Annotated in this window: 52 protein-coding genes (1 of these 52 running past the window's edge); 20 read left to right on the top strand and 32 right to left on the bottom strand. The window is 56.4% G+C overall.

Annotated features, from left to right (window positions below; translation table 11 throughout):
- The 12 genes from bshC to V9K67_RS19355 form a co-directional block, all read right to left on the bottom strand.
- Positions 1-1,569, bottom strand: partial view of a bacillithiol biosynthesis cysteine-adding enzyme BshC gene (bshC, locus tag V9K67_RS19410; RefSeq protein WP_336725333.1) — the 5' portion only. It extends 129 nt beyond the left edge of the window; 1,569 of the gene's 1,698 nt are visible here — the first part of the coding sequence; it begins with the start codon at positions 1,567-1,569; its stop codon lies beyond the left edge, outside the window.
- Positions 1,570-1,621: 52 nt separating this feature from the next.
- Positions 1,622-3,124: an aldehyde dehydrogenase (NADP(+)) gene (locus V9K67_RS19405; RefSeq protein WP_336725331.1), complete on the bottom strand. Its 1,503-nt coding sequence runs from the start codon at positions 3,122-3,124 to the stop codon at positions 1,622-1,624.
- Positions 3,125-3,164: 40 nt separating this feature from the next.
- Positions 3,165-4,478 (bottom strand): PAS domain-containing sensor histidine kinase, encoded by a 1,314-nt coding sequence (locus tag V9K67_RS19400; protein ID WP_336725329.1) that lies wholly within the window; start codon positions 4,476-4,478, stop codon positions 3,165-3,167.
- Between the two features lie 128 nt (positions 4,479-4,606).
- Positions 4,607-5,914: a 30S ribosomal protein S12 methylthiotransferase RimO gene (gene rimO / locus V9K67_RS19395; protein WP_336725328.1), complete on the bottom strand. Its 1,308-nt coding sequence runs from the start codon at positions 5,912-5,914 to the stop codon at positions 4,607-4,609.
- Between the two features lie 248 nt (positions 5,915-6,162).
- Positions 6,163-6,999 carry an anti-sigma factor gene (locus V9K67_RS19390; protein ID WP_336725326.1) on the bottom strand — a complete coding sequence of 279 codons (837 nt, stop codon included), beginning with the start codon at positions 6,997-6,999 and terminating at the stop codon, positions 6,163-6,165.
- Positions 7,000-7,464, bottom strand: coding sequence for an RNA polymerase sigma factor (locus V9K67_RS19385; RefSeq protein ID WP_336725324.1), 465 nt, complete (start codon positions 7,462-7,464; stop codon positions 7,000-7,002).
- 84 nt (positions 7,465-7,548) lie between these two features.
- On the bottom strand, positions 7,549-8,520 hold the full coding sequence (gene ftsY / locus V9K67_RS19380) for a signal recognition particle-docking protein FtsY (RefSeq protein ID WP_336725322.1): 972 nt from the start codon (positions 8,518-8,520) through the stop codon (positions 7,549-7,551).
- A gap of 33 nt (positions 8,521-8,553) precedes the next feature.
- Entirely contained in the window at positions 8,554-8,787 is a 234-nt protein-coding gene (locus V9K67_RS19375; RefSeq protein WP_336725321.1) for a PLDc N-terminal domain-containing protein, read from the bottom strand.
- 168 nt (positions 8,788-8,955) lie between these two features.
- Entirely contained in the window at positions 8,956-9,129 is a 174-nt protein-coding gene (locus tag V9K67_RS19370) for a DUF4295 family protein (RefSeq protein ID WP_279298251.1), read from the bottom strand.
- Positions 9,130-9,206: 77 nt separating this feature from the next.
- Positions 9,207-9,389 carry a 50S ribosomal protein L33 gene (gene rpmG, locus V9K67_RS19365; protein ID WP_336725319.1) on the bottom strand — a complete coding sequence of 61 codons (183 nt, stop codon included), beginning with the start codon at positions 9,387-9,389 and terminating at the stop codon, positions 9,207-9,209.
- A 12-nt stretch (positions 9,390-9,401) separates the two neighbouring features.
- A complete protein-coding gene (gene rpmB, locus V9K67_RS19360; RefSeq protein WP_336725316.1) occupies positions 9,402-9,638 on the bottom strand; it encodes a 50S ribosomal protein L28 in 237 nt (78 codons plus the stop codon).
- A gap of 173 nt (positions 9,639-9,811) precedes the next feature.
- Positions 9,812-10,033 carry a hypothetical protein gene (locus tag V9K67_RS19355; protein WP_336725314.1) on the bottom strand — a complete coding sequence of 74 codons (222 nt, stop codon included), beginning with the start codon at positions 10,031-10,033 and terminating at the stop codon, positions 9,812-9,814.
- A 357-nt stretch (positions 10,034-10,390) separates the two neighbouring features.
- Here V9K67_RS19355 and lpdA point away from each other — a divergent pair, with 357 nt between their 5' ends.
- Positions 10,391-11,794, top strand: coding sequence for a dihydrolipoyl dehydrogenase (gene lpdA, locus V9K67_RS19350; RefSeq protein WP_336725312.1), 1,404 nt, complete (start codon positions 10,391-10,393; stop codon positions 11,792-11,794).
- A gap of 82 nt (positions 11,795-11,876) precedes the next feature.
- Here lpdA and V9K67_RS19345 read toward each other — a convergent pair whose 3' ends face one another.
- Entirely contained in the window at positions 11,877-12,641 is a 765-nt protein-coding gene (locus tag V9K67_RS19345; protein WP_336725310.1) for a DUF4197 domain-containing protein, read from the bottom strand.
- 200 nt (positions 12,642-12,841) lie between these two features.
- Between V9K67_RS19345 and V9K67_RS19340 the strand changes: the two genes are divergently transcribed.
- Together V9K67_RS19340 and V9K67_RS19335 are read left to right on the top strand one after the other, a co-directional pair.
- Entirely contained in the window at positions 12,842-13,981 is a 1,140-nt protein-coding gene (locus tag V9K67_RS19340; protein WP_336725308.1) for an NAD(P)/FAD-dependent oxidoreductase, read from the top strand.
- A gap of 71 nt (positions 13,982-14,052) precedes the next feature.
- A complete protein-coding gene (locus V9K67_RS19335) occupies positions 14,053-14,871 on the top strand; it encodes a glutaminyl-peptide cyclotransferase (RefSeq protein WP_336725307.1) in 819 nt (272 codons plus the stop codon).
- A 75-nt stretch (positions 14,872-14,946) separates the two neighbouring features.
- On the opposite strand, the gene V9K67_RS19330 is transcribed toward V9K67_RS19335, so the two are convergent.
- The 4 genes from V9K67_RS19330 to V9K67_RS19315 form a co-directional block, all read right to left on the bottom strand.
- A complete protein-coding gene (locus V9K67_RS19330) occupies positions 14,947-15,846 on the bottom strand; it encodes a class I SAM-dependent methyltransferase (protein ID WP_336725306.1) in 900 nt (299 codons plus the stop codon).
- Between the two features lie 70 nt (positions 15,847-15,916).
- Positions 15,917-16,549 (bottom strand): hypothetical protein, encoded by a 633-nt coding sequence (locus V9K67_RS19325; RefSeq protein ID WP_336725305.1) that lies wholly within the window; start codon positions 16,547-16,549, stop codon positions 15,917-15,919.
- Positions 16,550-16,584: 35 nt separating this feature from the next.
- The gene (locus V9K67_RS19320; RefSeq protein WP_336725303.1) at positions 16,585-18,243 is read right to left on the bottom strand and encodes a TonB-dependent receptor; all 1,659 of its coding nucleotides are present in this window, start codon (positions 18,241-18,243) and stop codon (positions 16,585-16,587) included.
- 160 nt (positions 18,244-18,403) lie between these two features.
- Positions 18,404-21,436 carry a tetratricopeptide repeat protein gene (locus V9K67_RS19315; protein ID WP_336725301.1) on the bottom strand — a complete coding sequence of 1,011 codons (3,033 nt, stop codon included), beginning with the start codon at positions 21,434-21,436 and terminating at the stop codon, positions 18,404-18,406.
- A gap of 201 nt (positions 21,437-21,637) precedes the next feature.
- Here V9K67_RS19315 and V9K67_RS19310 point away from each other — a divergent pair, with 201 nt between their 5' ends.
- From V9K67_RS19310 to V9K67_RS19295, 4 genes are all read left to right on the top strand, one after another.
- The gene (locus V9K67_RS19310) at positions 21,638-22,048 is read left to right on the top strand and encodes a DoxX family protein (protein ID WP_336725299.1); all 411 of its coding nucleotides are present in this window, start codon (positions 21,638-21,640) and stop codon (positions 22,046-22,048) included.
- 103 nt (positions 22,049-22,151) lie between these two features.
- On the top strand, positions 22,152-23,408 hold the full coding sequence (locus tag V9K67_RS19305; protein ID WP_336725298.1) for a competence/damage-inducible protein A: 1,257 nt from the start codon (positions 22,152-22,154) through the stop codon (positions 23,406-23,408).
- Between the two features lie 106 nt (positions 23,409-23,514).
- Positions 23,515-24,912 carry a dihydrolipoamide acetyltransferase family protein gene (locus V9K67_RS19300; protein ID WP_336725296.1) on the top strand — a complete coding sequence of 466 codons (1,398 nt, stop codon included), beginning with the start codon at positions 23,515-23,517 and terminating at the stop codon, positions 24,910-24,912.
- 296 nt (positions 24,913-25,208) lie between these two features.
- On the top strand, positions 25,209-25,925 hold the full coding sequence (locus V9K67_RS19295; RefSeq protein WP_336725294.1) for a hypothetical protein: 717 nt from the start codon (positions 25,209-25,211) through the stop codon (positions 25,923-25,925).
- 46 nt (positions 25,926-25,971) lie between these two features.
- Here the strand turns inward: V9K67_RS19295 and V9K67_RS19290 are convergent, their stop codons facing one another.
- The gene (locus tag V9K67_RS19290) at positions 25,972-26,871 is read right to left on the bottom strand and encodes a DMT family transporter (protein ID WP_336725293.1); all 900 of its coding nucleotides are present in this window, start codon (positions 26,869-26,871) and stop codon (positions 25,972-25,974) included.
- A gap of 200 nt (positions 26,872-27,071) precedes the next feature.
- Between V9K67_RS19290 and V9K67_RS19285 the strand changes: the two genes are divergently transcribed.
- Positions 27,072-27,863 (top strand): ABC transporter ATP-binding protein, encoded by a 792-nt coding sequence (locus tag V9K67_RS19285; RefSeq protein WP_336725291.1) that lies wholly within the window; start codon positions 27,072-27,074, stop codon positions 27,861-27,863.
- Positions 27,847-29,538, top strand: a complete 1,692-nt coding sequence (locus V9K67_RS19280; RefSeq protein WP_336725289.1) for a hypothetical protein — start codon at positions 27,847-27,849, stop codon at positions 29,536-29,538. Before V9K67_RS19285 ends, V9K67_RS19280 begins: the two co-directional genes overlap by 17 nt.
- 146 nt (positions 29,539-29,684) lie before the next feature.
- Here the strand turns inward: V9K67_RS19280 and V9K67_RS19275 are convergent, their stop codons facing one another.
- Complete coding sequence (locus tag V9K67_RS19275) at positions 29,685-30,461, bottom strand: polyprenol monophosphomannose synthase (protein WP_336725287.1); 777 nt, start codon at positions 30,459-30,461, stop codon at positions 29,685-29,687.
- Between the two features lie 15 nt (positions 30,462-30,476).
- Complete coding sequence (locus V9K67_RS19270; protein WP_336725285.1) at positions 30,477-31,247, bottom strand: exonuclease domain-containing protein; 771 nt, start codon at positions 31,245-31,247, stop codon at positions 30,477-30,479.
- Positions 31,248-31,489: 242 nt separating this feature from the next.
- On the opposite strand from V9K67_RS19270, the gene V9K67_RS19265 reads away from it, so the two are divergent.
- Positions 31,490-31,615 carry a hypothetical protein gene (locus tag V9K67_RS19265; RefSeq protein ID WP_336725284.1) on the top strand — a complete coding sequence of 42 codons (126 nt, stop codon included), beginning with the start codon at positions 31,490-31,492 and terminating at the stop codon, positions 31,613-31,615.
- Between the two features lie 14 nt (positions 31,616-31,629).
- A complete protein-coding gene (ytxJ, locus tag V9K67_RS19260) occupies positions 31,630-31,965 on the top strand; it encodes a bacillithiol system redox-active protein YtxJ (RefSeq protein WP_336725282.1) in 336 nt (111 codons plus the stop codon).
- 106 nt (positions 31,966-32,071) lie between these two features.
- Here the strand turns inward: ytxJ and V9K67_RS19255 are convergent, their stop codons facing one another.
- Complete coding sequence (locus V9K67_RS19255) at positions 32,072-33,244, bottom strand: trans-sulfuration enzyme family protein (protein WP_336725280.1); 1,173 nt, start codon at positions 33,242-33,244, stop codon at positions 32,072-32,074.
- A 117-nt stretch (positions 33,245-33,361) separates the two neighbouring features.
- A complete protein-coding gene (locus V9K67_RS19250) occupies positions 33,362-33,802 on the bottom strand; it encodes an OsmC family protein (RefSeq protein ID WP_336725278.1) in 441 nt (146 codons plus the stop codon).
- A gap of 58 nt (positions 33,803-33,860) precedes the next feature.
- Here V9K67_RS19250 and metX point away from each other — a divergent pair, with 58 nt between their 5' ends.
- The gene (gene metX, locus V9K67_RS19245; RefSeq protein WP_336725276.1) at positions 33,861-34,895 is read left to right on the top strand and encodes a homoserine O-acetyltransferase MetX; all 1,035 of its coding nucleotides are present in this window, start codon (positions 33,861-33,863) and stop codon (positions 34,893-34,895) included.
- Between the two features lie 56 nt (positions 34,896-34,951).
- Here the strand turns inward: metX and V9K67_RS19240 are convergent, their stop codons facing one another.
- The 8 genes from V9K67_RS19240 to V9K67_RS19205 all read right to left on the bottom strand — a co-directional run bounded on the left by V9K67_RS19240 (position 34,952) and on the right by V9K67_RS19205 (position 45,562).
- Entirely contained in the window at positions 34,952-35,971 is a 1,020-nt protein-coding gene (locus V9K67_RS19240; RefSeq protein WP_336725274.1) for a sulfite exporter TauE/SafE family protein, read from the bottom strand.
- A gap of 35 nt (positions 35,972-36,006) precedes the next feature.
- Complete coding sequence (locus tag V9K67_RS19235) at positions 36,007-37,530, bottom strand: TSUP family transporter (RefSeq protein ID WP_336725272.1); 1,524 nt, start codon at positions 37,528-37,530, stop codon at positions 36,007-36,009.
- A gap of 40 nt (positions 37,531-37,570) precedes the next feature.
- Positions 37,571-38,332: a DUF2490 domain-containing protein gene (locus V9K67_RS19230; protein ID WP_336725270.1), complete on the bottom strand. Its 762-nt coding sequence runs from the start codon at positions 38,330-38,332 to the stop codon at positions 37,571-37,573.
- Positions 38,333-38,885: 553 nt separating this feature from the next.
- Positions 38,886-40,547 (bottom strand): NADPH-dependent assimilatory sulfite reductase hemoprotein subunit, encoded by a 1,662-nt coding sequence (locus V9K67_RS19225; protein WP_336725268.1) that lies wholly within the window; start codon positions 40,545-40,547, stop codon positions 38,886-38,888.
- A 39-nt stretch (positions 40,548-40,586) separates the two neighbouring features.
- Positions 40,587-42,290 (bottom strand): diflavin oxidoreductase, encoded by a 1,704-nt coding sequence (locus V9K67_RS19220; RefSeq protein ID WP_336725267.1) that lies wholly within the window; start codon positions 42,288-42,290, stop codon positions 40,587-40,589.
- A 137-nt stretch (positions 42,291-42,427) separates the two neighbouring features.
- On the bottom strand, positions 42,428-43,342 hold the full coding sequence (gene cysK, locus V9K67_RS19215) for a cysteine synthase A (RefSeq protein WP_336725265.1): 915 nt from the start codon (positions 43,340-43,342) through the stop codon (positions 42,428-42,430).
- Positions 43,343-43,440: 98 nt separating this feature from the next.
- Complete coding sequence (gene epsC, locus V9K67_RS19210; RefSeq protein WP_336725264.1) at positions 43,441-44,358, bottom strand: serine O-acetyltransferase EpsC; 918 nt, start codon at positions 44,356-44,358, stop codon at positions 43,441-43,443.
- A 268-nt stretch (positions 44,359-44,626) separates the two neighbouring features.
- A complete protein-coding gene (locus V9K67_RS19205; protein WP_336725263.1) occupies positions 44,627-45,562 on the bottom strand; it encodes a glycoside hydrolase family 43 protein in 936 nt (311 codons plus the stop codon).
- A 198-nt stretch (positions 45,563-45,760) separates the two neighbouring features.
- Between V9K67_RS19205 and V9K67_RS19200 the strand changes: the two genes are divergently transcribed.
- From V9K67_RS19200 to V9K67_RS19170, 7 genes are all read left to right on the top strand, one after another.
- Positions 45,761-46,744, top strand: coding sequence for an aldo/keto reductase (locus tag V9K67_RS19200; RefSeq protein ID WP_336725261.1), 984 nt, complete (start codon positions 45,761-45,763; stop codon positions 46,742-46,744).
- Positions 46,745-46,793: 49 nt separating this feature from the next.
- Complete coding sequence (locus tag V9K67_RS19195) at positions 46,794-47,501, top strand: NUDIX hydrolase (RefSeq protein ID WP_336725259.1); 708 nt, start codon at positions 46,794-46,796, stop codon at positions 47,499-47,501.
- A gap of 484 nt (positions 47,502-47,985) precedes the next feature.
- The gene (locus tag V9K67_RS19190; protein WP_336725258.1) at positions 47,986-49,710 is read left to right on the top strand and encodes a ribulokinase; all 1,725 of its coding nucleotides are present in this window, start codon (positions 47,986-47,988) and stop codon (positions 49,708-49,710) included.
- Positions 49,707-50,411: an L-ribulose-5-phosphate 4-epimerase gene (locus V9K67_RS19185; RefSeq protein ID WP_336725256.1), complete on the top strand. Its 705-nt coding sequence runs from the start codon at positions 49,707-49,709 to the stop codon at positions 50,409-50,411. Before V9K67_RS19190 ends, V9K67_RS19185 begins: the two co-directional genes overlap by 4 nt.
- Before the next feature lie 245 nt (positions 50,412-50,656).
- Positions 50,657-52,156, top strand: coding sequence for an L-arabinose isomerase (gene araA, locus V9K67_RS19180; RefSeq protein ID WP_336725254.1), 1,500 nt, complete (start codon positions 50,657-50,659; stop codon positions 52,154-52,156).
- 130 nt (positions 52,157-52,286) lie between these two features.
- The gene (locus tag V9K67_RS19175; RefSeq protein ID WP_336725253.1) at positions 52,287-53,987 is read left to right on the top strand and encodes a sodium:solute symporter family transporter; all 1,701 of its coding nucleotides are present in this window, start codon (positions 52,287-52,289) and stop codon (positions 53,985-53,987) included.
- Between the two features lie 107 nt (positions 53,988-54,094).
- Complete coding sequence (locus V9K67_RS19170; protein ID WP_336725252.1) at positions 54,095-54,490, top strand: hypothetical protein; 396 nt, start codon at positions 54,095-54,097, stop codon at positions 54,488-54,490.
- 80 nt (positions 54,491-54,570) lie between these two features.
- Here the strand turns inward: V9K67_RS19170 and V9K67_RS19165 are convergent, their stop codons facing one another.
- Complete coding sequence (locus V9K67_RS19165; protein ID WP_336725249.1) at positions 54,571-55,236, bottom strand: HAD family hydrolase; 666 nt, start codon at positions 55,234-55,236, stop codon at positions 54,571-54,573.
- Between the two features lie 150 nt (positions 55,237-55,386).
- On the opposite strand from V9K67_RS19165, the gene lhgO reads away from it, so the two are divergent.
- Positions 55,387-56,586 (top strand): L-2-hydroxyglutarate oxidase, encoded by a 1,200-nt coding sequence (gene lhgO, locus V9K67_RS19160; protein ID WP_336725246.1) that lies wholly within the window; start codon positions 55,387-55,389, stop codon positions 56,584-56,586.
- Between the two features lie 98 nt (positions 56,587-56,684).
- On the opposite strand, the gene V9K67_RS19155 is transcribed toward lhgO, so the two are convergent.
- On the bottom strand, positions 56,685-57,071 hold a 387-nt coding region (locus V9K67_RS19155; RefSeq protein ID WP_336725244.1), incomplete at its 5' end, for a UDP binding domain-containing protein.

Below are 57,071 nucleotides of genomic sequence, written 5' to 3'. Positions count from 1 at the left end.
CGCCCGCTCCTGCAGGCCGTTCCGGGGAAACAGCTCCTGCCGGATCTTCGCCACCTGGTTGAATTCCGCCGCTCCCTTCTTACGCTCGGCCCGCAGCAGCTTCTTTTCCAGGTTCGTAAGTTGCTTCAGGGTCTTTGCCTTCAGCGAACTGATATGTTGCTGCAGGGTGGTATCCACCGCCGTAGCGATCTGCAGCAGGCTTTTATAGAGTTCCTCCACCTTGTCCCATTCGCCGTTCAGCTTCGGCCGCTTGCCCTGCCGCTCCATCAGCACGTCCTGCAGCGTCAGCTCCGCCAGGAACAGGTCGTCATCGGAAAGCTGCAACTTATCGATCAGCAACTGCCACTTCAGCTCAATGACCATAAACGAGTTGCGCAGCACCAGCACCGGGAAGGGAACGCCGTAATGGACAAACAGGTCCTTGAGCTGCAGCCAGTAGGCCAGCTCGCCCCCGCCGCCGATAAAAGCCACGTTGGGCAACAGCGTCTCCTGGAACAGGCCCCTCAGGATCACGTTGGGACTGAAGCGGTCGGGATGCTGCTGCAGCTCCGCCTTCATTTCCGCTTCGGTAAAGCGGATATCCGTATTGTTCACCAGGAACCCGCCTTCTTCGCGGAGGATGCGTTCCCGGAGATTGTCTTTCAGGTAAAACAGGTTGATGTCGCGGGGATGGGCCTGGGCGTTGTATTGTTGCTCCAGGGCTTCGGAAGTTTTCCGCACGATGGCGGAAGGCGTATGGCCGAACAGGTCGTCTTCGAAAATGGGGATCATCCGCCGTTTCAGGTCGGCATTGTCGGGGATCAGCACCACGAGGCCGTACTTGCCATAAAGTTCGTTCACCAGCTCGAAGGTGGCTTCCTGCACGGTCTTTCCTTCGGTATAACACCGCTTCAGCAGGGCGATCACTTCGGCGCCATAGGCCTCTATCGACAACTGGCCTTCCAGCTCACAGATCAGCCGGGTAAGGTTTTTATCACACCGCATCCTTCCCACCGCGCCGCTTTGCTCCTTCTGCCATTCAATGCGGTGGCCGTTGACATAGGTATGATTGAGCTCGGCAAAGTCGGCGTCCTCCGAACCCATGTAATAAACGGGCACGAAGCGGTAGGCCGGCAATTGCTCGTGCAGGCAGGCCGCCAGCTTGATGGCATGCAGGATCTTGTAAATAAAGTAAAGCGGACCGGTAAAGATATTCGGCTGGTGGGCGGTGGTCACGGTAAAGGTCTTTTCCGATGCCAGCGCACGGATATTCTCCAGCACTTCTTCCCCGGCACCCACGCCTGCATACTGCTGCAGCAGTGCGTTCACCAGGAGCTCCCGGTCGATCTTATGTTGGGCTTTCGCCTCCACCGCCCGGCGCAGGCCATCGGGTGTGGGCGGATGCGTATAAAAAGGCTTTACTGCCGGCGATAGCGCCAGGTAATCCAGTACAAGCGGGGAAAATTTATTCGTCTGGTGGTAAGGTAGATAAGTCGCCTCGAACAGCATGGGGTAAATGTAGGGATTTGAGGTTTGTAGTTTGCGCTTTGTCGTTTGTAGTTGGGCGTAAAAGGTTGTTAAGATTTTCATACCGGCATCTCTCTAAGCCCAGGTACTCCTTTACGGTCACGATAACCACAAACTACAAACCTTCCTTTGTCAATTCGTTGTTGACCGTCCGCCAAAGGCCGAGCGGGTTCTCGTCCCGCAGCTCGCAGGGCAACAAATGGCTGGGCCAGCCCTGGTAGCAAAGCGGGCGGGCAAAGCGTTTGATGCCGTCGGGGCCCACGGCGGTAAACCGGCTGTCGGTGGTGGCCGGGAAAGGGCCGCCATGGTGCATGGACAGGGCCACTTCCACGCCGGTAGGCACGCCGTTGAAGACCAGGCGGCCGCAGAGCTCCTGCAACGCCGCTACCAGCGGGCCGTACTGTTCCACCTCTTCATCGCTCGCCAGCAGGGAGGCCGTCAGCTGCCCTTCCAGGCGCCGGGCCACCTGCAACAGTTCCTGGCGGTCGGCACAACGGATGACCAGCGAATAGGGACCGAACACTTCTTTGTGCAGTTGGGGATTTTCCAAAAAGAGGGCGCCGGCCACCGTGGCAATAGTTGGAATGCTTTCATTTTCCAGGGCAGGAAAGGCCGTCTCGCCGGCCAGCTCCACGCCGGGCTGGGCCAGGGCCTCCGCCCGGTTTTTCCGAAAGTGCTGGGCAATGCCCCGGTGGAGCATGGCCTGGGGCTTTTCTCCTTTTATTTTCGCACCCAGCAGGTCGATGAACGTATCGAGGGCCGGGCTGTCGATGCCGGCAATGAGGCCGGGATTGGTACAGAACTGCCCGACGCTTTGGGTGATGGAATTAAAGTACATCGTGGCAATGCCGTCCACCTCGGCCTGCAGTTTTTGGGGCAGCAGGAATACCGGGTTGACGCTGCCCATTTCGGCAAAGACAGGGATGGGCAGGGGGCGCTTGCCGGCCAGGTCGAACAGGGCCTTGCCCCCTTCGAAGGAGCCGGTAAAGGCAATGGCCCGGGTAAGGGGGTGCTCCACCAGGGCCTTGCCCACCTCGAAGGAAGCGCCATGAAGGTGCAGGAAAATGCCTTCGGGCAGGCCGCAGCTTTTGGCGGCCCGCTGTACGGCTTCGGCCACCTTTTGGGAGGTGCCGGCATGGGCGGCATGCGCCTTGATGATGACGGGACAACCCGCTGCCAGGGCGCAGGCGGTGTCGCCGCCGGCCGTGGAATAGGCAAAGGGAAAATTCGAAGCCCCAAAGACCACTACCGGCCCCAGGGGTACCAGCATTTTGCGGAGGTCGGGCTTCGGCGGGTTGCGCTGTGAATCGGCGGTATCGATGCGGATATCGAGCCAGGCGCCCTGCTCGCAGGCAGCGGCATAGGAGGTCAGCTGGAACAGGGTCCGGTTCCATTCCACCAGCAGGCGGGCCTCGCCCAGGTGGGTCTCGGCCCGGGCCGTGCGGATCAGGTCGTCGGTCTGCGCCTTCATTTCTTCGGCAATGGTCCGTAAAAACTGCGCCCTTGCCTTCAGGTCTTTCTTGCGGTATACTTCAAAAGCCTCCCAGGACTGCTGCAGGGCAGCATCCACTTCGCTCAGGGTGGCATCGGTAAATGCGGTCGGTTCGTTGCTGTTCATTCTTTAATCCTTTCTGTTGTTCCTTTTAGTTGTCCGGCACCTAGGAATATGCCTGGTACATGTCCCGGTAAGGAAGGACCAGGGTAAATTTGGTGCCTATTCCCGCCTCGGAGGAAACGCTCAGCCGCCAGTTCATTTTCTCGGCCAGGTTTTTTGCCAGCGACAGCTCCATGCCCGACAGGGCTTCCCTGCCGGAAGGGGAACCGGAAATATAGCGGTTCTTTTCAAAGAGGGCGGGCAATTCTTCTTTTTTGTAGCCCGGCCCCTCATCTTCGATCTCGATATGGATGCCGTCCTGCTGCTTGACCAGGCGCAGGTAGATCTCCTTGTCGGGAGGCGACTGGGTGAGGGCGTACGACAGCAGGTTGTCCACCACCTGGGCCAGGTAGTCCTCGTCGGTCTTGTAGTAAACCTTGTCGAACACTTCGCAGATGAGTTTCACCCGCAGGCGCTGGGCCTGCTCTTCCAGCAAATTGCCCAGCCCTACCAGCAGGCCGGATAAATTGACCCGTGACTTTTTGATGTCGCTGTCTCCTGTTGCCAGGCGCTGCTGCACCAGCACGTTGCGGATCAGCCGTTTGGCGCGGGTCGTTTCTTCCTGGATCTTCCGGAAGATGGGGTGGTAGCGATCCACGCCCTTATCGCTCAACAGCTGTTCGGCCAGGTCGAAGACCTTCATCAGGGGATCCCGCAGGTCGTCGGAGGCCATATAAAAGAGGATGTCTTTCTGCTCGTTCAACTCGTGGAGCTCCAGGCTGAGTTCTTCCAGGGACCGGGCTTTTTCTTCCAGTTGCTGCCGCGTTTCCAGCAGCGAGCGGTTGATGCGCAGCAATTCTTTTTCCATGGTTTTCCGTTCCGAATTGTTCAGGATCACCGTGCGGCTCATCTTAAAATTGCCCTGGTCGTCATAGAGTGCCGTGGAATTCAGCAGTACCGGCAGGATGGTGCCGTCCTTGCGCACCATGTCGAACTCGATGTTCTGGACGGCGCCGGTTTCGCGGAAGCGGGGAAAGACCCGTACAAAGATCAGCAGCGAGCTTTCGGTGAGCAGCTCGGAAAAGCGTTTTTTGCGGATCAGCTCTTCGCGGGTATAGCCCAGCCAGTCCAGCTCGGTCTGGTTGACTTTCAGGTAAACACCGTCCTCGTCGAGGGAATGGTAGCCACAGGGGGTATTGTTATATATGTCCTCCATTTCCTCGAAGGCGGCCTTCCATTTGTTCTTTTCTTTTTCCAGGAGGGAAGGGCTCTGCACCAGCTCTTCGTACTTTTCCTGTTCGCCTTTGCTGAGGAAGTGGATCTGGTCGCTGGAGAGCACCTGTTTTTCATTTTTGGGGGAAGGAGTTGCCGAGGACATAATCGATTGGTTTTAAGGGTGAATAGGCTCGGAGAATAGGCGCTTATAAATGTACAAAAAAAAGCCCCTCCCCAGGCCTCCCGTTTAGGGATAGCTGAGGAGGGGCGAACGGCCCGCAGAAAGGAGGCTTAGACCAGCTCTCCCTCCAGGTCGTAATCGTAGGCCCGGGTAATTTTCACCGAATAGAAATTACCGGGCTGGAGCTTTTTATCCGTCTGGATGATCACTTCGTTGTCCACCTCCACGCTGTCGAACTCGGTACGGCCCAGGTAGCGGCCGGCTTCCTTTTTATCGACCAGCACCTTAAAGGTCTGTCCCACTTTCTCCTGGTTCTTTTCCAAAGAGATTTCCTGCTGCACGGCCATGATGTCCTCGGCGCGGCGCTGTTTTTCATCGGCCGGCACATCGTCCACCAGGTCGTGCGCCGAAGTGCCTTCCTCGTGCGAGTAGGTAAAGATGCCCACGCGGTCGAAGCGCTGGCGCTCCAGGAAGCCTTTCATCTCTTCCACGTCATCGAGGGTTTCGCCGGGGAAGCCGGTTATCAGGGTGGTGCGCAGGCAGATGCCCGGGACGGTTTCCCGGACCCTTTGTACCAGGTCTTCCATTTCGGCGCGGGTGATCTGGCGCTTCATGGCCTTGAGCATATTGTCGGCGGCATGCTGCAGGGGCATGTCGAGGTAGTTACAGATATTGTCGCGTTCCCGCATTACCTCCAGCACGTCCATCGGGAACTTGTGGGGGTAGGCGTAGTGCAGGCGGATCCATTCGATGCCCGGCACGTCGCTCAGGCGCTTCAGCAGGTCGGACAGCGCCCGTTTCTTGTACAGGTCCAGGCCGTAATAGGTCAGTTCCTGGGCGATCAGCATGATCTCTTTCACGCCCCGGCGGGCAAGGCTTTCGGCTTCCTTCACCAGCTCTTCGATGGAGCGGCTCACGTGGCCGCCGCGCATCAGGGGAATGGCGCAGAACGAGCAGGTGCGGTTGCAGCCTTCGGCTATTTTGAGGTAGGCGTAGTGTTGCGGGGTGGCCAGCAGGCGCTCGCCCAGCAGTTCGCTTTTGTAGTCGGCTTCAAAACGTTTCAGGATCAGGGGCAGCTCCATAGTGCCGAACCAGGCGTCCACTTCGGGGATGCTCTGCTCCAGGTCTTCGCGGTAGCGTTGGCTGAGGCAGCCGGTCACGTACACCTTGTCGAGGCGGCCTTTCTGCTTCAGGGCCACTTGGTCCAGGATGGTATTTACCGACTCTTCCTTGGCTTTGTCGATAAAGCCGCAGGTGTTGACGATCACAATGTTATGGTCACGTTTTTTGCTTTCGTGCACGACGTCAATCTCATTGGCGAGCAGCTGACCGCTCAGCACTTCGCTGTCCACCATGTTCTTGCTGCAGCCCAGCGTAATGATATTGACCTTATCTTTTTTGAGAGTTTTTGCTTTCATGACCCGCTACCGGAATTTTTATGAGGCGCAAAGGTCGCCAAAACATTTGGGATTACTCGTTAAACGAAAGAAAAACCTCCTGCGGAGATGGGATTCGTTCATTGGTTCATTGGGTATTAGGGGCGTAACTCCGGTACGAAAAACTAAAATCTTGTAACTGGAAACCGAACGTATAAACGGATAAGCAAATAACCCAGGAACTCAGGAACTTAGGAAGGAACTCGTAAACTTGTAAACCCGTAAACTCATCAGACTTTTCCCGCCACATACATCTTCCCCTCCGGAGTTTGGCTGCCGCCTTTGCGTTCGAGGGTGATGGCGAACATTTCGGCTTTGGGGAAGGACTTCATTTTGTGGGCCACGCCTTTTTCGCCCTGCAGCATGCCGGCATCTACGGGCTGGCCGTCCACGATGGCCCAGAGCTGGTATTGCTTATCCGGGGGGGCGCCGGGCAGCGAGAGGTCGGAGAGGTAGACGTCCCCGGTCTTTTTGTTCCAGAACACCTGGGCCTCGGCGGTGGGCATGCCGGGCACCTGGGTCAGGCGGACCTTGCTGTAGTCGGGGCTGTGCATCATGTCCACCGTACGGCGGTAGGCCAGCAATTGCTCGCGACCGGAAGCCTGGCGGGCTTTCATGCTGTCCATTTGCTGTTGCTGCAGCGCCAGCCGGATCTCGGACTGGTTGTTGACCAGCAGCAGGTTAATGATGAAGCCGGTGCACAGGACCAGGGCGAGGATGCAGGCCGCCAGCCAGTAATTTGGCCCCTTCCGCTTGGTAGGCAGCGGGATAATGGGAGCCGGGGTGGCCGGCTCCTCTACCATGGGCACCACCCGGGCAGGCACATGGCCTTCCTCCTGCTCCAGTTCGGACAGGCGGCCCAGCACCGCTGCTTTCAACCCGGGGGAAGGGGTGGGTGCCGCTGCAGCCGCCGCCCCGGCCAACGCATCGGTGATCCGGTCGATCTCCTCCCGGATTTGGGGGAACAGCGCTGCCAGTTGCCCGACCTTTTCCGCTTCGTCTTCGGGCAGCAGTCCCAGAACATAGAGTTCGAGGTCGCCGGATGATATGATACAGCTCAGGTCCATTTATTTTTCAATAACTTTTCGCAATTGCAGCAGTACCGACCGGATGCGGGTCTTTACCGTGCCCAGGGGCAGCTGCAGCATTTTGGAAATCTCGTCCTGGGTATAGCCCTGGAAATAAGCCAGCTCCAGCAGGCGGCGGCTGTCGGCCGGCAGGCGCTCCAGTGTTTTTTTCAGGCCCACGTCGGCCACCCTGCCTTCCACGCCTTCCCCGCCGTTATATACGTTGTCGGTAAGCTCCGTAGTTTTTCCCTGGCGGGCAAAATCTTTGGAGCGGGTGCGGTCGATGGCGCTGTTGCGGGCGATGTTGAGCATCCAGGTGTACAGGCGCCCCTTGGCGGGGTCGTACGAGCGGATTTGCTGCCAGATCTTGACAAACACCTCCTGGAGCACGTCTTCGGCCGTTTCCTGCACGGGCAGCACCTGGAAGATAACGCCCAGCAGGGCCTGGGAATAATGGTCGTACAAATAGGCATAGGCCTGCTCGCTCCGCCGGAGCAGGGCCTCGATGAGTTCGGCTTCGGTATATGTGGGGACGGGTGGCAGAAACGTTTAATCTTTGTTGCGTTCCAGGTTGAACAGGCTGTCCACGAACTCGTGCTTGTCAAACACCAGCAGGTCGTCCACCTTCTCCCCTACGCCGATGAATTTCACCGGGATCTTGAACTGGTTGGCAATGGCCAGTACCACGCCGCCCTTGGCGGTACCGTCGAGCTTGGTAATGGCCAGGGCCGACACTTCGGTGGCAGCGGTAAAATGCTTGGCCTGCTCCAGGGCGTTCTGGCCGGTGGAGCCGTCGAGCACCAGCAGCACTTCGTGGGGGGCGTCGGGAATAACTTTCTGGATGACGCGGCGGATCTTGCTCAGCTCCTCCATCAGGTGCAGCTTGTTGTGCAGGCGGCCGGCGGTATCGATCAGTACTACGTCGGTATCGCGGGAAACGGCGCTTTGTACCGTATCGAAGGCCACGGCTGCGGGGTCGGAGCCCATGGGCTGTTTGACGATGGGCACGCCTACACGGTCGCTCCAGATGGTCAGTTGGTCTACGGCCGCGGCCCGGAAGGTATCGGAGGCGCCCAGCAGCACCGATTTGCCGGCTTTTTTGAAGTTATGCGCCAGCTTGCCGATGGTGGTGGTCTTGCCCACGCCGTTAACGCCGACCACCAGGATCACGTAGGGCTTGGTGGGCAGGTCGGAATGGAAGTCGTAGGAGTTGGCGGAGGGAGCGTCGACCAGGGTGGTTTCGATCTCGTCCTGGAGAATGCGGTTGAGTTCGCTGGTATTGAGGTATTTATCGCGGGCTACGCGGGCTTCGATGCGTTCGATGATCTGGACGGTGGTGTCGATGCCCACATCGGCGCTGACCAGGGCGTCTTCGAGGTTGTCCAGCACTTCTTCGTCTACGGTGCTTTTCCCGGCAATGGCTTTCGATACCTTGGAAAAGAAGTTTTCCTTCGTCTTCTGCAGTCCTTCGTCCAGGCTTTGTTTTTCTTTCTTACCAAACAGCTTATCAAAAAATCCCATAACTATTTTCGATTTACGATATACAATGTACAATTACAACAACCCTTCCTGCGGGGCCCTTTTCTGGTTCCGCCCGATAAAATAATACAGGATCGGCCCCAGCAGGAACGGCAGGAACAGGATCAATAAAACCCAGATGAGTTTGTCGTACCGTCCCTTGAAGTCGCTCCGCAGCAGATCTACCAGAGCAATTATCATGACAATGAGGGAGACAAACGCCATCATTGAAAAAATGATCAACATAATTGAAGGGGTCAGCAGGCTCATAATGGTTTAGGGGGTTTTGTCCCCGTTCAGGTGTGCCAAGGTAAGGATTAAAATAGAAAAACGGGTAAATGGGCCAAGTTTCAACGGCGGCCCCGTGGGCTGGTACAGGCACAAACTACAAAAGCTGCCTCAATGAGACAGCTTCCGGAAAAATTACTAACCCTTTGTTTATTTCTGTGCTAAGAAATCTTTCACTTTATCCTTGTGTACGATAGCTTCCTTGAAGGTGTAAGCACCTGTCTTGGGGCTACGTACAGCTTTGATCACTTTGCTCCAGTTTTTAGCTTCAGCGGCTGCTTTCTGGTCTTTGGTTTTAATCGCGGTTTTTGCTGCTTTTGCCATGATTATGCGTTTATAAGATTACGGGGTCGAGCGCCTGCGATTTACCACTAAATAAACCACAAACTACAAACCACAAACTATTTAATTTCTTTGTGAACAGTCACTTTTTTCAGGTTCGGATTGTACTTCTTCAGTTCCAATCTTTCCGGATTGTTCTTTTTGTTTTTTTCGGAGATATAGCGACTGGTGCCGGGAACACTGGTGTTCTTCTGCTCAGTACACTCTAAAATCACCTGTACACGGTTTCCTTTCTTTGCCATTGTTAACTATTTTTAGATGTGTTGACCAGCAGCGCGGAGCTCCTTTACAACGTTAAACAATCCTTTTTTATTAATCGTGCGAATTCCATCTGCAGACAGTTTTAAAGTGATCCACTTATTTTCTTCTGCGAGGAAAAAACGTTTGGTTTGTAAATTCGGCAGATAACGGCGCTTGGTCTTAATGTTCGAGTGCGAAACATAATTTCCACCAATCGGCGTCTTACCGGTAACCTGACATACTCGTGCCATGACTTGGAAAAATTTTGGACGGCAAAAGTAGAGAAAATTTCCGAAAGTGAGGAGAGAATGAGGATATTTTTTTCAACTAACCGAAAAAAAGTGGAAAACGAGCAAAAGTGCCCCGGTGGGCAAGCTAGGAAAAAAAGAGAGATTCCTTCACCATCCTCCCCTCTTTTTTTTGCTTAGCCGACCACCTCCACTAACCGGTCCAGGCGGAGTTCCAGGCCGCTGCCGGTCTTGAGGTAGACGCCGTCCTCATCGGCATAAACATTTAAAATGGTGGTGTCCAGGGTTACCACCGCCCCGTTATCGGCCCGGAACTTCAGGCGGCAGTGCTTTTTGAGCGCCGCCAGCACCTCCAGCTCCCCGCGGAATTCCTCGCTTACCGGTTGATAGGCATCCATTATTCCCTCCTTTTTACATTATAAAACAATTGATTTCCCTGCAGAAGCAGTGCCACAAGCCAAAAACGAGCCCCACAACGGCAGAGTTTTACACATATAATCCGTTGCCATGCATTCTTTTAAACAGGAAGGCTTTTGCATTTTCTGCATTTTAGATTAGCTTCGCTCCGCAATAAAATTCAGGTTTCATGAGTCAGAATTGTCAAATGCGTCATCGGCGTCCAGAGGGTCAAATGGGTCAAAGCGGTCATTAATGGTAATGCCCCTTTTGACCCATTTGACGTTTTTGACCCGGTCGACCCACTTGACCCTTCCCTTGTGGGACCTAATCGACTAAATTTAAATTAAATCATCATCATGGCTTACGATGTAGTTGTTATTGGCAGTGGCCCCGGCGGTTATGTAGCTGCTATCCGCGCCGCGCAGCTTGGTTTTAAAACGGCTGTAATTGAAAAAGAAAGTTTGGGCGGCATTTGTCTGAACTGGGGTTGTATTCCCACAAAAGCTTTATTGAAGAGTGCTCAGGTGTACGAGTACATCAAGCACGCCCAGGAATTTGGCATTGAAGCTACCGGACAGCACAACTTTGGAGCGGTGATCAAGCGCAGCCGCGGCGTTGCCGATAAAATGAGCAAGGGTATTGCCTTCCTGATGCGCAAAAACAAGATCGACGTGATCAACGGCTTTGGCAAACTGGTTGCCAAGGGCAAGATCGAAGTGACCGCAGCCGATGGCGGCAAACAAACCGTAGAGGCCAAACACATCATCCTGGCCACCGGCGCCCGCAGCCGCCAGCTGCCCGCCATGCCCATCGACGGTAAAAAGATCGTGGGCTACCGCGAAGCCATGGTACTGCCCCAGCAGCCCAAAAGCATGATCGTTGTGGGTAGCGGCGCCATCGGCGTGGAATTCGGCTACTTCTACAACAGCATGGGCACCAAGGTGACCATCGTGGAGTTCCTGCCCCGCATCGTTCCGGTGGAAGATGAAGACATCTCCAAAGAACTGGAAAAGAACTTCAAGAAGCAAGGCATCGACATCATGACCAACAGCGAGGTGACCAAAGTGGATACTTCCGGCAACGGCGTGAAAGCCACCGTGAAGACCGCTAACGGCGAAGTGACCCTGGAAGCGGATGTGCTGCTGAGCGCCATCGGCGTACAGGCCAACATCGAAAACCTGGGCCTCGAAACCGTAGGCGTGAAAACCGACAAAGGCCGCATCTCGGTTGAAAAATACTACCAGACCTCCGTTCCGGGCATCTACGCCATCGGCGACTGCGTTCCCGGCCAGGCCCTGGCCCACGTGGCTTCCAAAGAAGCCATCATCTGCGTGGAAAACATCGCCTACAACGAGAAGAAATTCAACCACAAACCCGAACCCCTGGACTACAACAACGTTCCGGGCTGTACCTATTGCACTCCCGAAGTAGCTTCCGTAGGCCTGACCGAAAAGCAGGCAAAAGATGCCGGCTACGAGATCAAAGTAGGCAAGTTCCCCCTGAGCGCCTCCGGTAAAGCTACCGCTGCCGGCCACCAGGAAGGCTTTGTGAAAGTGATCTTCGACGCCAAATACGGCGAATGGCTCGGCACCCACATGATCGGCTACAACGTAACCGAACTGATCGCCGAAACCGTGGTATCCCGCAAGCTGGAAACCACCTACCACGAAGTGCTGAACAGCATTCACCCGCACCCCACCATCAGCGAAAGCATCAAGGATGCCATCGAGGTGGCTTACGGCGAAGCGATCCACTTATAATCACTTCCAGACATAAAAAAGACCGCGGTTTCCCCGCGGTCTTTTTTATGTCTGGAACTCAGGAACTCAGGAACTCAGGAACTTACAGGTTACCGAAAACTTTCTTTAAGAGGTCCGTCGTACGGGCAACGGGGTCTTTGCGGATCTTTTGTTCTTCGAGACCCAGCTGGTAGAAAATGCCCGCCATGGCCTTCTCGGTCACATAACCCGACAGGTCGGGATTGACCTTATTGATGCTGAACTTGTTGTAGGCGGTAAAGACGTCGTTCCAGTACTTGGTGGCATTCACCTTCTGCAGCGAGCTTTCGATGACGGGGCGGAAGGCTTCGGTCAGCGGGCTGCTGGTTTTTCCTTTCAGGTAGTTGGTGGCGGCAAAGTCGCCGCCTTTCAAAATGCCCAGGGCGTCCTGGAAGGTCATTTGTTTGACGGCGGTAACAAAGATGGGGGCGGCGCTTTTGGCGGCGTCTTCGGCCGCACGGTTCATGGAAAGAATGGCGTTGTCCACCAGCTTGCCCATGCCCAGGTTGCGCAGGGTCTTCTCGGCCTTCAGGGCCTCGGGAGGCATCAGGATTTTCAGGACGGCATCCTTGAAAAAGCCGTCGGCGGCGGACAGCTTATTCGCCCCTCTTTCGGCGCCTACCGACAGGGCTTCCTTCAGGCCGTTGACGATGTCTTCGTTGCTCAGGCCAAGGCCCTTGCCACTGCCGGCACCAAAGATCTTACCGACCGTGGACTGAACGTTGGAATCTTTTTTCGTGGCTTCTTTAAAAATGCTCTTGAAACCCTGTGCCTGCAGGGAGGCGGAACCGATCAACAGGACGGAGCAAAACAGTAGTATTTTTTTCATACAGGTTTTTTGACGGTGAATAAAGGTGGCGGAAGTAGCCGGCCAATGGACCCGGTAGTTGAAAAAAGGTTTAAGCCTAAATTAAACATTACCGGCCGCAAAGTACAATTTAGGCGGTAGCATCTTCCGTTGCCCCGTCATTTTAACTTTATCCTTAATTTCATGGACCGTCCCTTTCCGCCATCAAAACCTCCAGCCTTATGGTCAGCATCTGGGAACAGGAAACGTTTTTCGCCCCGCAGGACGTGGTGATCGCCGGCAGCGGCTTTACGGGGCTGTGGTCGGCTTACTGGCTGAAGAAAAAGCACCCTTCGTGGAAGATCACCGTGGCCGACCGCTCGGTGATCCCCGCCGGCGCCAGCACCCGCAATGCGGGCTTTGCCTGCTTCGGCAGCGTAAGCGAGCTGGTGTACGATGCCGGCAAGATGGGCGCCGCCCGCATGCTGGAGCTGGTGGCCATGCGCTTCCGCGGATTGCAGCAGATCCGGGACTGTTTCGGAGCCGACCGTATTGATTTCGATCCCTGCGGCGGCTATGAACTTTATGACGCCGCCGATAGCCTTTCCGCTTCCCGCCTGGAGAAAAATATCCACTTCCTGAATGGTGCCCTGAAAGCCATCACCGGCACGCACCAAACCTTTGAGCGCATCGACGAGGAGCTCCCCTCCTTCGGCTTTGGCCATACCCGGCACCTGGTGCGGAACCGGCTGGAAGGCGCGCTGCACTCGGGCAAGCTGCTGCAGGCGCTGCTGCAGACGGTGCAGGGCATGGGCGTGCAGGTGTTCCCCTCCACTGCCGTTACCGCCTTCGAGCCCCGGGCCGGAAGCCTGGAGATCGCTACCAGCCAGCCCTTCCGACTGCAGGCCCGCCAGCTGCTGGTGTGCACCAACGCCTTTGCCCGCCAGCTGCTGCCCCGGCTGGACGTGGTGCCGGCCCGCGGGCAGGTGCTCCTCACCTCGCCCATTCGGGACCTTCCCTGGAAAGGCACCTTCCATTCCGACGAAGGCTTTTATTATTTCCGCAACCTGGGCGACCGGGTGCTGCTGGGAGGCGCCCGCAACAAGGCATTTGATGAAGAGGAAACTACGGAGATGCACCTGACCCCGCTCATTCAGAACGAACTGGAAGCCTACCTGGCGCAGGTGGTCCTGCCCCACCACGCAGGCCGCTACACCATCGATTACCGCTGGAGCGGCATCATGGCCATGGGGGGCGAAAAGATGCCCCTGGTGCAGCAGGTGGCGCCGGGAGTGTTCTGCGCCGTCCGTATGAGCGGCATGGGTGTGGCCCTGGCCCCGCTGGCAGGGCAACGGGTTTCGGAAATGATGTCGGATGGGTAGTGTACAAACCTTAACAACAACTCGGGAACAAGCGAACTTGTGAACAGGTGAACTTCTGCTACATTTGCGCGATGAAAAAATTTTCGATCTTTTTTCTTGCCTGCGGTCTCCTGGCGATGACAGGCTGCACGAGTAACGATAACCATACACCGGACACTTCCGGCGACCCCGGCAGCAACGTCCCTTCCGCCTCGGTGCCGGCTTTAAGCTACTCGGTAGCGGCCGCCTACCCGCACGACACCTCCTCCTTTACCGAAGGCCTGGAATTTTACAACGGCCAGCTGCTGGAAAGTACCGGCAATTACGGCAAGTCGAAGCTGCTGCACCTGGACCTGAAGACCGGCAAACCGGAAAGATCCGTATCGCTGCCGGAGAAGTTATTTGGTGAAGGCCTTACGGTGGTGAACGATACGCTGTACCAGCTTACCTGGAAAGAAAAGACCGTGCTGGTGTATTCGGCAAAGGATTTCAAGAAGGTCAAAGAACTTCCCTTGAACACCGAGGGCTGGGGCCTGACCCATGACGGGAAATCCATTATTGCTTCCGACGGCACCAGCAACCTGTATTTTTACGAGCCCGGCACCTTCCGGTTGCTGCGTACGCAGGGAGTAACCGAAAACGGGAGCCCCGCCATCAATATTAACGAGTTGGAGTACATCGACGGCTACGTTTATGCCAACCAGTGGATGTACAACTACATCATCAAGATCGACCCGAACAGCGGCCAGGTTGTGGCCAAGATGGACCTGTCGGACCTCGTCAACCGGGTGAAAGCCAAAAACCCCGACGCACTGGAATTGAACGGCATCGCCTATAACCCCGAAACAAAGAAAGTGTATGTGACCGGAAAGCTCTGGCAGGAATTGTACGAGATCCAGTTCCAGCATTAATTCCCCGTTTCCTTCCGAATGTTCCTAAAAAAGGCCGCAGCTTCGACTGCGGCCTTTTTTAGTTGAATGCTTTCTTTATGCCTTCTCCACTACATAGATCAGGGAACTGCACTTATCCTTATTGGTGGCGGCGGTGAGGTTGGAGCGCAGGCCGTTGAACAGGGCGGAGATCCAGCGGGTGGAGCCGAAGCGGTATTTGCTGCTCAACAGGGCGATGTAAAAGCTGTCGAACCACATGGGCTTTTTCGCGGTCAGCTTCAGGCCGTGCTTTTGCAGCAGCACCTCCACGGAACGGGGCGAGAAATGATACAGGTGACGGGGCACGTCATAAGCGGCCCAATAAGGACGATAAATGCCGGCGTCGAGGGACTGGTAGTTGGGCACGGCAATGAAGATTTTCCCCCCTTTCTTCAGCAACTCCTTTAGCCGCTCCACGTAGGGATGCAGGTCGTGTACGTGCTCGAGCACATGCCAGAGGGTGATGGCGTCAAACGAGCCTGCAGGTAATTGGGCCATCACCGAAGGCTCGCGGGCGACAATGCCGTTCAGCTCCCTGGCCAGCCGGCGGGCATCGCTGTCCAGCTCAATTCCTTCGGTTTTCCAGCCGCCCTTCTTCATCACCGCCAGGAAGGCGCCCGTACCGCAGCCGACATCCAGGATAGCCCCTGTCTGCACGCCGGTTTGGGAAACGATCAGTTGCTGCTTTTGCTTCAGGGTATAATTCCGTACGGCCTGGTAGGCCTTGTTGATCATCCCCTTGCTGGTGTTGGTATGCGAAATATAATCGGGCGATTTATAGTAGGGACCGATGGAGGCCTCATCCGGCGCATCCTGGGTAAACCGCAGGCTGCAGGCAGCGCATTGCCAAACGACAAACTCCTTTCCGCTGACCGAAAAATCTTTTACCGTCAGCAGGGGATTGATCTCGCTGTTCCCGCAAACCGGGCAATGGGTATGGTGCACGTAACCGTTCATAGAGGGCGCAAAGTAGTTCCAAAGTTCCAGAGTTCCAAAGTTCCGGAGTCGGGAGGTACCGCCTACCGCCCTATTGCTTTTGATACGAAGCACCGGGGGCTTCTGCCGGTATCGGCTGCCGGTTGCCGGCCGATGGAGTGAAAAAACCGTTCTGGTAAAAATAGAAAGCAAGGGCCAGCGCGCACAGGAAGACCAGGATCCAGGCAATGATCACCAGCCAGGGCCGCTGCTTTTTGGCCGTATGCATCTCCACCGGCTGCTCCTGTATGTTTTTTGTTTCGGCCGGAACTGCGGGGGCCGGGGCTTCGCGAACGGCCTTTTCGGCTTCCACCGTTTGCCAGCCCTCAGGGGCCAGCCGTTCGGGCTGAAAAAGAAGGCCGTTTGCAGAAAGTTCCAGTTTTCCAATGCCGTTCCAGTAAAAGGGTTCCTTCCGCAGTGTGTTTTCCAGCTGGCGGCCAAAGTCCTCGAGCAGCTGGGCCGCCGAGGCGGTATTGGTGCGCAACTGGCCCGCCAGGAACACCAGCTGGTGCTCCGGCACCACCGCCACCGGGCCGCCATCCGCCGCATAGCGGGTGGCATAGGCGGGAGGTGCAAAGCCCCGCTCCTCCGCCCTTGCCGGCTGCCGCACCAGCTCAAAACGGCCGATGCCCGGGATACTCACCTGGTTGTACTGAAACAAATACTTGGAAAGCTGATAAAACACAAATAATAAATTTTCAAAGTTGGAAAGTCCGAAATCTACTGATGTTTTTGCGCGAACGAAAATACGATACCGCCCATTAAGTTGAAGCCATAAACCGGGTATTGGTTCCAGCGCTGGTATTCCTTGTTCAGCAGGTTGTTGAACTGGGCCCATACCTTCAGGTTTTTATACACTTTGAACTCCGCTCCTGCGCCGAGGTCCAGGGCGCCCTTCTGCCGGTTGCCATCTCCCTGGCGGTCGCGGTACCAGGGGCCATCGAAAGCAAACAGGTCGGCGGTCAGGTACAGGTCCTTCATGGCCTGCACGCGGGCCTTGGTGGTGAACTCGGTGCGCAGCAGGCCCCAGGCCTTGCTGTTGTCTTTGAGGTTGGTAAACTTGTTCACGGCCAGGTTGGAGATCAGCGAAAAGCGCTCACCTACGGTAATGCCCATTTCCCCGCCCAGGTGGATCACCTTCATCTGCGACTCGTACACCACGTTGAACGATTTGCCGGTCAGCGAGTCGTTGAGGAACAGGGGTTGGTCGTTCAGCTTGTTGAAGGCCGCCTTGGCGCTGAAGTTCAGGTGGTCGCCCACCGAGCCTTTCAGGCCGATATAGCGCTCCTCGACGCGGGTATTCTTAATGGTGGCGGGCGCATAGATCCAGGGGTTCTGGCCGGCAGTGTACTGGAAGCCACTGTTGCGCAGCCAGCCGGTCCAGCCCAGTTGCACGGTAAACTGCTTGTTGGGAATGCTGAATTCGGCCAGCACGTTGGGAAATACCGTGAAGGCGCCGTTGTTCCACGACGGCTTGATGCCCGCCTGGATAAAGGCATTGGGCGTTTTAAACAGCACGGAGGGCGACAGTACGACAAAGTTGTTGTTGATGGCACTGCTGTCCTTCGGCTTGAAACGCGTCAGGTTCACCTCCGCGGCGGCATCCACCTCGAAGATCCGGCCTACCGTCTTGCGCACAGGCAGGTAGATGTAAGTGTTGCTTTCCGAGTTCTTCAGCCGGTCGTTGAACACGTCCACCTTAACCTCCGGCGCGTAGGAAATGTCGTAGGCGGTGCGGTTGATGTTGTGAAAGCTCACCCGCCCTTTCCAGGTGGTGAATTTCACTTTCAGCGAGTCCTCGGAAAATTTGAGCGAATCGGGCTGGAAGCCGTATTTGTAATAGGTTTCGTGGTCGGTGCCCAGGCTGCCGTTCCACTCGATATTGCCGGTCTGCAAAAAGCCCTTGGCTTCCACGTTGGTGTTGGAAAAATCCTGGTAGGCCCGTTTGCCCTGCGAGGAAATATGCTTGGCATACAGGTTCATGCCGGTGGTCTTGCCGTCGCCCACCGACAGGCCGGCCTGCAGGAAGGGCGTTTTCAGGCTGCCGTAGCCTGCCTTGATATAGCTTTCGTTGTCCCAGCGCCCGCCGGTATCCACCTTCAGGGCCAGCGGCTTTAGCGAACCGGGCTGCAGCCGGAACTGCAGGTTCTGGTTGGGCACCTGGTATTGCAGCCGCGGACGGGTGGTGTCGGCCGTGGGAGGTGTGGGATTGAGGTTGATCTTGGCAGCTTCTTTCAAAACGGGTTTGAAGGTGGAAGTCACCTTCACTTCCCGTTTCTTAATGGTGGCGGTATCCTGAGCCGACGCAGCCAGGCTCACCAATACAAATCCTGCCAGAAGAGAGGGGTTCCGAAACGATATATGCTTTAAAGAGTTCACGAGTTTACGAGTTTACGTGTTTACGAGTTTGAGTTCCTGAGTTCCTATGTTCCTATGTTCCTGAGTTCCTGAGTTGTGATTACCGGGTTGGGTTGATCGCATAGGGTTAATCGTTAGCATCGTTGCCAAATGCCCAATTAACCAATTAACCAATTCCCCCTTAATTCGTCACTTTGCTCTTTTTGCCTTCTTCTTCCACGACGGCATTGAGCTTGGACTGGGCTTCGGCCTTCAGTTCAGCGTTGAGCGTGTTGTCCACGATGCTCTGGAAGGTGGCCTTGGCATTGAAATAATCCTTTTGTTTGAAATAGATATCGCCCAGCAGGATATAGGATTTCGTTACCCACCAGTCGTAGGAACCCGATTTGTTGATCACTTCGAACGCCGCTTTTTCGGCATCGGCCAGCTTGTTGGTCAGCAGCCAGGTGTTGGCGATCTCGTAGCGGGCCTCGGCGGCCAGGGCGGCCTTGTTCACCGCCACTACCGACTTGAAGTTGGACAGGGCCACGTCGTACTGCCCGTTGATCTGGGCCGACTTGCCGATGGCCATGTTGGCGAGGGCCTTGTCGTCGGAGCTGCTGCCTTTTTCCTTCAGCAGTTCTTTGGCATTGTCTACGGCGGCGGCCCATTTCTGCTGCTGGTACTGGCTGCGCAGCAGGCCGCGCATGGCTTCGAGGCGGTTTTCCTGCGAAGCGGTCAGCTGTTTCAGCTGCGCAAAGTATTTTTCGGCCTCGGGGTAGTTCTTCAGCTCGAAGAAGTTGATGCGGGCGGCCTGCAATACGGCGCGCTCGGCAAAGGTGTTGGGCGCCCGTTCGGCCACGGCGGCGTAGTTCACCAGGGCGTTCTTGAAGTCCTTGCGGGTGCCGTAGATTTCGCCGCGGAAATAATAGGCATTGGTGGCGTAGCTGCCGGTGGGGAAGCGTTGCAGGTAGTCGTTCAGCGAATTCAGGGCGTTGGCATTGCCGTTTTCGTACTGCAGCTGCGCGGCGGTGAAGGTCAGCGAATCCTCGGCGCTGACCGACAGCGGCTTGCCGGCCTGGCGCGCCACGTCGGCAAATTCGCCCGTGCGGCCGGCCTCCACGTAAATCGTCCGGAGGTTGTCCAGGGCGTCGTCGGCCTCGGGAGCGTTGGGGTATTCGCCCAGCAGGCTCTTGTATTGGGCAATGGCGCCGTCGCGGTCATTGAGGTTGTAATAAGCGATACCCAGCTTCAGGTAAGCCTGCGGTTTCAGGCTGGTGTTGCCGCCCGCCTTCGTGATGTTCATCAGGTAAGGGATGGCATCGCGGAAGCGCTCGTCGGCCAGGTAGGTATTGGCGATCTCCATGTTGGCGTCGTTCACCAGGGTGCTCTGGGGAAACTTGCGGATCAGGTTGTTCAGCAGGGTGATCTTCTCGGTGGAATTGCTGATGCCGGCGATCATGCCTTTTTGAAAGGTGGCATAATCTTCCGAGGTCCACGACATCCGGATCACGTTGTCGTACATGCTGCGTGCCTGGGCGTAGTTGCGGTTCATGTAATAGACGTCGGCCAGCCGCACGTAGGCGTCCTGGGTAAGGTGGTCGGAGCTGAGGGAGACGTTTTTCACCAGCGGCTCGAAAAAGGTTTGGGCCACGGTGTAATTTTCCTTGCGGTAGTAGGCGTAGCCCAGGTTGTATTTGACCGTATTGGCATTCGCCTCGCCGCTCGCCGGCGCACCGGCGTTCAGGTAGGCATAATAATGCTGCATGGCATCATCGAGGCGGTTGTTGCGATAAGCGATCTCGCCTTTCCAGAAATGGATCAGCGGCAGCACGGAGGTGTTGTTCGGATCCCTGAGGGCTTTGTCGAGCAGGGCCTCGGCCTGGGGAATCTGGCCGTCGTTGATCAACTCGGTGGCGCGTCCGTAGAGGATGCGGGGATACAGCCGGCGGGTGTTGGCGGAAGGATTTTTGAGGTTTTCCAGCAGCGCCAGCGCCTCGCGGTAGTTGTTGGTATTGGCCAGGGCGCCTACCAGCAGGTCGGTGGCCTCCTCGCGGTAGACCGAAGAGGGATAGTCGTCGAGGAAGGACCGCAGGTTTTTGAGGGCCTCGTCCTGGTAGCCCAGCTCGTACGACAGCTTGGCGTAGTTGAAGCGCGAGATCTCGCGCTGCTGCGCGTTGCTGTTGTTGGCCGAGGAAAACATAAAGGCGTTGCGGGCATTGGACTTCTGGTTGGTCTTGAGGTAGGAGTCGCCCAGCAGGTACATGGCGTGCTGGCTCAGCGAATCCTCCTTGCCGCTCAACTGCTTGAAGCCTTCAATGGCCTTGGTGTACTGGTTGGCCTGGTAATACGAGTAGGAAAGTTCGTACAGGTCCTCGCGGCGCACTTTTGCCGAGCGGGTCACAAAGTCCTCGAGCAGGGGCTGCGCCTTGGAAAACTGCTTTTTCTCGAAATAGGCGTGTCCCAGCAGCTGTTTCAGCTCCAGGTCGTAATACTGGGTCTTTCCCTGCTTGATTTTGTTTTCGGCATAGGCCACGGCCTCGTCCTTTTTTCCCTGCACATAATAGATCTGTGCAATGTAATACGGAACGATGCTTTCGTAGGCCGGTGCGTTTTCCACTACTTTAAAGCTTTCCAGGGCATCGCGGTAGTTGCGGTCGCGGAAGGCGATAAAGCCGTAATAATAATTGGCGTCGATATAGTTGGGATCGTCGGGAATCTGGCGGATGGAGCCGAGCAGGGGTTTGGCGTCCGAAAATTTCTGCAGCGTAAAATAAGAATACCCCTGGTGGAATTTCATGTCGGCAATCTCGCGGTTACTGAGGTTGGCGATATTGGCCTTTTCGTACAGTTCCACCGCATCGCCGAATTGCTTCTGGCGAAAAAAATATTCGGCCAGGTGGTAGTTCATCATCTGCACTCGGGCGATATTTTTGGTTACCTCGATATAATCTTTTGCCTCCCGTATGCCCCGGCTTTCATTTTGCTTCAGCTCGCTGACAACGGTATAATAAACGATCTCCTGCGCCCGCACGGACCGGTTGATGCGGTCGGTTTCGCGCAGCGAAGCCTGCAGCTCCTTTAAAAGCGGGTAGGCAAGACTGTATTGTTCCTTTTGAAAATACTCTTTGGCAAGATTGAATTTTTCATCCGGGTCTTTCATATTGTAGTTCTGCTGCGCAAACGTGACAGCGCTCAAAATGCAAAAAGAACCCAGTAAACTGTATTTCTTCATATTCGTTTCCTTTAGCCGGTGAGGTATTAAACGGTGTAAATATTCATATTATTTCAGGGTTGACCAAAAGCAAGGCGGTCCCGGCCCAAAATCTTCCAGGGCGGGAAATTCCATTTTAAAGTTTGATCTTCAAAAGACCGACGGGGCGGGGAAGGTGAAAAATTGCCTAAAATTGCGGCCTGGAAAAAAAAGCTACGATCTATGAAAAGAATTTTCAGCACCCGGTATTCGGAAAATGCGGTTTCGTTTGCAGCCCTGGTGCTGCGGTTGGTGGCCGGTTCGCTGCTGCTGGTGATGCACGGTTTGGACAAGTTGATGCATTTTATTCAGAAATCGGAAGCCTTTCCCGATCCCTTCGGCATCGGCTCCAGCTCCTCGCTGGCGCTGGTGGTTTTTGCCGAATTCTTCTGCTCGGCCCTCGTAATCCTGGGCCTGCTGACGCGGCTGGCCGCCATTCCCATTGTCATCAACATGGGCGTGGCCCTGTTTGTCGCCCACCATGGCGACCTTTTCGGAAAAGGCGAATCGGCCGGCCTTTTCTTTGCCGCCTTCGTCGCCCTCCTCTTCATCGGGCCGGGCAAGGTCAGCATCGACCGGATGATCGCAAAATAAGTTTACAAGTTTACGGGTTTACAAGTTTACGAGTTGTTTCGGGCCGGGAAGAACTCGTAAACTTGTAAACTCGTAAACTTGTAAACTCTAAAAAGCGGACTACATGACGTATGCTTCTATCCTCACGATCGGCGATGAACTGCTGATCGGACAGACCATCGATACCAACAGCGCCTTTATTGCCACCATACTGAACAATGCCGGCATCTGGGTACGGCGCCGTATCGCCGTGGGCGATGACAAAGAGGAGATCCTCAGCGCATTGGAACAGCAAAGCCGGGACTGCTCGCTGATCATCATCACCGGCGGGCTGGGCCCCACCGCCGACGACATCACCAAGCCGGCCCTGTGCGAATACTTCGGATCGGAGCTGGTACTGAACGAAGATGTGCTGGAACATGTAACGGGCATCTTTACCCGCCTGAACCGGCCGATGACCGAACGCAACCGCAAGCAGGCGGAAGTGCCGCACAACAGCACGGTTCTGCCTAACCGTAACGGTACCGCCCCCGGCATGTGGTTCGAAAAAGAAGGCGTGGTCTATATTTCCCTGCCCGGCGTGCCCCTGGAAATGCAGGGCCTGATGGAGGAGGAAGTGATCCCCCGCCTGATCGCCCATTTTGCCCTGAAAGCCATTCTCCACAAAACCCTGCTCACCGCCGGCATCGGCGAATCCTTCATTGCCGACCAGCTGGTGGAATTCGAGGCCGCCCTCCCCGCCCACATCAAGCTGGCCTACCTGCCCAACTACGGCATGGTAAAGCTGCGGCTGACCGGTCACTCCGACAACGAGGAAACCCTGACGAAGCAAATGGAAAAACAATTCGGCAGCCTCAAAGAGCTGGTACAGCAGTGGCTGGTGACCGACCAGGACATTACCCTGCAGGAAGTGGTGTCGCAGATGCTGAAGGGCAAAAAGAAATTCATTGCCACGGCGGAAAGTTGTACCGGGGGCTACCTGGCCCACCTGTTCACCTCCCTGCCGGGCGCATCGGTCAGCTATAAAGGCGGCGTGGTCAGCTATGCCAACGACGCCAAGGAAAATATCCTGGGCGTGGAGCATGCCACCCTGGTGAAACACGGGGCCGTCAGCGAGGAAACCATCAAGGAAATGGTGCAGGGCGTGCTGGAACGGCTGAACGCCGACTATGCCATCGCCACCTCGGGCATCATGGGGCCGGAAGGCGGCACCCTTCAAAAACCGGTCGGCACCGTGTGGATTGCCGTGGCCAGCCGCCAAAACCTGGAAACGGCCAAGCTGTTCTTCCGCTACGATCGCCGCCGCAATATCGAGCTCACCGCCAATGCCGCCCTGAACATGCTGCGCAAGCTGATGGTGCAGGAAGGCAACGGACTATAGGCAATAGGCAAAGGGGAATCGAAACCCATTGCTTACATTTGACCCGCTCAGGAAATGAGAAAATCGTAAATTGTACATCTTAAAACGTAAATCGTAATTATATTATATGGCAATTGTTGACCTGGTAATGCCTAAGATGGGCGAAAGCATCGCAGAAGCCACCATTTTAAAATGGCATAAAAAACCCGGCGATAAAGTAAAGACCGATGAAACCGTGCTGGAAGTGGCGACGGATAAGGTGGACAGCGAGGTTCCCTCTACGGAAGATGGCATATTGGAAGAGGTAATGTTCCAGGAAAACGATGTCGTACCGGTAGGCGCCGTGATCGCCCGCATCAAGACCGGCAACGCCTCCGTCACCGCCGAGGCACCGGCTACCCCGGCGCCCACCCGCGAAACCCATCCGCAGCAGGCCCAGGCGGAAACCGCCCCGGCTATCCCCTACCTGCCCCAGCCGACCACCGTCCCGGCCACCGCTTCCGCCGCCCGCTTTTATTCGCCCCTGGTGCTGAACATCGCGGCCAGCGAAGGCATCAGCATGTACGAGCTGGAAAACATCCCCGGTACCGGCAATGAAGGCAGGGTCACCAAAAAAGACATTTTGCAGTACGTTGCCTATAAAAAAACCGGCAGGCCCGCCCTGCGGGAAGCAGAGCCGAAGGAACAGCCCGCCCGCCCCCGCGAGCAGGAACCCGCCCCCCGGGAAGAGCCGCCTGTAACCGTCCAGCAACCGCTGGTGATCCCCATCGACAAGATCGAGCAGGTACCGGTGCAGGCCCCCGTCACCTACGGCAACAACGTGGAAGTGATTGAAATGGACCGCATGCGCAAGCTCATTTCCGAGCATATGGTACGCAGCAAACAGGTGAGCCCGCACGTAACCTCCTTTTCCGAGGCCGACGTGACCAACCTGGTCCGCTGGCGCGACCGCGTGAAAAAGGATTTTGAAAAAAGGGAAGGCACCAAGATCACCTTTACCCCCCTGTTCATTGAAGCCATCCTGCGCTGCATCAAGAAGTTCCCGCTCATCAACAGTTCGGTAGACGGCGAGCGCATCCTGGTGAAAAAGGACATCAACATCGGCATGGCCACCGCCCTGGCCAACGGCAACCTGATCGTTCCCGTCATTAAAAACGCCGACCAGCTGAACCTGGTAGGCCTTACCCGGCAGGTCAACACCCTGGCCGACAATGCCCGCAACGGGCGCCTGCGCCCCGAAGACACCCAGGGCGGCACCTTTACCTTTACCAATGTGGGCACCTTCGGCAGCCTGATGGGCACCCCCATCATCAACCAGCCCCAGGTAGCGATCCTGGCGGTGGGCTCCATTAAAAAGCGGCCCGTGGTAATCGAAACCCCGCAGGGCGACAGCATTGCCATCCGGCACATGATGTACCTGTCCATGAGCTACGACCACCGCATCATCGACGGCAGCCTGGGCGCCACCTTCCTGACCGCTGTAGCCAACGAGCTGGAAAACTTCAACCCCAACCGTGAATATTAACCGTCTTCGACGGTTTGATCCTAAAACAGCCTTCCGTGAACTGGAAGGCTGTTTTCGTTTAAGAAAACGGGCATTCATTTACATCTTCCCGCAGCGGATAGTGGCATAGCCCTTGTCTATTATGTAGAAACCCGCTTTCCGACCATCGGCCAAACGGCCCCCTACCACACGAAAAAGAAGGCGTACCCGGAAACCTCACCTATTATATAATTTTTTATAAAATACATTTTTTCAATGTAGAGATTTCGATTTCAGGGCTGCATTTATTAAATTAGAAAGCATAAATACCATTTGTCATGAAACAGTTATCCGAAACCTGGTTTGCCGAAGGGTATATCGACTTTGAGTTGAAGAAATATACCCTCCTGGCTTATTTACAGGAAATTACCCGCTATTTCAATGAAACGAAATTATATCCCCAACTGGCCGACCTCATCTTCCACTACAACAACATTACCTCGTTCCGCGAAAACAAAAAGTACCTGCAGGAACATTTTCCCAAAAAGCTGACCGGCCTGCAATTGGAACGGCTCCAGCTCATTTATGAAATGATGATCGCGGACGACGAGCTGATGCAGGAGCTGGAGGACATCATCAACTATTCCGCCGAACGGATGAAAACCACCATCAGCAGCGGCACGGAGATCTATGAGTTCGTGGAAGACAAGCTGATCATTTCGCCCGTGGGTCTCATCCCGCTGGACATCCAGGAGGGCTACTTTTTCCTGAGCGCCGGCCAGACGCGGGAAACCCGCACCTATTACTACCGCCTGTCCATTTTCGAAAAGCACGACGAAAAGTACCGGGCCATGAAAACCGCCTACGTGGACCTGTGGCACCGCAGCATTGCCCGCACGTACGAAAACACGAAGTACGAGCTGATCCGCACCCAGGGGGGCCTGGCCAATCCCGCCGTGTACAGCATCGAAACCTCGTTGAACGTGCCCATCGAGGAAACCCTCCTCCCCATCGCCAAACGCCTCCTGGTAAAATTCATCAGCGAAGCGGCCTAAGGGTTTGGGGTGGGTGGCCTGTAGTGGTCGTGGAAGGTGAACGGTTTTATGAAGCCGAAGACATTTGGCTTTTCAGGTGAGCGGACGGGCGCAGGAGGCGCCACATGTGCACCGAAACCGCCAGAGTGATGAGGGCAAAACCCACGTAAAACCATTGACTGAGCAGCTTGTTCTCCTTGTAAAACACAAAGGCCAGCACGATGCCGTAGACCGGCTCCAGGGTCAGCGTCAGGTTGGTGGTAAAGGCCGACAGCTTTTTCAGCGACGCCACGAACAGGAAAAACGTAAAGATGGTACACACCCAGCTCAGCACCACCAGCCAGCCCCAGTCGGCCGCCGTGGGCACCAGGTGGCCCCCAGGGAACCAATAATAAAACAGCGGCAGCAGCAGCGTCAGGCCGGCAAATCCGCCGGACAACTGGTACAGGGCCAGCTGCTGCGGCTCGTAGCGGTCCACGATCTTTTTATTCAACACCGAGGTCAGCACGGTCAGCAGCGCTGCCAGCAGCCCGATGGCGATGCCGATGGAAAATTGCAGGTGGGTGTTGTAGATGATCACGATGCCCGCAATGGCAAACAGCCCCAGGAACACCTCCGTCAGGTCAAACGGCTTTTTCAGGATCAGCGGCTCCAGCAAGGATGAAAGCAGGGCCGAAGTGGACAGGCAGGTCAGGGCAATCGTAACATTGGCGTACTTGATGCTGCCGTAAAAACACACCCAGTGCAGGGCAAGGATCAGCCCGATGCCGCAAACCGTCGCCATCGACCGCCAGGGCAGCCGGCCCACCTTTTTGAAAAAGAACGACAGCACCAGCAGCGTCGCCACCGTGATCAATAACCGGTACCATACCAGCCAAACCGAATCCAGGGTAATGGCCCTTCCCAGAACTCCCGTAAATCCCCATAAAAAAACCGTGGCATGCAGCCGCAACAGCGCTTTCTTCATGCCGCAAATTTAATTTCTGTATATTTCTGAAGAGATATAGTTCCTGAGTTTCTAAGTTCCTGAGTTGGCATAACTCGGAAAGGACGAACCCTTAACTTAGGAACTCAGGAACTTAGGAACTCAGGAACTTAGGAACTCAGGAACTTAGGAACTCAGGAACTTAGAAACTCAGGAACTTTTCGCCTAAACTCAAAACCAGCATGGCCCCCGCAATCAGCATTCAGCATCTTTTTAAAAATTATGGCAAGAACCCGGTGTTGAAGGACATCAACCTCGACGTGTTCCCGGGGGAAGTGATTGGCTATATCGGGCCGAATGGCGCCGGAAAAAGCACGACGGTAAAAATCCTTTGCGGACTGATCACCGATTACGAAGGCGAGGTGCGGATCCAGGGGCTGGACCCGAAAGAGCAGACCGTGGAAGTGAAAAAGCGGATCGGCTATGTACCCGAGCTGGCCGAGCTGTACGACGTGCTCACGCCCATGGAGTTTTTACAGTTTACCGGCACCCTGCACGAGCTGGAGGAGACGGTATGCACCGAACGGATCATCACCATGATGACGGCCTTTGGCCTGTACCCGCACTTGCACCAGCGGATGGATACCTTCAGCAAGGGCATGCGGCAGAAAGTACTGCTCGCCTCGGGCCTGCTGCACAACCCCGACATCATCATCCTGGACGAACCGCTCAGCGGCCTGGACGCCAACAGCGTGATCCTGGTAAAAGAGCTGATTTCCCAGCTGGCAGCGGAAGGCAAGACCATCTTTTACTGCAGCCATATGATGGACGTAGTGGAAAAGGTCAGCGACCGCATCGTGGTCATTGACGGGGGCCGCAAGATCGCCGACGGCACCTTTGACGAGCTGAAGCAGCGGCAGGGTAACAACAGCCTCGAACAGATCTTTGCCCAGCTGACCTCCGGTGAGGCGCCCGCCCTGGCCGCTTCCGATTTCCTGAAAGCCTTTAAAAAGAACCATGAACCTGCTGAATAAAGCCCTGCTGCGCCTGGTGCTGCTGCCGCAGGGATTCTACCGCCGCTGGGACGTAAACCCCACCCAGCTGAAAGCCATCCTGGAAGTAAAGCTGACCATGGACGACCGGCGGCCCAACACCTTTCACCAGACGCGGCAACATAAAAAGGAAGGACCCATAAAAGCCTCTACGCTGGGTACGGTGCTGCTGAGCGCCCTCTTCGGCCTGACCCTCCTGAGTGCCTTTTTGATGGGCGACAACATCGTTCTCCAGCTGGCCTTTTATTATTCCTTCTTTATTTTAATGCTGGGGATGACCCTTATTTCCGATTTCACCTCGGTGCTCATCGATGTGCGGGACAACTTCATCATACTTCCCCGGCCGGTGAACGACCGCACTTTTGTGCTGGCCAAGATCCTGCACATCCTGATCCATATTGGCCGGATCGCCATCCCCATGGGCCTGCCGGCATTTGGGTTCCTGCTGTACCTGCGGGGCGGGGCGGCAGGGCTGCTGTTTGCGCTGATGACGGCATTGGCCACCCTGTTCACCATTTTCCTGGTCAACGCCTTTTACCTGCTGATCCTGAAAGTCACCCGGCCCCAGAAGTTCCAGTCGATCATCAGCTATATCCAGATCTTCTTCGCGGTGGGTTTTTACGGCGGCTCCCAACTGTTGCCCCGCGGCCTGGACCTCCTCGACGTAAAGAATGCGCACCTCGCGGCCAGCCCCCTGTGGCTGCTGGCGCCCCCCTACTGGTTTTCCGCCGGCTGGAATGTCCTGCATTCCCTTGCGGGCACGCCGCTGGAGTGGGCCGGCTCCTTTTTGAGCATCGGCGCTCCCGCCACCGGCCTGCTGGTCGTGGTCCGCTACCTGGCGCCCGCCTTCAACAGCAAGCTGGCCCTGCTGGGTACCGGCACTGCCACCGAAGGGGCAAAGGAGCCCCAGGCAAAAGCCACCACCGGGGGATGGATGGCCTTTTTCGGAAAACTGCTGACCCGGTCGGGAGCCGAAAAAATGGGCTTCCTGTTTACCCTGCGGATGATCGCCCGCAGCCGCGACTTCCGGATGAAAGTATACCCGTCCATCGGTTATTTTGTCGTGGTTCTTGTCGGCATGTTCTACAATTTGCGGCAAATGAGCCGGGGAAAAGAGAATCCCGACCTGACTTCCATATTTATCCTGGGCATTTACGTCAGCAACTTCGTCGTGCTGACCGCCATCCACCAGGTAAAATATTCGGAAAAATACAAGGCTGCCTGGCTGTTTTTCGTGGCCCCCATTACCCGGCCCGGGGAGGTGATCCGGGGGAGCATGAAGGCCTGCCTGCTCTTGTTTTACCTGCCCGCGGCGCTGCTGCTTTGCGGGGCCGGGCTGGCACTGGGCGGCCCGCAACTCCTGCCGGATGCATTCCTGGGGGTAATGAACCAGCTGCTGATCATTTCGGTCCTCATGTACCTGCAGCACCGGCAACTGCCGTTTTCGCTGCCCGATAACGCCAACTCCAAAGGAGACACGATATTGCAGAGCTTCCTGCTGCTGTTTATTTCCGGTATCGCCGGGGGGCTGCATTATTTGCTGCACGGTTTCCCGGCCGTGGTGCTGGTACTGGGCCTTTTGTCCCTGGGTGCCACCTGGCTGATGCGGGACACCATCCGCCAAACCACCTGGAAGGAATTGCGCCGGGGAGAATAGGCAATGTGCAATGGGCAATGGGCAAATAAGAAAATATGCAAAAAAGAAAGACCTGACTGGTTTTCAAAACCTGTCAGGTCTGTTCCTTAGAAATTTTCTTTAACTATTGCGTAGTTGCTTTTAGCTTATTGCCTATTGCTTATTTCCTACTGCTGGCTGGTAAGACCTTCCCGCGACAGGCCATTGGTCTTTACCCGGCGGCGGTAGTTGGTAAACAGGCTGAACCAGCGGAGCTTCAGCACGCCCAGGATGCCTTCCTTGACGATGCCTTTGCTCATCTTCGATTCGCCGAACTTGCGGTCCTCGAACTGGATGGGCACTTCTTTAATCTTGAAACCCAGCTTCCAGGCGGCGAACTTCATCTCGATCTGGAAGGCATAGCCCACGAAATGGATCTCGTCGAGGTTGATGGTTTCCAGTACCTTTTTGCGGTAGCACATAAAGCCGGCGGTAGGGTCGGCGATCGGCATCCAGGTAATGAGCCGGGTATACAGGGAGCCCCCTTTGGAAAGGGCGATCCGGTCGGAAGGCCAGTTTTTTACGCCCCCGCCCTTGACATAGCGCGAGCCGACGGCCACGTCGGCGCCGCCGTTCTTGCAGGCGTCGTACAGCCGCGGCAGGTCGGCAGGGTTGTGCGAAAAGTCGGCGTCCATCTCGAAAATGAACTGGTAGCCCCGGGCGACTGCCCATTTGAAGCCATAGATGTAAGCCGTTCCCAGTCCCAGTTTTCCCTTGCGCTCCTCGAGGAAGACGGTATGGTTGAACCGGGGCTGCAGGCGCCGTACGATATCGGCCGTGCCGTCGGGTGAGCTGTCATCGATAATGAGTACGTGAAAGTCCTGCCCAAGGTTGAACACCGCCGTCAGGATGGCTTCGACATTGTCTTTTTCGTTGTATGTGGGTATTATAACAAGCTTTTCCACCTCGTATTCCTTGGCTTAAGATTTTTTGAGCATCATGCGGGTGTACATTTCCCTGAGCTTTTGCTTGGTGTTCATGGGAAATTCGCCCTTCATCATCCAATCATAATATTGGGGTTCGGCCTTCAGCACTTCGGCTACGGGCCGGCCTTTGTGTTTTCCGAAATTGAAGATCTCCACCCGCTTGTCGTTGTAAATAAAGCGGCGGGCAAAATCGATCAGGTCGTCCTCTCCTACCGATTTCAGGATGGAATCCACGGTGGTTCCCAGTTGGGGGTAACGTTCCAGTTGGGCGTTCAGGATCTCGGCGGTGGCGGCGGCATCCGCTTCGGCGCTGTGGGCGTTGTCCAGGGTTTTGCCGCAGTAGAACTTGTAGGCGGCAGACAGGGTGCGCTGTTCCATCTGGTGAAAGATCTTCTGTACGTCCACCAGTTTACGGCCTTTCATTTCAAATTCCACCTCGGCGCGCATGAATTCTTCCATCAGCAGGGGGATATCGAGGCGGAAGGCATTGTAGCAGGCCAGGTCGCAGCCGTCGAGGAACTGCTTGATCTCGTGGGCGGCCTGCTTGAAAACAGGAGCGCTCGTTACCATTTCATCCGTAATACCATGGATCTCGCTAACCGCTTGGGGGATAGGCATCCCGGGGTTCAGCAGCTTCCGCTTTACGGTGCGGTTGCCATCAGGCAAATACTTAACGATCGCAATTTCCACAATCCGGTCTGTACAAACATTGGTACCCGTTGCTTCAATATCGATAAAGGCGATAGGTTTCGTTAACTGTAACATTACATCAGTTCTTAAAATCACGAAAGGAGATGATTACCGCGGCAATATTAGCCAATATTAGCCAGCATTTTGCAAAATATTCCGGGCGGCGGCCTCCTGGCGGCCGATTTGGTCTGGCATCCTTTTCGCTTTATATTGAGGGTCACCCGGTTCCTCCCCTCCCACCTGCCGAGATAATAGGATTTTTCATTATTTTTGCGGCCGATCCGCCTTTATAAACGAATAACCATAAATCTAAACGCATGAGAACAACATTTGCTGCAATCGTTCTGTTGATTGCCACCGTCAGCACCCTTACTTCCTGCTATGCTTCACGGAGTAAATACGGCTGTCCTACGAATACGCAGTACGGCAAGTTCAAAGGTTAAAAAACAGGTAAAATATGAAATGGATTCATCTGACAGAGGATGAGCAATTGAAGGAGATCGTCGCCCGGTCCGGGCAGAAACCTCAGGTGATTTTTAAGCACAGCACCCGCTGCTCGATCAGTTCGGTGGCCTTGCGCCGCTTCCAGGTGGACACCCCGCCGGAAGATATCGACTTTTACTACCTGGACCTGTTCGCCCACCGGAACATTTCCAATAAAGTCGCCGATGTGTTCAAGGTGAGGCACCAGTCGCCCCAGGTACTGCTGATCAAGGACGGCAAGTGCATCTATGACGAAAGCCACCTCGGCATCTCCCTGGAAGAGATTCTGGAAAAAGTAGAATCCAACTAACGCCGGCTGGCTATTTTTTTCCGGCTATAAAAAAAAGCTCCCTGTTTTTCCGAACAGGGAGCTTTTTTTTATAGCCATGGGTCAAAAGTCAATGGACATCGGTCTACTATTCACCTTCCAGGGCCTGGAGGATGTCGGCGATGATGTCATCGGCCGCCTCAAGGCCTACCGATATGCGGATCAGGCCCGGCGTGATGTTCACGGCGGCCCGTTCGGCTTCGGTGAGCTTGGCATGCGTGGTGCTGGCCGGGTGGGAGGCAATGCTGCGGGCATCGCCCAGGTTGGCGGTCAGCGACAGCAGCTCCAGCTTGTTCAGGAACCGGCGCCCGGCTTCCAGGCCGCCTTTCAGCTCAAAGCATACGAGGCCGCCCCCGTTCTTCATTTGCTTTTTGGCGATCGCGTGCTGCGGGTGCGACGGCAGGAAGGGGTATTTTACCCAGGAGAGCTGCGCATGGCCTTCCAGGGCGGTCGCCAGCTTCAGGGCGTTCTCGGCATGGCGCTCCATGCGCACATGCAGGGTGTCGGTAGCCTTGCTCAGCACCCAGGCGTTAAAGGGCGACAGGGCCGGCCCCGTGCTGCGGCAGAACAGGTAGATATCGTGAATGAGGTCCTTGCGGCCTACCACCACACCGCCCAGTACGCGACCCTGGCCGTCGATCCACTTGGTGGCGGAATGCACTACCAGGTCGGCACCGAAATCGATGGGCCGCTGGCCGATGGGAGTGGCAAAGCAGTTGTCGACGTTGACGATGATGTTCCGGCTTTTGGCCAGCTGCACCACCCGCTCCAGGTCCACCAGGTCCAGGGCCGGGTTGGTGGGGGTTTCCAGGTAGATCATCTTCGTGTTGGGCCGGATGGCGGCCTCCCATTCTTCGGGCTTATCGGCATCCACGTAGGAGTATTCGATACCGAACTTGGGCAGGAACTTGGTGATGACGGTATGGGTGCTTCCGAAAATATTCTTGCAGGACAGCAGGTGGTCGCCCTTTTTGAGCAGGGCCATGAACGAAGCGAAGATGGCGCTCATGCCCGAGGCGGTGGCAAAACCGTCCTCCGCCCCTTCCAGGATGCAGATCTTATCGATAAATTCCTGCACGGTGGGGTTGCTGAAGCGGGTATAAATATTGGCGTCGGTTTCATCGGCGAAGGCGGCCCGCATGTCCTCGGCGTTGTCGAAGCAAAAGCTGCTGGTCAGGTACATCGGGGCGGAATGCTCCATCTGCTGGGTGCGTTCGGCCTGGGTGCGGAGGGCACGGGTGATCGGATTCTGTTCGTGCATGATCGTCTTGTTTAGCTGATTAATCTGATTATTTGCTGGTGCAGGGAGGGAATTGGTTAATTGGGAATTCGGAGGAGTTCTTCAACTAATAGCCCAATTAACCAATTAACCAATTAACTAATTAACCCCTTCCTCCACTTTCTTCACTTCCACTTCCCAAGTGAGGTTGCCGCCGGCCCGGCGCAGGGTTTCGGCTACGGAGCAATATTTATCCATGGAAAGGGCGCAGGCGCGTTTGGCCTTGTCCGGGTCGATGTCGCCGGTCAGCTCAAATACGATATGGACGGTTTCCCAGATGGAGGGTTCCTTGCCTTTTTCGCGGTCGCCGGAGATCTTCATGCGGAAGCCTTCCACGTTTTGGCGCTGTTTCTTCAGGATCGAAACGATATCGATGCCGCTGCAGCCGCCGAGGCCCATCAGCAATACCTGCATCGGGCGGACGCCGAAGTTGTTGCCGCCGTTTTCCGGGCTGCTGTCCATTCGAATTACGTGCCCCTGGGCATCCATTGCTTCAAAGCCGTGATCGCCGTTTTTCCGGTCCAGAACTATTTCTACCATGAAATTTTTTTGCAAAAGTAACTTCCTAAGCTTTTACTTTACATTTTGAAATTGCGGAATGGAGTATTTTCACCACAAACAACCGTTTGTCTTAGAAAGCGGACAAGAATTATCGGAAATCACAATTGCGTACCACACATTCGGCCGTTTGAATGCTGCCAAGGACAATGTTGTTTGGATCTGTCATGCCCTGACGGCCAATTCCGACGCGGCCGACTGGTGGCCCGGCATGATCGGGGAAGGTCTTCCCCTGGACACCCGGAAGTATTTCGTGGTCTGCGCCAACATCCTGGGCTCCTGCTACGGCACTACCGGCCCGCTCAGCACCAATCCTGCCAGCGGCCAGCCCTATTACGATAGTTTTCCCTTTTTTACCATGCGCGATATGATATCGGCGCACATCCTGCTGCGCCGGCACCTGGGCATCGACCAGATCTACCTGCTGATCGGCGGCAGCATCGGCGGCTACCAGGCCATGGAATGGGCGCTGATGGAAAAAGACCGGGTGAAGAACCTCTTTTTGCTGGCCACCTCGGCAGCGGAAAGCGCCTGGGGCATTGCCGTGCATTCGGCCCAGCGCCTGGCCATCGAAGCCGACGCCAGCTGGCGCGAACACCGTCCCGATGCCGGCGCCAAAGGACTGAAGGCGGCCCGCGCCATCGGCATGCTCACCTATCGCAATTACGACCTCCTGGTGCAAAAACAAAGCGACCCGGACATCAACAAGATCGACCACTTCAAAGCTTCCTCCTATATCAACTACCAGGGCGAAAAGCTGGTAAAACGCTTCCACGCCTACACCTACTGGGCGCTGACCAAGGCCATGGACAGCCACAACATCGCCCGCGGCCGTACCGCTTCCATCGAAGAGGCGTTAAAAGAAATCCCCCAGAAAACACTGGTCATTGGCGTCAGCAGCGACATTCTCTGCCCGGTGCACGAGCAGGAATTCATGGCGGCCCACATCCCGCAGGCTTCCTATATCGAGATCCATTCGGCCTACGGCCACGACGGCTTCCTGGTGGAGACCGACCGAATTTCCGGCCACCTGCTGGAATGGCTCGAAAAAGAGGCGGTGGGCGCAGGCCACTGACGAAAACGAAAAAGCCGGACAGCAATGCCCGGCTTTTTTTTAAAATCATTTATGCCTTAATGGCCGCCTCCGGCTACGCCGCCCACCACCTGCAGCAGCGCCTTCCAGAGCGTCATGCCGCTGGTGAGGATCACCAGGGCGCCGATGGCGATGAACATGGGCTTCACCGGCAGCTTGCCCGCCAGGCGGGCCGAAAAAGGACCGGCAATCAGGCCCCCGAGGATCAGCCCCGCAATATCGGCCAGGGGAATGCTCCGGAGCAGGATAAAAAAGGTGATGGAGCTGGTCAGCACCACGAAGAACTCGGCCAGGCAAACCGACCCCACCACGTAGCGGGCCGTCTTGCGTTTGGAGATCAGGGTGCTGGTCACCAGCGTGCCCCAGCCGCCGCCGGCAAAGGCATCGAGGAAGCCGCCGGCGGTAGCCAGCCAGCCGGCCCGCTTTACCTTGGCCTGGCTTTTCTTCCGGGCAAAGGCCTTGCGCACGATATAATACCCTAAATACAAGGTATACAGCGAAACCGGGATCCGCACATAGGAGGAATACCCCTTGGCCAGGAACGCCATGGTCGCCCCCAGGATGGCGCCGACCATACCCGGCACCACCAGGGTGCGGAACAGCTTTTTGTTGACGTTGCCAAAGCGGTGGTGGGCGTAGCCCGAAGCGCCGCTGGAAAACACCCGGGCCGAATGCACCCGGCTGCTGACAATGGCGGGGTTGACCCCGTAGGCCAGCAGGAAGGTGGTAGAAATAGTCCCGTAGCCCATGCCCAGCGAACCGTCGACCATCTGGGCGATAAAGCCCGTGGCCAGCATGATCAGGAACGCTCTCGTATCCATGTGCTCGGGCAGGTCCTTTACCCCTTCCACGATGGTGGCTAGGGGAAAATAATTGAGCAGGGTACTTCCCAGGATCAGGAAGAGAAAAGCGAACAGGCACCACCGCACCACCGGCTGCCAATCCTTTTCCTTCCTTCCGTCCAGCAGCTCGCCGTCCTGCAGCACCACCAGTTCAGATATTTCCTTTTCCTCCGTTTCCGCTACTTCCTCCCCGGACTGCTTCTTCCTTGTTTCCATGTACGGATAAATAGTTCAATTATAAATTATAGTTATTAGAGCGCTTTCAGGATGATCCGCAGGCTCCAGATAATGACCATGGCGCCTACGCCGATGAACATCGCCTTCAGCGGCAGCTTGCCCGACAACCGGGCCGCCAGCGGCGCTGCCGTCAGGCCGCCCAAAATTAAGCCAACAATTACTTGCCAGTGGCTGATCCCGATCAGGGAAAAGAAGGTCAGGGCACTGGAAAAGGTCACAAAGAACTCGGTAATGCTTACCGAACCGATCACGTACCGGGGCGTACGGCCCTTGGAGATCAGGGTGCTGGTCACCAGCGGGCCCCAGCCGCCACCGCCGAAGGAATCCAGGAAACCGCCGGCGCCTGCCAGCCAGCCCACGTGCTTGACCTTCTGGGCCCTCTTCTTCTTTTTGAAGGCGGTGTAAATGATCCGCACGCCCAGGATCAGGGTATAGCAGGCCAGCACGGGCCTAATGTAGGGAGCGTACTGGTCGCCGAACTTCGACAGCAGGAACGCTCCCAGCACGGCGCCGATGATGCCCGGCACCAGCAGCACCTTGAATAATTTTTTATTGACGTTGCCGAATTTATAGTGGCTGTAGCCGGAAGCGCCGCTGGAGAACATTTCCGCGGTATGAATGCTGGCGCTGATGGCCGAAGGCGACACCCCCAGTGTGTTCAGCACCGTGGTGCAGGTAACGCCGTAGCCCATACCCAGGGCGCCGTCGACCAGCTGGGCCAGGAAGCCGGCAGCGATCATCCAGTAAAACTGGTTGTCGAGCTGCGAAGGCAGCGCCTTGGTGGCTTCCCAAAGTTCTGCCAGGGGCATGTATGACAATATAATATGGCCCAGGATCATGAACAGGAACGCAAAGAGCGAATAGGTGGCCACTTTCTTCCACCACTTCTCTCCTTCCGTGCCGATGCCGGGCTTTTGGACCGCCAGCACTTCGGTAATCTTATTGAGCTTATCGACCTTTTCGGAAAAATCCCCGTGGAGCCGGTTGCGAATCGCCTGCATGTTGTTCAGCAGGTGGTCCATTTCCGCCGGGATGGCTTCTTCAAAAGTTTCCCGCAGCCGCTTGGCGATGGTGGGCGATTTGCCGTTGGTGGAGATGGCGATTTTGAGGTTGCCTTTTTTCACCACGGAGCTCAGGTAAAAGTCGCAAAGCTCGGGCTTGTCGGCAGCATTGATCAGTTTATTGCGGCTTTTGGCCTCATCGCGGATCGCTTCGCTGGCCACTTTATCGTTCAGGGCGGTGATCACCAGGTCCGCCTCGTCGAGGTCGGCAGGTTCAAAGGCCCGCTCCACCAGCTCGATGTTGGGGTGGACTTCGGCCAGTCCTTTGATCTCCTCGCTGATGGTGATGGCCACCAGTCGGATGCGGGTAGCCGGGGAATTCTGGAGAACGGCGTGCAGCTTTTCCAGGCCCACATTGCCCCCGCCGACGATCAGCAGGCGCATCTGCTCCAGCTTTAAAAAGATGGGGAACAGGTGGTTGGTGCCGTGGTTGGTCTTGTCCTTAGTTTCCTCGATGGCGGATGTTTCTGTTTTCACATGATTGATTTAAGGGAACAATGAATCGATAAAAGCCTCTCTATGATTTATCCCCGTCTGCCTTCCTCCAGTCGAGGTTGTGCAGGTACGACAGGCGTATGTAATGGGTGGTACGGTACCGGTTGCCCGACGACAGCTGCTGGAAGACGTTCATATAAAGCGCCTGCAGGCTGTTCTGCCCGTTGAACTGGTAGGCCATCCCGGCCGAAAACCGGTTCTGGTCGAAGGTATTGTACACGATCTCCTTGCCAAAGTTGACCATCACCTCGTCGGCGGCCACGGCCGAAAAGGTATGGGCCGAAAATCCTTTCCGGCTTAAGGGCAGGGAAACCTGCATGTTATAGCGGGCCCGGTAATTAAAGGAGTAGCCCTCGCCCAGCTTATAGTCATTTTCGATCTTGCGGCGGAAGCGTTCCTCCAGGCGTACCCGCTGGCTGAGCCGGAAATTGCGTCCGCTCTGCCCCCACTGCACCTGCTGCCAGGGCCGGTGTTCGGGCTGGGCCACGTATTTATGGTTGTCGCCGGGATAATAATGGAAATAGGCGTAGCCGGCGGTTACCGTCGCCCGGTCGCTGAGGTAATAGGTAGCGCCGGCGCGGAGGGCGCTGAGGGAGAACTCGTTCACAAAATTTTCCGCTGTCCGCAACTGCCCGTCCACTACGAAGCCCCATTTGTCGCTCAGGCGGGTCTGGTTGAAATAGGCCAGCCACAACTGCTCTGCCCGGCTTACCTGTTTTTGCGCGCTGGCCCCCTGGAAAATGGCCGCCAGCAGCCCGATAAGCAGGAAGAGTTTCTTGGACATGGAGTACTTAAGTTAATTTATAGTCCACAAAAATAGTAGAATGAGAAGCAAATCAGGTAATTGTTAAAAAAAAACTGCTCCTTTTATGATTTCATAAAGGAGCAGTGCTTTTAAGTTCCTGAGTTAGGAGTGTTGCAGTTGGAAGTTTATACCACTTTCGCTGGGATTGACCGTGGAATGGGAAGCCCTACGGGCTTCAACAAAAGTAGCCCCGGGTGAAACCCGGGGTCAGCATTAGTCCGGTCACGACAACCCCGGATGGGGTTGAGTGTGTCCTGTTCGATTTATAACGGGTTTCAATCTCGAAGGATTCTTCGGAAAGCCTTTCTGATCCCGGACTCTATTTTTGCTGTGGGTTCCACATTCAACCCCGTTGGGGTTGTCGTGACCGGACTACTGCTGACCCCGGGTTTCACCCGGGGCTACTTTTGTTGAAGCCCTGCGGGCTTCCTCTTCCATTCCGGTCAATCTATATTAAATTGAAACCAGGACGAGCCTTCGAATGGCAAGGCCCCAATTCCCAATTAACTTATACCTCCTTCCCTTATCCTTTTTAAGCCGAAACATATTTTCTATAAGTAAAATCGCCAAAGGTTTCCCCATCGCGGCGCTCGTTTTGGAAGTCGCCAAAGAGCGTATCCAGTTCGGACAGGATCTGGTCTTCGTTCAGGCTTTCCTTATAGATCTTGTTCAGGCGCAGGCCGAGGCGGTCGCCACCCAGGTGCAGGTTGTACTTGCCCATGGAGGTGCCCACAAAGCCGATCTCGGCGGTAAAGGCCCGGCCGCAGCCGTTGGGGCAGCCGGTCATGCGAACGATCAGCTCCTCGTTTTGGAGGTTATGTTTTTCGATGATGGGCTCGATCTTGGTGATCAGCTCCGGCAGGTAGCGCTGCGACTCGGCCAGGGCCAGCGGGCAGGTATTCAGGGCCACGCAGGCCATGGAATTGGCGCGGATGGCCGATGCCTTTTCGGTATGGCCGGTTACCCCGTAGCGCTCCAGGATCTCCTGGATCACGGGCTTGTCGGCTTCCGAGATGTCGGCCAGGATCACATTCTGATTGCAGGTAAAGCGGAAGTTCAGCTTGCCGGTTTCGGCCACTTCCAGCAGGGCCGACTTCAGGGCGATCTGCTCGTCGTCGAGCACCCTTCCGTTTTCGACGAATACCGTGTAGTGCCACAGGCCTTCGGCATCCTGCTCCCAGCCGTAATAATCCTTCCGCTCCACGAACTCGAAGGGACGGGGTTCGTCCAGGGCGAAGCCGCAGCGGCGTTCCAGCTCTTCGCGCCACCAGTTCAGGCCCAGGCGGTCGACGGTATATTTGAGGCGGGCCAGTTTGCGATCGCTGCGGTTACCGTAGTCGCGCTGGATGGTCAGCACCTCGTAAATGGCCTTCAGCGTTTTTTCCTTCGTATCGGTAAAGCCGATCACCGAGCCCAGGCGGGCGTAGTGGTCGGGGTTGCCGTGGGTGGTCGACAGGCCGCCGCCGATGGCGAGGTTAAAGCCCTTCAGCTGGTTGTCCTCGATGATGGCGATGAGGCCGATATCGTTGGTCAGCACGTCCACGTCGTTATTTGGCGGGATGGCGATGGCGATCTTGAACTTGCGGGGCATGAACCGGTTCTGGTAGAGCGGGTCCTCCTCCTGGGTTTTATCGGCCAGCTTTTCGCCGTCCAGCCAGATCTCGTTGTAGGCGTTGGTTTTCGGGAACAGCATGTCGTTGATGTCCTTGGCGTACTGGAACACCTCGGCATGAAGGGACGACTGCTTCGGGTTGGAAGCGCAGAGCACGTTGCGGTTGATGTCGCCGCAGGTGGCGAGGGTGGTAACGCCCGACTGGACAAACCCCTTCAGGGTGGGCTTGATCCGGGACTTCAGGATGCCGTGCAGCTGTACCGTCTGGCGGGTAGTGATCTTGATGACGCCGGTTGAGTTTTCGCCGGCGATATGGTGCATAGCCACCCACTGCTCGGGCTTCATAAAGCCGCCGGGCAGGCGCAGGCGCACCATAAAGGAGTACAGGCGTTCCAGCTTTTTGGCCGCCCGCTCGTCGCGGCGGTCGCGGTCGTCCTGTACGTACATGCCGTGGAAGCGGACCAGGGCGATGTCATCCTCGTTGAGGTTGCCGGTGAGCTCGTTTTCCAGGCTTTCCACCAGCGTACCCCGCAGGTTGTCGCTGGCCATTTTTATGCGTTCGGTTGATGATAAGTTCTCCATAAACGGGTTGATTTGTTTTTAAACCGTGCACTCGTTTGCTTAATAAACATCCTTCAGGTAGCGGCCTTCGTCCTTCATTTGCTCGACGTACTGAACCGCTTCTTCAATGGTTTTGTTGCCGTGCTGCTCGATGATCTGCATCAGGACGTCCTCCACGTCGAAGCTCATGGGATCCTTGGTGCCGCAAACGTATACGGAGGCGCCGCCTTCGATCCAGTTGTAGAGCTCCTGGCCGGCCTTCAGCATTTTGTGCTGCACGTATATTTTTTCCTTCTGGTCGCGGGAGAAGGCCACGTCCAGTTTGGTCAGCACGCCGGTCTGGATCCAGTTCTGCAGCTCGGTCTGGTACAGGAAGTCGGTCACGAAGTGCTGGTCGCCGAAGAACAGCCAGTTGCGGCCCGAAGCGCCGGTAGCGTCGCGGTGTGCCAGGAAGGAGCGGAAGGGGGCGACGCCGGTGCCGGGACCGATCATGATCACGTCCCGTTCGTCGGCGGGCAGGCGGAACTGGTTGTTTTTGTGGATGTAGAACTCGATGCCGCTGTCGCCGGAAAGCTGCGATAAGTAATCGGAGCACAGGCCGCACTTCCATTCGCCGTTGATCTTGAACTTATCGCGGGCTACAGTAATATGCACCTCGCCGCTGTGGGCCTCGGGCGAGGAGGAAATGCTGTACAGCCGGGGGGCGATGGGCTCCAGTACCTGGATCAGGTGCTCGAACAGGGAAGCATCGCCCAGGGGGTAGATCTTCAGCAGGTCCAGCAGGCTGATCTTGGTGGCCGGGATGTCCTGGCCGGTCAGGGCCGCGTACTTGGCCACTACCCTTTCGGGCAGGTAAAAGATGTTCAGCTTCTTTTTCAGCAGGTCAAAGGCGGTGACCTGCTCGTTGCGGAAAGGGAAGACGGCAGTGCGGTCCACCCCGATCAGGTCGAGGATGGGTTCCACCTCCCGCAAAGGGTTTTCCGGAATCACGCCCAGGGCGTCGCCGGGGGTATAGTCGATTTCGTCGGCCGCGATCTCGATGTGGTGGGTTTCCTTGTTGGAGCCCCGGTCGTTCAGGTTGACGTTGGCCAGCACGGTACCATTATATATACGCTTGCCGCCCGGTTTTTTCGCAGCAGCGGGGGCTGCCGGAGCAGCAGCGGCTGCTGCGGCGCTGGCGGTCAGCTGCTGCAGCACCTGTCCAAACCAGCCTTCCGCGTCGGATTCGTAGTCGGTATCGCACTTCACCAGGCTGGCGATGCGTTGACCGCCCAGCTTTTCCAGCTGTTGGTCCACGTCCTCGCCCGCTTTGCAATACAGGGGGTACGAGGTGTCGCCCAGTGCCAGCACGCTGTATTTCAGCTTGTCCAGCTTAAAGCCGTTGCCGTGGATGTGGTCGTAGAACTTCTTGGCGGCCGCCGGGGGCTCGCCCTCGCCCTGGGTGCTGATGACCGCCAGGAAGTATTCTTCCTTGGCCAGGTCGTTCAGGCGGTACTGGTCGAGGCTCACCACCTTGGCATTGATGCCGGCCTTTTTGGCCTTGGCCGCAAAATCCGACGCCAGCTTTTTGGAGTTGCCGCTTTCGGTACCGTAGGTGATGGTGATCTTGCTGACCGCGGGCTTGGCCGGGGGGGCAGCGGCCAGCGGTACGCCCGCCCCACCGGATAACATACCGGAGATATAGCCGCCCATCCAGGCCAGCTCTTCCTTGCTGGCACCGGCAATCAGCTCTTCCAGTATTTTCAGCTTCGTTGATGCTAACATGTTGTTTCTTTCTTGGGTGAGTGCCCGCGGCGAAGGGTCATTTGTCAATGGTCAATGGCCAATAGTCACTGGTACGAAAATCCCATTAACTATTGACCATTGAGAAATGACCACCGGCCGGTGGCTAAAAAGTTGGTTTATTGAAACAGTCCTTCGATGGAAAGGTAGCGTTCGCCGGTGTCGTAGTTGAAGGTCAGCACGCGGGAACCGGCCGGGATCTCGGCCAGTTGCTTGGCCACGGCGGCCAGGGCAGCGCCGGTGGAGATGCCCACCAGGATGCCTTCTTCCTTGGCAATGCGCTGGGCGTATTCAAAGGCTTCGTCCTTGCCGATCTTCACCACGCCGTCCAGGGCGCCGGTGTTCAGGATGGTCGGCACAAAGCCGGCACCCAGGCCCTGCAGGGGGTGGGGACCGGGAGCGCCACCGCTCAGCACAGGCGACAGCTCGGGTTCCACGGCCAGCACTTTCAGGTTGGGGAACTTCTCTTTCAGCACTTCGGCTACGCCGGTGATGTGGCCGCCGGTGCCGACACCGGTGATCACGTAATCCAGGCCGTCGGGGAAGTCGGCCAGGATCTCCTGGGCCGTCGTGCGGCGGTGTACCTCGGTATTGGCGGCATTGTCGAACTGCTGGGGCATCCAGGCGTTGGGGGTGTTGTTCACCAGCTCGGTGGCTTTTTCAATAGCGCCCTTCATGCCTTTTTCCCGTGGGGTCAGCACGAACTCGGCTCCGTAGATGGCCATCAGCCTTCTCCGTTCAATGCTCATGCTTTCGGGCATAACCAGGATCAGCTTGTATCCTTTTACCGCGGCCACCAGGGCCAGGCCGATACCGGTGTTGCCGGAAGTGGGCTCGATGATGACGCTGTTCTTGTGCAAAATTCCTTTCTGTTCGGCATCTTCGATCATGGCCAGGGCAATGCGGTCCTTGATGCTGGCGCCGGGGTTGTTGCGTTCCAGCTTGATATATACTTCGTGGTTGTTGCCAAAAAGCTTGTTGATCTTCACATGGGGCGTATTGCCGATGGTCTCCAGGATGTTATTCGTTTTCAATGTAGCGTTATTTTATGAATTTTTGAGAAATGTAAGTAGATGGTCATTGGTAAGGACAACAGCCTATTGACCCATGACCATTGACCATTGTCTGTTGACTAAATCACGAAATTCAGCGGCTCGGGAAAGGGATCCTTGTCCTTTACCCGGATCTCGCTTTTGTGGTAAACAACCGAATTGGGAGGCACGCTGTAAGTCAGCCAAACGTTACCGCCGATGACGCAGCCGGTGCCGATAACGGTTTTACCGCCCAGTATGGTGGCGCCCGAATAAATGACGACGTTGTCTTCGATGGTGGGATGGCGCTTGGTGCTGGCGTTCTCTTTCGACACGTTCAGGGCGCCCAGGGTCACGCCCTGGTACAGCTTCACGTGGTTGCCGATCACGGTGGTCTCTCCTACCACCACGCCGGTGCCGTGGTCAATGGCAAAGGCTTCGCCGATCTCGGCACCCGGGTGGATGTCGATGCCGGTTTTGCTGTGGGCGTATTCCGAAAAAAGGCGGGGCAGGATGCTCACGCCCTGCTTCCAGAGCTGGTGCGACAGGCGGTAGATAACGGTGGCATAAAAACCGGGATAAGCGGCCAGCACCTCTTCCAGGCTGCGGGCAGCCGGGTCGGACTGCAGGATGGCCTCGGCATCCTTGAGCAGGGTCTGGTAAATAAAGGGCAGGGCATCAAAAAACAGGGCGGTGTCCGCTTTGGCCTTTTCTTCCTCGGGCACTACTTCGAAGAGCAGGGCGGCAAAGGTGTTCTTCAACTGCTGGTAGGTGTTGGAGAGGGAAACGGCTTCGTAATGCTTACAGATCTGCCCGACGAACATGAATTCAAACAATTGCTCGATAAAGTTCTCGGCGGTTTGCTTGTCGGGGAAAAACTGGATGCGCCGGCGGTTGTTGTTCAGCAATTCGCGGATAAACACTTCTTCGTTGGTTTGCCGGTGCCCGGGAAACAACGCCTCGGGGGACGAATCGGGCGTATGGCTTTCCGCTACCGGCTGCAGGTCATTCTTTTCCATAATTCATTTTTGAAACGGGGAAACAAATTAACGGAATGCCGGCAAAAAGCTTACAAATCTTTCGGGAGGACTACCAACATCGTTTATTACCCCGGGGTCTCTAATACCCTACCGTTTTAGTAGAATAAGCGCAAAGATAGGAAACGGGCCGTTTTTATGGGGGAGAACTTTTTAGTTCCTGAGTTCCTGAGTTGGCTGACGCACGTTTCATTCTTCAGGCTTTCCCCTCTGGAGTTACGACAACTCAGGAACTCAGGAACTAAAAAGCCTATTTCAACTTCTCAAACTCTTCCTTGGTCACTTTAAAGATCGAGCCGTGGCGGATGCCCTTGGGCAGGCTGACCTTGTCGGAGATGTCGGTCCAGCTTTTCAGGTCGGTGGAGGTGATGGCGCCATAGGCGTGCTCCCGGTATTTGTCGAAATACACCACCCACTGGTTGCCGATCTTTACCGAGGTAGGGCCTTCCACCCAGTTGCCGGTGATGGGCGCCGAAGGCTTGCTGTACGGACCGGTCAGCCTGGTGGCAAAAGCGACACGGATGTTCTTTTCCAGGGGCGAGCGGGTTTCGTTTTTGAGGAACATCACCCAGCGCTTACCCTCTTTGACGATGGTGGCGTCGATGATGTTGAAGCCGGGATCGAACAGCAGCTTGGTCTTGCTGTAGTTTTTAAAATCCTTCGTGGTCACGTAGTACATCCGGTGGTTGTACTTGCTTTCCGAGGCGGTGTCGGTCAGCGGGTAGCGGCCCGTGATGGTGGTGGCCCAGTAGATCATGTACTCCTTGCGGGCAGGGTCGTAGGTGATCTCGGGCGCCCAGGTGTTGCGGGCTTCGGCCTCGTGCTCCATAACGGGCACGTACTGCTGCTCGGACCAGTGCAGGAGGTCGGGCGAGGAGGCATAGCCGATGCCTTTTTCGTTCCAGCTAACGGTCCACACCATGTGAAACTGGCCGTCGCCGCCCCGGATGATGCAGGGGTCGCGCATCAGTTTATCGCGGCCGGCGGTGGGGCGCACATACACGGAATCATTTTTCAGCGGCTCCCATTGGTAGCCGTCCTGGCTGTAGGCCAGGTGCAGACCGTCGCCGTTTCCTTTAAAATAGCAAAACAGGTACACGCTGTCGGCGGGCGCCTTCTGGGCAAAGGCGGCCCCGGAACAGAGCAGCAACAGGAACAGGAGGCAGCGGGAAAAAACATATTTCATGAATAAAAATATTTCTCGGTTAATAATGAATCAGTTAAAGCGCCTCAAAAATAGGGGGAGCGCCGGAAGAAAACAGCAAAGAGACGTTAACGGTTGAGAATCCGAAGAAAAACGAAAGAAAAAATAAAGAAATGATGGAACTTTCCCGGTGACAAAGGATATTTATCCGCAAAATTTACTCGACCCAAAAAATTAACTATGCAATACCGTTTATTGAAGGGGCACCGGATCTCGGAAGTGGGCCTGGGCACCTGGCAACTGGGCAGCGCCGACTGGGGCATCGTCCATGAGGAGGAGGCGTTTTCCATTTTACAGCAATTCGTCAATAAAGGCGGCAACTTCATCGATACGGCCGATGTGTACGGCATGGGCATCAGCGAACACCTGATCGGCAAGTTCCGCAAGACCGTGGACCAGGAACTGATCATAGCCACCAAGCTGGGGCGCCGCCACGACAAGGAGAACGGCTGGCCCCAGAACTTTACCTACGACGCCATGCGCCGCCAGGTGGAGGACTCGCTGAAAAACCTCGGCCAGTCGCAACTCTTCCTCGAACAACTCCACTGCATCCCCACCGAGGAGCTGCGCAAGGGAAAGGTGTTCGACCATTTCCGCCAGCTGCAGCAGGAAGGCCTGATCCGCTACTGGGGCGCCAGCGTGGAAACCTCCGAAGAAGCCCTGATCTGCCTGGAGCAGGAAGGACTGGCCTCCCTCCAGATCATCTTTAACCTGTTTCGCCAGCACGTGGCGGAGGAAGTGTTTGCCAGGGCGAAAGATAAAGGCGTGGGCCTGATCGTAAGGGTACCGCTGGCCAGCGGCCTGCTGACGGGCAAGTTCAGCGAAAACACCGCTTTTGCCACCTCTGACCACCGGCACTACAACGCCAAAGGCGAAGCCTTTAATGCGGGGGAAACTTTTTCCGGCATCGACTTCCAGGAGGGCGTGCGCTTTGCCCGCGAAATGGCCGGCCTGTTGCCCGACAACCGCATGGCGCAGTGGGCCATCCGCTGGATCCTCGACCACCCCGAGGTGACTACCGTCATTCCCGGCGCCACCAAGGTAGCCCAGGTGGATTCCAACACGGAAGCCTCCTCCCTGCCGCCCCTCTCCCCCGAAGTGCACCACCAGCTCCGCGACCTGTACGACCAGCAGATCAAGGAAAAGATCCGGGGCCATTATTAAATAAAAAGCGCTCCCGCCCCTGTGGAGCGGGAGCGCTAAACAGCTTGCAATGAACCAACGCTACGCCAACGCTTCCCGGGTTTTGACTGCCGTGGACTGCATCATCTTCGGCTTTGACGGCCACGAACTGAAACTGTTGCTGATCCGCCGCTCCCTGGAGCCGGAAAAAGGAAAATGGAGCCTGATGGGCGGCTTCGTCCAGCCCGAAGAAGACTGCGACACCGCCGCCATCCGCGTCCTCAAAAAGCTGACCGGCCTGGAAGGCGTGTACCTCGAACAACTCTACACCTTCAGCGCCCCGGACCGCGACCCCGTGGAGCGCACCATTTCCGTGACCTATTTCGCCCTCATCGACATCCACCAGTACCAGACGCAGCTCAGCGAGGAATACCATGCCGAGTGGTTCCCCCTGAACAAGATCCCCCACCTGATCTTCGACCACCAGGAAATGGTGAAAATGGGCAAGGAACGCCTGCGCTACAAGGCGGCCCTCCACCCCATCCTGTTCGAGCTGCTCCCCCGCAAGTTCACCATCCCCCAGCTCCAGAGCCTGTACGAAGACGTCTACGACACCCAGCTGGACAAGCGCAACTTCAGCCGCAAGGTCCTCTCCACCGGCCTGCTGGTGAAACTCCGGGACAAGGAAAAGACCACCTCCAAAAAAGGCGCCTTCTACTACAAACTGGATAAGAAAAAGTACGACGCCAAATTCCAGGCGTTCCTCAACTTCATTCCGAATGCGCATAAACTGATGTAAGACTTTACGAGTATATTGTAATCAAAGAGAATTACAATTTCTAACAGAGGTGTTAGGGCACCGTAGGTGCCTCCTGTTTATAGAAACCACCAATAGGCGCATCCGGGCTCCGTAGGAGCCTCCTGTGAGAAACGGACGGCTCCTTTTCGGGAAGGCACTGGTCTTTTCTTCACAGGGCGCTCCTACGGAGCGATCTATCTCTGTTGTGGTTTTTCTATAAACAGGAGGCTTCTACGAAGCCTAACGATTTCAGTCATAGACCGAATACCTGCAATATGATTTTGATCCAGTGTACTAAGCTCCAGCGTTTTTTTGGAAGGTTGGGAAAAGCCTGGAAGCTGGAATTTTCAATAACTTTCCCGTTTCCAGCCTCTTCCGAAGCCCGTAATAACTCTGGAACTTTGGAACTCTGGAACCCTGGAAATTTTTTATTTTCAACTGAAAAAATAAGTGTTACTTTGACACGTAAACCTAGTTTCGCTATATGAAAAAGGAATCCTTTGTTATAGGCGTGGATTATGGGTCCGATTCCGTGCGGACGATAATTGTGAACGCCAAGACCGGCCAGGAACTGGCGGCCTCCGTATACTACTACCCCCGTTGGAAAGACGGGCAGTTCTGTGACGCTCCCATCAACCAGTTCCGCCAGCACCCGCTGGATTACGTGGAAGGACTGGAGCAAACCATCAAACAATGCCTGGCGCAGGCGGGTCCCGAGGTAGCCGCGAACGTGGCCGCCATTGCCGTGGACACCACCGGCTCCACCCCCGTGGCCGTGAACGAGCAGGGCACCCCCCTGGCGCTGCTGCCCGAGTTTGAAACCAACCCCAACGCCATGTTCGTACTGTGGAAAGACCACACCGCCGTCGGCGAGGCGGCCGAGATCAACGAACACGCCAAAAAATTCAACACCAATTACCTGCAGTTCGTGGGCGGCATCTACTCCTCCGAGTGGTTCTGGGCCAAGCTGCTGCACGTGCTGCGTGAAGACGAAGCCGTACGCAGGGCCATCTACTCCTGGGTGGAGCATTGCGACTGGATTCCCTTCCTGCTCACCGGCGGCACGTCGGCCAAAGACATGAAGCGCTCCGTTTGCGCTGCCGGCCACAAGGCCCTCTACGCCGAAGCCTGGGGCGGTCTTCCCCCCAACGAATTCTTCGCCTCCCTGGACCCCGTGCTGGACGGCATCACCGACCGCCTGTTCAACAAAGCCTACACCTCCGATGAACAGGCCGGCACCCTCAGCGCCGAATGGGCGCAACGCCTGGGCCTCTCCACCGACGTGGTGATCGGCGTGGGCGCCTTCGATGCCCACATGGGCGCCGTAGGCGGACAGATCGAACCCTACTACCTGAGCAAGGTGATGGGCACCTCTACCTGCGACATGCTGGTAGCTCCCAAAGCCGAAGTGAAGGACACCCTGGTGAACGGTATCTGCGGACAGGTGCCCGGCTCCATCCTCCCCGACATGATCGGCCTGGAAGCCGGCCAGTCGGCCTTCGGCGACGCCTATGCCTGGTTTAAAAACGTACTGAGCTGGCCCCTGCAAAACCTGCTGGCCAAGTCGGAGCTGGTGGACGCCTCCACCGCCCGCAAGCTGGCGGAAGAAGCCGCCGGCCGCATCATCCCCGAGCTGAGCAAGCAAGCCGAGCTGCTGCCCCTGGAAGAGCATGCCGAAATGGCCATCGACTGGCTGAACGGCCGCCGTACGCCGGATGCCGACCAGACCCTGGAAGGCGCCTTCTTCGGACTGAGCCTGGGCAGCGACGCCCCCCGCATGTTCCGGGCACTGGTGGAAGCCACCTGCTTTGGCGCCAAAGCCATCGTGGACCGCTTCAAGGACCAGGGCATCCCGGTGAAAGGCCTCATCGGCCTGGGCGGCGTGGCCAAGAAATCACCCTTCATCATGCAGATGATGGCGGATGTGATGAACATGCCGATCCGCATCCACAAATCCGAACAGACCTGCGCCCTCGGTGCCGCCATGTTTGCCGCAACCGCCGCCGGCATCTACGAAAAAGTAGAGGACGCCATGCAGGTCATGGGCCAGGGCTTTGACGCCGAATACACCCCCGATGCCGAACGTGCGGCCATCTACGCCAAACGCTACGAGCAGTACCGCCAATTCGGCCACCTGGTGGAGCAGCATACCGCTTCGCTGACACCGACATCCGTAAACGCTAAACAAGATACTTCCGTAACCGCATGAGCTTAAGTAAATACCAACGCATTAAAGAAGAAGCCTACGAGGCCAACATGCAGCTGCCGCAGCTGGGCCTGGTGATCTTCACCTTCGGCAACGTGAGCGCTGCCGACCGCGAGCAGGGCGTATTCGCCATCAAACCCAGCGGCGTTCCCTACGAGCAGCTGTCGCCTGACAACATGGTGATCGTGGACTTCGACGGCCGCACCGTGGAAGGCACCCACCGCCCCTCCAGCGACACGCTGACCCACGCCGTGCTGTACAAGCACTGGGAAAAGATCAACGGCATCGTGCACACGCACTCCACCTATGCCACCGCCTGGGCCCAGAGCCAGCGCGACATTCCCATCTTCGGCACCACCCATGCCGACTACAACACCGTGGACATCCCCTGCGCCCCTCCCATGAGCGACGAAATGATCAAAGGCGACTACGAGTTCCAGACCGGGTTCCAGATCATGGACTGCTTCAAGGAAAAAGGCCTGGATTATACCGAGGTGGAAATGGTGCTGGTGGGCAACCACGCTCCCTTCACCTGGGGCAAGACGGCCCACAAGGCGGTGCACAACAGCGCCGTGCTGGAAGCCATTGCCAAAATGTCGCTGCTGACCGAACAGATCAATCCCCAGGCCCCCCGCCTGAAGGATGCCCTGATCCGGAAGCACTACGAGCGCAAGCACGGACCCCATTCCTATTATGGCCAATAAAAATAATAGGTGAAATTTCCGTTTGGAAAATAACGCCTCCCTACATTTGCTGCCGGCCGGCGAGGACGCCCTGCCGGCAGCATTTCTAATTTTAAATCAACGGTCAGGCTTGTGGCATATAGAATAAACTGCAGATTCCGCTTGTTTCCGCTCCCCGCGGGAAACCCTTCTTTCCGTTTGCCTTATTGCCATCCGCCCCTTGACAATTTTCAATCCCCGCAATAAAAAATTTACAAACAAAACAAATGATCGATCTGAAACAACTGGAAGTATGGTTTGTAACCGGAAGCCAGCACCTTTACGGTGAGGACACATTGAGACAGGTAGCCGAGCATTCCCAGCAAATCGCGGCTTTTTTGGACAAAGCACCGCAGGTGCCCGTTCGCGTGGTATTCAAGCCCACCGTTAAGTCCACCGAGGAAATCTTCGGCCTCTGCCAGGAAGCCAACAACGCCCCGAACTGTATCGGTATCGTTGCCTGGATGCACACCTTCTCTCCTGCCAAAATGTGGGTTACCGGCCTGAAGATCCTGCGCAAACCCCTGCTGCACCTCCATACCCAGTTCAACCGCGATATTCCCTGGAACGACATCGACATGGACTTCATGAACCTGAACCAGAGCGCCCACGGCGACCGTGAGTTCGGGCACATGGTGAGCCGCCTGCGCAAGAACCGCAAGGTGGTAGTCGGTCACTGGCAGGATCCCGAGGTGCTGACCACCATCGGTGGCTGGACCCGCGTGGCTGCCGGCTGGAACGACTGGCAGGGCGCCCGCTTCGTACGCTTCGGCGACAACATGCGCTACGTGGCCGTTACCGACGGCGACAAGGTGGAAGCCGAAACCGTTTTCGGCTACGAAGTGAACACCCACGGCATCGGCGACCTGGTGAAAGTGATCAACGCCCAGAGCGATGCCGCGGTGGACAGCCTGATCAAAGAATACGGCGATACCTATAAAATAGCTCCCTCCCTGCTGAAAGGCGGCGACAAATACCAGCACCTGGTGGATGCCGCCCGCATCGAGCTGGGTCTGAAACAATTTTTGGAAGAAGGCCGTTATAAAGGGTATACCGACACCTTCGAAGACCTGCACGGCATGGCCCAGCTGCCCGGTATCGGCTCGCAGCGCATGATGGCTGCCGGCTACGGCTTCGGCGGTGAAGGCGACTGGAAGACCGCCGCCCTCGTACGCGCCATGAAAGTTATGGGTGCCGGCCTGCCGGGCGGTAACTCCTTCATGGAAGACTACACCTACCATTTCGATCCCAACAACCCGCTGGTCCTGGGTTCGCACATGCTCGAGATCTGCCCCACCATTGCCAACGGACAGGCTTCCTGCGAAGTGCATCCCCTGGGCATCGGCGGCAAGGCCGACCCCGTACGCCTGGTGTTCAACTCCGGCGCCGGCGCTGCCATCAACGCCTCCATCGTGGACATGGGCAACCGCTTCCGCCTGATCGTGAACGAAGTGGAAGCCGTAGCGCCCCAGAACGAGCTGCCCAAGCTGCCTGTAGCCCGCGTGCTGTGGAAGCCCCTCCCGGACATGAAGACCGGCTGCGCAGCCTGGATCCTGGCCGGCGGCGCCCACCACACCTGCTACAGCCAGAACCTGACGGCCGAAAACCTGCAGGATTTCGCGGAAATGGCCGGTATCGAGTTTGTTCTGATCGGTAAGGACACCAGCCTGTACAACCTGAAGAACGAACTGCGCTGGAACGACGTGTACTACCAGATCAATAAATAAAAAATAGGAAAAAGCGTACCGCCGGGCGGCGACCCGGAAGCTGTTTTCGACTGTTCGGGAACGGTTTCCGGGACGCCCCCGGTACGCTTTTTCACAAACCCCTTTCTCCAACTATAACGCATCCTTGTGTATGAATACCGGACTTAGCTTATCCGACTATATCGTTTTTATCGTTTATTTCGTCATCGTCGTCTCCTACGGCTTCTGGATCTACAACAAAAAGAAAAAAGCCGTCATGGACACCCATGACTACTTCCTGGCGGAAGGCTCGCTGACCTGGTGGGCCATCGGCGCCTCGATGATCGCCTCCAACATCTCCGCCGAACAATTTATCGGCATGTCCGGCGAAGGCTTCTTCGTGGGCATGGCCGTCGCCTCCTACGAATGGGTAGCCGCCATCGCGCTGATCATCATCGCCGTATGGTTCATGCCCATCTACCTGAAGAACAAGATCTACACCATGCCGCAGTTCCTCACGCAGCGGTACAACGAAACGGTGGCCCTGATCATGGCCATCTTCTGGCTGTTCCTGTACGTGCTGGTGAACCTGACCTCCATCCTGTACCTGGGCGCCATCGCCATTTCCGGCCTGATGGGACCCGAATACTTTTACCCCATCCTGCTGGCGCTGGCCATCTTCTCCATGTTCATTACCCTGGGCGGTATGAAGGTGATCGGTTATACGGACGTGATCCAGGTAGGCGTGCTGATCATCGGCGGCCTGGCCACGGTATACATGGCGCTGGACATGGTAGGTGTAAAACTGGGCGGCGGTGGCGGCGCCATTGCCGGCTTCAACGCCCTGATGGAGCATGCCCCGGGCCACTTCCACATGATGCTGCCCAAGCCCGAAGGCCAGGTAGCCACTTCGGAAGCCCACCAGCTGGCCATCGACAAGTACCTGGTTCTCCCGGGCCTGGCCACCTACGCGGCCGGTACCTGGATCGTGAACCTGAACTACTGGGGCTGTAACCAGTACATCACCCAACGGGCCCTGGGCGCCAACCTGCAAACCGCCCGTACCGGTATCCTGTTCTCCGGCCTGCTGAAGCTGCTGATGCCGGTGATCGTAATGCTGCCGGGTATCTGCGCCTACGTGCTGTACCACAACAACCTGCTGCCGGGTTTTGAAGGCAAGAAAGACGGCGCTTACTCCGCTATCCTGGCGTTCCTGCCCAGCGGTCTGAAAGGCCTGGCCGTAGCGGCCCTGACCGCCGCCATCGTGGCCTCGCTGGCCGGTAAGCTGAACTCGATTTCAACCATCTTCACCCTGGACATTTACAAAAAGCACCTGAAGAAGGAAGCCGATGAAAAGAACATGGTGTGGATCGGCCGGGTAACCGTTCTGGTAGCCACCCTGGTGGCCATCTTCTTTACCTGGAAAGACACCCTGGGTATCGGTGGCGAAGGCGGATTCACCTACATCCAGAAGTACACCGGCTTTATCAGCCCGGGTGTGTTCGCGATGTTCCTGCTGGGTATGTTCTGGAAGCGTACCACCGGTGCTGCCGCCGTAGCGGGTGTACTGGTCGGCTTCCTGCTGTCGGTATTCTTCAACCAGTATGCGCCCGCCGTTCTGGGCAACGAAAACATCCTGTACACTGCCTACCAGAACAAGGAAGGCGTATGGGAGATCCCGTTCCTGATCTGCATGGGCTGGTCGTTCTTCTTCACCATGCTGGTGATGATCGGCATTTCGCTGGCCGGTCCGAAAGTAAACCCCAAGGCCTACGAGCTGGATGCGTCCATGTTCCGCGTCAACAAAGGCACCATGGCCCTGATCATGGTGACCCTGATGCTGATCATTGCGCTCTATGCCAAGTTCTGGTAAGTCTATTTTCTCCCCATAACAATAAAAGCAGGCCCTGGCCTGCTTTTATTGTTTCCATGCATACAGGATGAAATTTCATTAAATTAGTAGCACTTAAACCCATTACTATGGCCATTACAGCAGCACAAATCCGGGAAGCAGTGGAAGAGCATTTGAAACTGGAGTCCGCGTTAAAAGACTATGCCCTGGCAAGGGAAGAAGCGTTTACCCGATACCAACACCTGTTGCAGGAACACCCGCCCAAGGACGGCCGGTACGACCTGCATGCGGCGGCGCCCCTGATCAGCGCCTATGAAGAAGCCTACAAATACGAGCAGGAGGAAGCGCAGGCGCGCCTGCGGCTAAACGAACTGGACCAGAAGCTGAAACACTACCTCAAAGCCCTCGACGGCCGGCCCCTGTTTGTCCACTTTCCCTTCGACGAGCTCGACCACCCCGCCGGCGACCATACGCTGACGGTAGAAAACGACGAACTGCTCATCAAACATACCCCCGTCCCATAACCGCTTTAAAACAGTAACGCCACTTCTGCGAAGTGGCGTTACTGTTTATATTGTAAAATATTGTGGAAACCCGTAAACGTTTATCCCAGGAGCTCTTTCAACTGGGGATCGTTATAGTCCTCGATAAAGCAAATGATGTTGGGGTATTGAGCAAACTCCTCTTTCGTATGCATGGTGGTGAGCACCACGGCCTTCATCCCAGCATTCAGGGCCGCTTCCACGCCCTTGGGCGCATCTTCAAACACGATACAGTTTTCAGGGTCCACACCCAGCTCCTCGGCGCCTTTTAAAAAGGTTTCGGGGTGGGGCTTGCTCGTTTCCACGTGCTCGGCGCAAACTACGGAAGGAAAGTATTGGCGGATATCGAGCCCGTCCAGCACAAAATCTACGTTGAACAGGATAGCGGCCGAACCGATGGCCATGGGGATGCCTTTTTCCTGGGCCCATTGCAGGAAGCCCTCCAGGCCGTCGATCAGTTTCAGGTGGGGGCGGTAGGTGGCCTGGTAGCGCTTTTCCTTTTCCACCGACAGCACGTCCATCTCCTCGGTGGTGAAGCGGTCGCTGCCGAATACCCGCACCAGCAACTCCTGGTTCTTCCCATACATATGGCTTTTCACTACGTCCCAGCTCAGGCCGGCTTCCAGGTCGTTGTTCAGGATATCGAACCAGGCCTGGCAGTGGTAGTGCATGTCGTCGATGATGGTGCCGTTCAGGTCGAACAGGAAGGCTTTTTTGCAGGTGCTCATAGCGAAAAAATTTAAACCGCAAAGCTAACCCATGAGTTACAAAGGAATGTGAAGGTTTTATTAAAAGGCCCCTGCCGGCTACATCTCTAAATGGGCAAGAAAGGGCTATTTTTGCGGCGGTACCTTATTTAAACAAGTTTACTACACAGCATGCAATACGATATCCTGATCATCGGGGGCGGCATCGTGGGCCTGGCAACGGCCTACCGCCTGGTGGAAGCCAACCCGCGGCTGAAAATCGCTCTTCTGGAAAAAGAAACCGCCCTGGCCCGGCACCAGACCGGCAACAACAGCGGCGTGATCCATTCGGGCATCTACTACAAACCCGGCTCCCTCAAGGCGCGGAACTGCATCCGCGGCTACCACCAGCTGATCGACTTCTGCGACCGGAACGACATTCCGTACGACCTGTGCGGAAAGGTGATCGTGGCCACCGACAAAAACGAGCTGCCGGCCCTGGAAAACGTGTACCAGCGCGGCCTTCAAAACGGCCTGGAGGGCATCCGCAAGATCAGCGCCCAGGAAATCAGGGAGATCGAACCCTATTGCACCGGCATCGAAGGCATCTTCGTGCCCCAAACCGGCATCATCGACTATACCCGGGTAGCCCTCAAATACGGCGAACGCTTCCAGGCTGCCGGCGGCACCATCTTCACCGGCCAGAAAGTGCAGGACATCCGCTCCACTACCTCCGGCTCGGAAGTGATTACCCAGGATACGGCCTATTCCGCCAAACTGGTGGTGAACTGCGCCGGCCTGTACTCCGACAAGATCGCCGCTATCAACCTCAAAAAGGTGGATGTGCGCATCATTCCCTTCCGCGGCGAGTACTACGAGCTGAAAAAAGAAAAACATTACCTGGTCAAAAACCTGATCTACCCGGTGCCCGACCCGGCCTTCCCCTTCCTGGGCGTGCACTACACCCGCATGATCGGCGGGGGCGTGGAAGCGGGTCCCAACGCTGTTTTTGCCTTTAAGCGCGAAGGCTACCGCCGCACCGACATCGATATGGGCGAGCTGGCCGAATCCCTGGCCTGGCCGGGCTTCCGCAAGGTGGCGGCCAAATACTGGCGCACGGGGCTGGGCGAGTATTACCGCTCGTTTTCCAAGGCGGCCTTTACCCGCGCCCTGCAAAAGCTGATCCCCGACATCCGGGAAAGCGACCTTGTTCCCGGCGGCGCCGGCGTGAGGGCACAGGCCTGCGACCGCACCGGCGGCCTGGTGGACGACTTCATGATCCTCGAAAACCGCCACAGCATCAATGTCTGCAACGCCCCCTCTCCCGCCGCCACCTCCTCGCTCTCCATCGGGCAGACGGTTTCGGAAATGGTGCTGCAACGCTTTGCATAAACTATTGTCCCGCTATTAAACAGAAAACCGGCAGTCATTCGACCACCGGTTTTTTTTTATGGTTTCGCCTGGAGGCGTGGGGTGAAGCAAATGGCGGGTTATACGCCGGCTTTCTGGTTAATGAGTACGGAGGGGCGTCCGATGCTTTCGTAATAAAAACCTTTCTCTTCCATGGCGGCTACTTCAAACAGGTTGCGGCCGTCGAATACCACCGGCTGCTTCAGCGAGCCTTGCAGCTTGGAAAAGTCGGGGGTGCGGAATTCGTTCCATTCGGTAGCGATGATCAGGGCGTCGGCGCCTTCCAGGGCCTCGTAAGCCGAAGCGGCAAACACGATCTTGTCGCCGACCAGGGCTTTTACGTTGGGCATGGCCTCGGGGTCGTAAGCCGTAACAGTAGCGCCGGCGGCCACCAGGTGGTCGATGATCTCCAGGGCCGGGGCTTCACGGATGTCGTCGGTATTGGGTTTGAAGGCCAGTCCCCAGAG

Origin of the sequence: Huijunlia imazamoxiresistens (assembly GCF_037132455.1) — a bacterium.
GTDB classification, from domain to species: Bacteria; Bacteroidota; Bacteroidia; order Chitinophagales; family Chitinophagaceae; genus Flavisolibacter; species Flavisolibacter imazamoxiresistens.
This window is presented reverse-complemented; position numbering and strand designations above follow the sequence as displayed.

Bases quoted from the DNA above. Each gene is read 5' to 3' on its own strand.
- V9K67_RS19265 (WP_336725284.1), top strand. From the start codon at position 31,490: ATGAGAACAACATTTGCTGCAATCGTTCTGTTGATTGCCACCGTCAGC.
- V9K67_RS19205 (WP_336725263.1), bottom strand. From the start codon at position 45,562: ATGAAATATGTTTTTTCCCGCTGCCTCCTGTTCCTGTTGCTGCTCTGT.
- V9K67_RS19240 (WP_336725274.1), bottom strand. From the start codon at position 35,971: ATGGAAACAAGGAAGAAGCAGTCCGGGGAGGAAGTAGCGGAAACGGAG.
- V9K67_RS19390 (WP_336725326.1), bottom strand. From the start codon at position 6,999: ATGGACCTGAGCTGTATCATATCATCCGGCGACCTCGAACTCTATGTT.
- araA (WP_336725254.1), top strand. From the start codon at position 50,657: ATGATCGATCTGAAACAACTGGAAGTATGGTTTGTAACCGGAAGCCAG.
- V9K67_RS19185 (WP_336725256.1), top strand. From the start codon at position 49,707: ATGAGCTTAAGTAAATACCAACGCATTAAAGAAGAAGCCTACGAGGCC.
- V9K67_RS19405 (WP_336725331.1), bottom strand. From the start codon at position 3,124: ATGAACAGCAACGAACCGACCGCATTTACCGATGCCACCCTGAGCGAA.
- V9K67_RS19345 (WP_336725310.1), bottom strand. From the start codon at position 12,641: ATGAAAAAAATACTACTGTTTTGCTCCGTCCTGTTGATCGGTTCCGCC.
- V9K67_RS19170 (WP_336725252.1), top strand. From the start codon at position 54,095: ATGGCCATTACAGCAGCACAAATCCGGGAAGCAGTGGAAGAGCATTTG.
- V9K67_RS19305 (WP_336725298.1), top strand. From the start codon at position 22,152: ATGACGTATGCTTCTATCCTCACGATCGGCGATGAACTGCTGATCGGA.
- metX (WP_336725276.1), top strand. From the start codon at position 33,861: ATGGAGTATTTTCACCACAAACAACCGTTTGTCTTAGAAAGCGGACAA.
- V9K67_RS19225 (WP_336725268.1), bottom strand. From the start codon at position 40,547: ATGGAGAACTTATCATCAACCGAACGCATAAAAATGGCCAGCGACAAC.
- V9K67_RS19355 (WP_336725314.1), bottom strand. From the start codon at position 10,033: ATGGATGCCTATCAACCGGTAAGCGAGGAATTCCGCGGGGAGCTGGAG.
- lhgO (WP_336725246.1), top strand. From the start codon at position 55,387: ATGCAATACGATATCCTGATCATCGGGGGCGGCATCGTGGGCCTGGCA.
- V9K67_RS19340 (WP_336725308.1), top strand. From the start codon at position 12,842: ATGGTCAGCATCTGGGAACAGGAAACGTTTTTCGCCCCGCAGGACGTG.
- V9K67_RS19370 (WP_279298251.1), bottom strand. From the start codon at position 9,129: ATGGCAAAAGCAGCAAAAACCGCGATTAAAACCAAAGACCAGAAAGCA.
- rpmG (WP_336725319.1), bottom strand. From the start codon at position 9,389: ATGGCAAAGAAAGGAAACCGTGTACAGGTGATTTTAGAGTGTACTGAG.
- V9K67_RS19270 (WP_336725285.1), bottom strand. From the start codon at position 31,247: ATGTTACAGTTAACGAAACCTATCGCCTTTATCGATATTGAAGCAACG.
- V9K67_RS19190 (WP_336725258.1), top strand. From the start codon at position 47,986: ATGAAAAAGGAATCCTTTGTTATAGGCGTGGATTATGGGTCCGATTCC.
- rimO (WP_336725328.1), bottom strand. From the start codon at position 5,914: ATGAAAGCAAAAACTCTCAAAAAAGATAAGGTCAATATCATTACGCTG.
- V9K67_RS19250 (WP_336725278.1), bottom strand. From the start codon at position 33,802: ATGGTAGAAATAGTTCTGGACCGGAAAAACGGCGATCACGGCTTTGAA.
- V9K67_RS19165 (WP_336725249.1), bottom strand. From the start codon at position 55,236: ATGAGCACCTGCAAAAAAGCCTTCCTGTTCGACCTGAACGGCACCATC.
- ytxJ (WP_336725282.1), top strand. From the start codon at position 31,630: ATGAAATGGATTCATCTGACAGAGGATGAGCAATTGAAGGAGATCGTC.
- V9K67_RS19285 (WP_336725291.1), top strand. From the start codon at position 27,072: ATGGCCCCCGCAATCAGCATTCAGCATCTTTTTAAAAATTATGGCAAG.
- lpdA (WP_336725312.1), top strand. From the start codon at position 10,391: ATGGCTTACGATGTAGTTGTTATTGGCAGTGGCCCCGGCGGTTATGTA.
- V9K67_RS19315 (WP_336725301.1), bottom strand. From the start codon at position 21,436: ATGAAGAAATACAGTTTACTGGGTTCTTTTTGCATTTTGAGCGCTGTC.
- V9K67_RS19175 (WP_336725253.1), top strand. From the start codon at position 52,287: ATGAATACCGGACTTAGCTTATCCGACTATATCGTTTTTATCGTTTAT.
- V9K67_RS19295 (WP_336725294.1), top strand. From the start codon at position 25,209: ATGAAACAGTTATCCGAAACCTGGTTTGCCGAAGGGTATATCGACTTT.
- ftsY (WP_336725322.1), bottom strand. From the start codon at position 8,520: ATGGGATTTTTTGATAAGCTGTTTGGTAAGAAAGAAAAACAAAGCCTG.
- V9K67_RS19300 (WP_336725296.1), top strand. From the start codon at position 23,515: ATGGCAATTGTTGACCTGGTAATGCCTAAGATGGGCGAAAGCATCGCA.
- V9K67_RS19230 (WP_336725270.1), bottom strand. From the start codon at position 38,332: ATGTCCAAGAAACTCTTCCTGCTTATCGGGCTGCTGGCGGCCATTTTC.
- V9K67_RS19330 (WP_336725306.1), bottom strand. From the start codon at position 15,846: ATGAACGGTTACGTGCACCATACCCATTGCCCGGTTTGCGGGAACAGC.
- V9K67_RS19255 (WP_336725280.1), bottom strand. From the start codon at position 33,244: ATGCACGAACAGAATCCGATCACCCGTGCCCTCCGCACCCAGGCCGAA.
- V9K67_RS19375 (WP_336725321.1), bottom strand. From the start codon at position 8,787: ATGAGCCTGCTGACCCCTTCAATTATGTTGATCATTTTTTCAATGATG.
- V9K67_RS19195 (WP_336725259.1), top strand. From the start codon at position 46,794: ATGAACCAACGCTACGCCAACGCTTCCCGGGTTTTGACTGCCGTGGAC.
- epsC (WP_336725264.1), bottom strand. From the start codon at position 44,358: ATGGAAAAGAATGACCTGCAGCCGGTAGCGGAAAGCCATACGCCCGAT.
- V9K67_RS19220 (WP_336725267.1), bottom strand. From the start codon at position 42,290: ATGTTAGCATCAACGAAGCTGAAAATACTGGAAGAGCTGATTGCCGGT.
- V9K67_RS19290 (WP_336725293.1), bottom strand. From the start codon at position 26,871: ATGAAGAAAGCGCTGTTGCGGCTGCATGCCACGGTTTTTTTATGGGGA.
- V9K67_RS19335 (WP_336725307.1), top strand. From the start codon at position 14,053: ATGAAAAAATTTTCGATCTTTTTTCTTGCCTGCGGTCTCCTGGCGATG.
- V9K67_RS19200 (WP_336725261.1), top strand. From the start codon at position 45,761: ATGCAATACCGTTTATTGAAGGGGCACCGGATCTCGGAAGTGGGCCTG.
- V9K67_RS19280 (WP_336725289.1), top strand. From the start codon at position 27,847: ATGAACCTGCTGAATAAAGCCCTGCTGCGCCTGGTGCTGCTGCCGCAG.
- V9K67_RS19400 (WP_336725329.1), bottom strand. From the start codon at position 4,478: ATGTCCTCGGCAACTCCTTCCCCCAAAAATGAAAAACAGGTGCTCTCC.
- V9K67_RS19310 (WP_336725299.1), top strand. From the start codon at position 21,638: ATGAAAAGAATTTTCAGCACCCGGTATTCGGAAAATGCGGTTTCGTTT.
- rpmB (WP_336725316.1), bottom strand. From the start codon at position 9,638: ATGGCACGAGTATGTCAGGTTACCGGTAAGACGCCGATTGGTGGAAAT.